Raw genomic sequence first — 57,671 nt, forward strand, 5'->3', positions numbered from 1 at the left:
TATGACTGGCTGGCCGATGTGCCGGGTAACAACCAGATTACCGACCTTGTAGAGGTGCAGTTCAAGAACACCCGCAAAGGATATTACCACAATGTGAACAACCTCGACCTGAAGAAAGGCGACATCGTGGCCGTGGAGGCCAATCCCGGACACGACATCGGAGTAGTAACACTCACGGGGCAACTGGTCAAACTGCAGCTGAAAAAGGCGAATCTGAAGTCGCCCGACGAGATCAAACGCATCTACCGCATCGCCAAGCCGGTAGACATGACCAAATACGAGGAGGCCAAAAGCCGTGAGCATGCCACCATGATCCAGAGCCGGCAGATAGCCAAAGACCTCGGCCTGCAGATGAAAATCGGCGATGTGGAGTATCAGGGTGACGGTAACAAGGCCATCTTCTACTATATCGCCGATGAGCGCGTGGATTTCCGCCAGCTGATCAAAGTGTTGGCCGACACCTTCCATGTGCGCATCGAGATGAAGCAGATCGGCGCCCGGCAGGAAGCGGGACGCATCGGAGGGACGGGGCCCTGCGGCCGCGAACTCTGCTGTGCCACCTGGATGAAGAACTTCTCGAGCGTGTCAACCAATGCCGCCCGCATTCAGGACATCTCTCCCAATCCGCAGAAACTGGCAGGCATGTGCGCCAAGCTGAAGTGCTGCCTGAACTACGAAATCGACAATTACATGGAGGCCAGCAAGAAGTTGCCGCCCAAGGATGCCGTTCTCCAGACCAAGGACAACGACTACTATCTCTTCAAGTCGGACATTCTCGCAGGACTCATCACCTACTCCACCGACAAGAATCTTGCCGCAAACACGGAGACTATCACCGTGGAGCGCGCACGGGAAATCATCGACATGAACCGCAAGGGCGAGAAACCGATGTCGCTTGAGCACAACGGCAAGATGAAGGAGGCCGAGAAACCGGTAGATTTGCTTGCTGGGGCCGACCTCAGCAGGTTTGACAAAACCAAGAACAAGAGGAGAGGCAACAACAGGAATCGCAATAATCGGAACTCGAACCCGAACCAGCAAGGCAGCCAGAACCAGAGAAGGAACGGCAACAACCGCAAACCCAGAAACGAGTCGAAGGAATAAATGCGAAAGGCAGCCTATACCTTATTAATATATATCCTCGTCCTATCGGCCTGCGGGAACAGAGCTTACGACCGATACGAGCACACCCCCATAGGCGGCTGGGAGAAGAACGACACCCTCACTTTCCATGTCCCCAAGATGGCCAAGACGGGCGTCTACAAGGAGGATTTGGGCTTGCGAATAGACAATTCATTTCCATTCATGCGCCTCACATTGATTGTGGAGACCACTATTATCCCCTACTTCCATGTGCTGAGAGACACCGTTACACCGGAACTCGTGAATGCCCACGGCCGCTATACGGGCAATGGCATCAGTCATTTCCAGTACACCGTCCCTGTCAGGGAATTTCATCTGAAAGAAGGAGACAGCCTCCGTATCAGCATAAGGCATGACATGAAACGCGAAATCATGCCTGGTATCAGCGATGTGGGCATCATTCTTTCCAGAAGATGAGAGCCTCCGGCCCGTCAGGTCCTTACCAGGTTTCTGGCCGCGTCTATCCTCAAGAAGATAAACAACAGGAAGGTGAAGCCCCACAGGGAGCTTCCTCCATAGCTGAAGAACGGCAGCGGAATGCCGATGACGGGGGTAAGACCGAGCACCATGCCCACATTGATGAAGACATGGAACAGGAAAATGCTCAACACGCAGTAGCCGTATATCCGCCCGAACTTGAAAGGCTGCCGCTCGGCCAAGTGTATCAGCCTTAATATCAAAGCAAGAAAAAGCAGCAGCACACCCGCTGATCCGAGGAATCCCTCTTCCTCCCCGACCGTGCAGAAGATGAAGTCGGTGTCCTGTTCGGGCACGAACTTCAGCTTCGTCTGCGTCCCGTTCAGGAATCCCTTGCCCTTCAAGCCTCCGGAGCCGATGGCTATCTCGCTCTGATGCACATTATATCCGGCTCCCGCAAGGTCTTCGTCCAGCCCCAGAAGTACATTGATTCTCACCCGCTGATGGGGCTTCATCACATTGTTAAGCACATAGTCGGCCGAATAGAAGAATACGATGGAGCCCAATGCGAACAACGCAATGTAGAGGAAATTGCGGATTCTCGAAGACAGGGACTGATACACGAGATAGCCTATCATTAATATCGTCAGCCCAATCTGCACCCATGTAATATCGAAGGGAATGACATACTCGGAGAAAAGCAGGAAGATCAAGGTGATTCCCAGACTACCGCCAAGGAGTATTCGCCCCCTCTTCTTGTCCCTACAATACAGATAGACGAGGACGGAAGAGAAGACCTGTATCAGGAGAAGCACCACGAACTTACCCACCGAGGTCGGCGTATCCCAGAGCAAAAGCTCCTCAAACTTCACCCCGACAACAAAATATACAATCATCGCAACCGCCGCGAAAAGGATACTCCCGGTCATCCCCTCCCTATAGAACATGAGGAAGAAAGAGAAATACACCAGTGCCGAGCCCGTCTCGTTCTGCCCGATGATACAAGCCATGGGCAGCAGCACGATGCCTACGGCTATCGCAAAGTCTCTCCAACGATGTATGTTAAAGTCGTAGGCACTCATGAACTTCGCCACCGCAAGCGCCGTGGTGAACTTCGCAAACTCGGCTGGCTGTAGGCGTAAAGGCCCCATCACGAGCCACGACCGCGACCCCTTGATCGTATGAGGATTGAATATCGTCAGGAAAACAAGCACCACCAGCAGAAAATAGAATACATACGAATAGGTCTCATAGAAGCGGTCGTCAATCATCAGCAGCACGAATCCCAACGCAATGGATGTGCCAATCCACACAATCTGCATACCCGAACGGGAGCTGAAGCTAAAGATGTCGGTGTCTCCATAGGTGTAGCTGGCACCACAGACGCTCATCCAGCCCAGAGCCAGAAGTGCCAGATAGATGCCCACCGTCCACCAGTCGATGGAACGGATGATGCCACTCGACTTATCGATTTGCCTTGCCATATCCTATTCTCCTTTTCTGAAGGGCAGCCGCCTCTTTCTCCGCGGAGGGTGAGAGCTTGCCCGAAAGATACCGTTCAAACAACACTCCGGCAATGGGAACGGCGAAGTCGGCTCCGAAGCCGCCGTTCTCCACATATACCGCAATGGCAATCTTGGGATTATCCATAGGCGCAAAGCCCATGAAGACAGAGTGGTCCTGTCCCCTGTTCTGGGCCGTACCGGTCTTTCCGCAGATGTCATAGGGAAGATGGCCGAGCCATTTGCAGGTTCCGCCAAGTACCGACGAACGCATTCCCTGCACCACATAATTATACGAACGCTTGCTGGCCTTGGTGTATTGCCTGCTCGTGAAGGCCGTGTCCAGAGGCTCTCCCTGCACTTTCCGCACCACATGAGGACGATAATAGTAGCCGCGGTTCGCGATGGTAGCCCCCAGATTGGCAATCTGCAGCGGCGTGAGGTTCACCTCGCCTTGGCCGATAGAGATGGAAATCACCGTCAGCCCGTTCCACGAACCCTTGTAGGCTTTATCGTAGAAAGTGGCATTGGGAATCAGCCCCCGCTTCTCTCCAGGAAGGTCGATGCCAAGTTTATAGCCGAAGCCCATGCTCACCATGTAGTCGCGCCATGTGTTCATGGCCTCCTGGACATTACCGTACTTGCGACGGTTGCTCATCATATAGTAGAGTCCCCAGCAGAAATAGCCGTTACAGGAAGTGCTGATGGCATTTACCAAGTTGAGTGGCGACGCATGCCCGTGGCATCCCACATGCAGTCCGCGGTAGTAAAAACCATGGTGGCACGGGAACATCGTGCCAGGCGAGATGATGCCTTCGGTCATGTAGGTAAGGGCCTGCGAGGTCTTGAATGTCGACCCCGGGGGATACTGTCCCATGATGGCACGGTTGAGAAGGGGCTTCCAGACATTGCGTGAAAGCACGGCATGGGCTTTGCTCCGCTGCCTGCCCGTCATGGAACGGGGGTCGTACGAGGGCGACGAGACCATTGCCAAGACCTCCCCGGTGGAAGGCTCGATGGCCACGATGGCACCTATTTTCCCTTCGAGCATTCGCTCGCCGAGAGCCTGGAGTTCGAGGTCGATACCCAAAGTGATGTCCTTCCCTGCGACAGGGCGCGTGTCGAGCTTCCCGTCCTGGTAGTTCCCCTGGATTCTGCCATGGGCATCACGGAGCATAATCTGTACCCCCTTGACGCCACGGAGCTGCTTCTCATAAGAGCGTTCCACGCCCAGCTTCCCGATATAGTCGCCCGCCTGATAGTAGTCATCTTCCTCTATATCGCCAGGAGAGACCTCTCCCACATCGCCCAACACATGGGCCGCATAGGGATACTGATACTGGCGGATGCTCCGTTTCTGCACATAAAAACCTGGAAAACGGAACATTTTCTCGCGGAACATACTAAATTCCTCGTCCGAAAGCTGGCTCATGAAAAGTTGTTGGGTAAACCTCGAGTAGCCCGGATTCTTGTTCCGGTCCTTGATTTCAGCCATTCGCTGGATGAAGAAATCCTTCGTGATACCCAATGCCTCACAGAATTCGAGCGTATCGAGACGGTCTTTCTCCTCGTTCATTACGACCATTATATCGTAGGCCGGCTGATTATAGACCATCAACTTGCCGCTACGATCCCTGATAAGTCCCCGTGAGGGATACTCTATTTTCTTGAGGAAGGCATTGGAGTCGGCGTTCTTTTTGTAGTCATCACTCAACAGCTGCAGGGTGAACAGGCGGACGATATAGATGACCACGACTGCCACGGCCACCCCTCCTATTACCAAACGGCGGTTTGAGAGATTGAAGTCTTTCATCTTTTTCGCAAATTCTCAATGGCAAGAATCAGAAGAACCGTCAGCGCCGCACTGCCTCCTATGCACTCCAGCCACAGCAACCAATTGAAGAAACTGAAAGTCTCGACAGTAAAGAAAACGAGGCAATATACCATCACGAGGATAGCTGCGTAATAGAGAAACTTGGCAAAACCGAGGCTCTTCATCGACGGCTGCAGATCCTCGGCACTATCACGATTGAGGAACATCGTAAGTACATAGGGCTGGAGAAACCCCAAGAAGGTCATCGAAGCGGCCGCTACACCGGGAGTGTTAGAGAACATGTCGACCAGAAGTCCCATCAGGAAACTTATCAGCAGGATACCCCAGCGGGGAAAACCCCTGGGAAAAAGCAGGACCGTATACACATAAAGCAAGGGTGTGGCACAGCCGAAGAGGTGGATATGATTCAACACCAGAACCTGCGCCAGCAAGAGAATCACAAAAAGCAGAATACCTTTCAGAAAATTCAGATTCATCCTTTACGCTTGTTATTCCGTCTATTACGCCTACTTATTATCCTTAGTCCCGATAGAGTCCCGGGCGGCCTGAAGCACTCGCTGCCGCTCCAGCAAGGGGGCATTGTCGATGATCACGACATCCCGGAGGTTCCCGAAGTCGGTGGCGAGCTGCACCTTCAGACGATAGGAAAGTCCGTCAGGGGAGTTGAAGACATACTTGATCTGCCCGACCCTTATCCCGGAGGGGAACACGGAGGAGTATCCGCTCGTTACGACATAGTCGCCCTTCCTGAACTTTGCATGCCGTGGCACATCGTCTACATAGGCCAGATGGCGATAGCCTCCGTTCCAATGCAGATAGCCGAAGTATCCCCTGTCCTGTATCATGCAGCTGATGCTCGAATGGGAGTTCAATACCGGGATGACGACGGCGTAGTGCGGAGACACCTGATAGACGATTCCTACGACGCCATTGCCGCTCACCACACCCATGTCGACCTTTACTCCGTCGGCAGAGCCCTTGTTGACGGTGATGAGATTATCCACCTTGTCGAGAGAGTTGCTCACCACCTTTGCCTGGATGAGCCGATAACTGGAAAGTTGCTGATCCAGAGGTGCATGCAGGACATTGGTGTCGCCGGTGGCAACCGCCAACTTTGCCCGCATGCCCTTCAGCTGCTGCTCAAGCGCAATGTTGCGCAGGGTCAACTCCTCGTTGGCTTCCGTCAGCGAGAAGAACGATTCCACCTGCGACTCCCACTCGTAGACCTGCCCTACCACAGTATTGGCAGAGGAGAACCACACACTCCCCTGATAACTGTTATACTGGAATACAAGCACGAAGCTGAGTACCTCGAGCAGCACGAAAAGGAACCAGTGGCTGTGTCTGGACAGAAACTCCAGTAAGTTCCGCATGCCTTACCGCATCAAGAAAGAGAACTTGTCTACATTCTTCAGGGCAATGCCGGCACCCTTGGCAACGCTGTGCAACGGGTCTTCGGCGATATGGAACGGAATGTTTATCTTGTCCTGCAGACGCTTGTCGAGGCCTCTCAGCAAGGCACCGCCACCGCTCAGGTAGATTCCATTCTTCACAATGTCTGCATAAAGCTCGGGAGGAGTGTTCTCCAGGGCAGAGAGCACGGCATTCTCTATCTTCGCCACGGTCTTGTCAAGGCAGTGGGCGATTTCCTGATAACATACGGGCACCTCCATCGGGAGAGCCGTGATGCGGTTAGGCCCGTGGACGACATAGTCCTCGGGAGCCTCCTCGCCCAGGTCTGTAAGCGCCGACCCCACATGGATCTTGATGCGCTCTGCCATGCGCTCCGACACCTTCACATTGTGCTGGCGGCTCATGTATTCCTGAATGTCGGCCGTGAGGTCGTCGCCGGCAATGCGAATAGAGTTGTTGCTCACGATGCCGCCGAGCGAGATAACGGCAATCTCGGTAGATCCGCCACCTATGTCGACGATCATGTTACCTTCGGGCGCCTCGACATCGATACCTATGCCTATGGCGGCTGCCATCGGCTCGAAAATCAGGTAGACATCGCGGCCGTCGGCATGCTCGGCACTGTCGCGGACGGCACGAAGCTCCACCTCGGTACTGCCCGAAGGTACTCCGATTACCATGCGGAGCGACGGCGAGAAGATGCGAGACCCCGAATGAACCATCTTGATGAGGCCGCGCATCATCTGCTCGCAGGCAGTAAAGTCGGCAATCACGCCGTCGCGGAGAGGGCGGATGGTGCGAATGTTGTCGTGCGTCTTCTCATACATCATCTTGGCCTGTCCACCCACGGCGATCATCTTGTCTGTGCGACGATCGAGGGCCACCACCGAAGGTTCGTCAACCACAATCTTGTCATCGCTGATAATGATGGTGTTGGCGGTTCCCAGGTCCATCGCGATTTCTTGAACGAATGAAAAAAATCCCATATTTTGATTTGTTGTTATTAGAAAGCGAGAAGTGCCTTACGGTGAGAACGGTCTGCTCCCGAGCGGCCTGCGCTCCGTTTCCGCCTTCCCGGCCTTTCTGTTTTGTTGATACTTTTTTATGTCCCGGCCTTTTCCCCTGCCCTTTTCAGCATACAAAGGGTTGAAGTATGTGTCCACAGATGCCTATTTCCGAAACCACTCGTGGATGGCCGCATCATAATGGCTGCTGACCCCGAAGGCACGGGCTGCCAGCATCCTGCGGTCCTCAAGGTCGGTCTTTGCACCTTTCGCATTCAGGATATCGAGGAGCAAGCCATACTCTGCCTTACTCGGAACGATAACCACATCCTTGAAATTCTTGGCCCCCGCCCGAATCAGGGAGATGCCGCCGATGTCAATTTTCTCGATGATGTCGGCCTCGCCGGCTCCGCTCGCCACGGTCTGCTCAAACGGGTAGAGGTCTACGATGACGAGATCGATGGCGGGAATCTCATATTGCTGCATCTGCTCGCGGTCGCCCTCGTTGTCGCGACGGGCAAGGATTCCTCCGAACACCTTCGGGTGCAGGGTCTTTACACGCCCCCCGAGAATCGAGGGATAAGTGGTTACATCCTCCACCTTTCGGCACTCGTAGCCCAACGACTCGATGAACTTCTGGGTGCCTCCGGTGGATAGGAACTTGACGCCCTCGTCGCTCAACTTTTTGAGCAGACTCTCCAGTCCGTCCTTGTGAAACACGGAGATAAGGGCAGTCTTGATTTCTTTTACTTCAGCCATTATAATTGATAATCTTTGGATAACTAGGTTGCAAATTTACGAAATATTCCCGACTATTCCATCATTTTAGGCTTAAAAAAGATTGATTTTTCACATTATTATGCGTTAAATCCACTTTTGGGGCAGAAAAACAAATATCTGTAAAATCAGCCCCTGTCCCCTATCTCCCTACAAAGAAGAATTGGCAAAAAGAGCATAAACAACATGAAAATATTTTATCAACAGGCAAAAATACAGCTCCGTTTTGCGAACAGACACCACCTTCGGCTCAAAAACCGCGCGGATTTTCAGCATAACGGAAAAGTGCTTTCAGGCCCTGTTTGTCCTTTTGGAAGCCCCCGCAAAAGCAAAAGGCGGCCTTTTACAGGGTCGGAAGCCGTTAAAAGGAAGGTCGGAAGCCGCCTTTTACTCGGCTTTTTGCCACCTTTCATCACCTAACTTCGCCTCTTTAGCACCCTGTTTTGGCCTTTTTAGGGGCAAAAACAGACCAAATCACACCCTTCAGAGCTACCTCCTGCCTCCCAGATTTGTGCGAAAAGCACTCATTCCAATACTCCTTCACGGTTTCGCAAATAAGCAAATTCTTGAAAAAAGACCAACAATTCCAAGTGCTTATCTTATTGTCAGAAAGACAAGGACTGCCACACAACGATCTGCCGGGCAGCTACCCGGCAGGAATCGTGCAACAAAGGCAGCCGCATTTCTACGGCTGCGAGCCATCACCTGACATGCGTCTTCAGGAAGTTCTCTATCTTGTCGAACGGGATAAAATGGTGTTCACCCCCGTCATAGAGGTCGGTGTGGGTGGCACCAGGCACAATCAGAAGTTCCTTGTTACTCCCCGTCAGTTTCCTGAAAGTGTCCTCACCCATGTAGCGACTATGCGCTTTCTCGCCATGAACGATAAGCACCGCACCATGGATGTCTTCCGGATGAGCGAGAATTGCATTGTCGGTCCATCCCAGTTGGGCCTGGGTCATCCAGCCTGCATTTGAATTTACGGAATTCTTATGGTACCCACGCTTGGTCTTGTAGTAGGCGCTATACTGCTGAACGAAGTCTGGCATGTTCTGCGCCTTTGCCACTTCCGGCTCCAGGCAGCCGCCTGCGGTAGCCACAGGTCCCGTCTTATACTCCTGCGTGCGCAACGCGGTAATCTGCTGTTTGGTCTTATAGCGGTCGGCAGCCGTCCCTTGATCGAAATATCCATTTGCCCCCACGCGCGGCATATCATACATGGTTACGGCGACGGTGGCCTTTATCCTCGGGTCGGCCGCCGCCGCATTCAGGCTGATGCCGCCCCATCCACAGATGCCGATGATGCCGATGCGTTCCGGATCTGCAATCCCCAGGTTTGACAGATAGTCGACCGCCGCCATGAAATCCTCGGTATTGATGTCCAGAGAGAACATGTCGCGGGGCCGGCCGCCGCTCTCTCCCGTGAAAGAGGGATCGAACGCAATGGTAAGGAAGCCTCGCTCCGCCATCGTCTGGGCATACAAACCAGAAGACTGCTCCTTCACCGCACCAAACGGACCGGCTACTGCCAGAGCAGCCATCCGGCCCACTACACCCCGTGGGATGTACATGTCGGCAGCCAGCGTGATGCCGAAACGATTGTGAAAGGTAACCTTCCGATGATCCACCTTGTCGCTCTTCGGGAACACCTTGTCCCACTCCTGCGTCAAAGTCAGCTGCTCTTCCACAGCTTTCCGTGCTACATTATTCATAATTATACTGCTTTGTGCGCCGGCATCAGCTGCCCCCAGGGCAAGCATCGTCAGCACGATTAAACATGTTCTCATATCCCGATATTTACGGTTTCTGTTGCAAAGATAATGAAAAAAAGGCTTCCTGCGCTAAACCGATTACGGAAGAAAGTAACGATTTTACATTTTCACCCGAACACAGGCATCGGCGCAAAGTCTGGCAGAAGCATCAACAGCTGGCATGATTTTTGCTGGTTGTTTGATTAGAATCATTCACCGATAAAACTAACAGACATGACAAAATTCGAAAAGGGCAAAGCCCTGAATCCCAATGAGGTAGTAGGTTACCAAGACGGTGGCATCGTCAGTATGGAACTTCTCCACAACAAGCAGGGAAGCATCACGCTGTTTGCCTTCAGCAAAGGGCAGCAGCTCAGTCCGCACTCCGCCCCGCTGGATGCCTTCATACAGGTAACTGACGGCGAGATGGTAATAACCCTCGACGACGAGGAGCACCATGTAAGGAGCGGCGAAGTGTTCATGATTCCCGCCACACATGTACACGCCGTGCGGGCGGAGCAGGACTTCAAGATGATTCTCACGATGGTGAAATCCTGATTCCGGATAAAATAATCCGGGAAAAACCGACTGTAATGTAAAACATTACAAGGAGTGTTTGCGTATTACAATTAATTTTAGTATCTTTGCAACAGTTTTTAATTTAACATCAAGAGAAATGAAAATCGAAAAAATTCATGCAAGAGAAATCCTCGACTCAAGAGGTAATCCTACCGTAGAGGTTGAAGTAACATTGGAAAATGGCGTAATGGGTCGTGCCAGCGTTCCTTCCGGCGCATCTACCGGTGAGAACGAGGCTCTCGAACTGCGCGATGGCGACAAGGCTCGCTTCGGCGGCAAGGGCGTCCTGAAGGCCGTAGAGAATGTGAACAAGGTTATCGCTCCTGCTTTGAAAGGCGACTGCGTGCTCAACCAGCGTGCCATTGACTATAAGATGCTCGCACTCGACGGCACTCCCACGAAGAGCAAGCTCGGTGCCAACGCCATCCTCGGCGTATCCCTCGCTGTTGCCCAGACGGCTGCTAAGGCACTCGGTCTGCCTCTCTATCGCTACATCGGCGGTGCCAACACCTATACCCTCCCTGTTCCGATGATGAACATTATCAACGGCGGTGCTCACTCTTCAGCTCCCATCGCATTCCAGGAATTCATGATTCGCCCCGTTGGCGCACCCTGCGAGAAGGAAGCCATCCGCATGGGAGCAGAGGTGTTCCACGCACTCGCCAAGCTCCTGAAGAAGCGCGGCCTCTCTACGGCAGTAGGCGACGAGGGCGGCTATGCTCCTGAACTGAACGGCATCGACGACGCCCTCGACAGTATTGTCCAGGCTATCAAGGACGCAGGATACGAGCCCGGCAAGGATGTGAAGATTGCCATGGACTGCGCGGCTTCCGAGTTCGCTACCGTTGAGAACGGCCAGTACTACTACAACTATAAGGAACTGAAGAACGGCATGCCTAAGGATCCTAACGGGAAGAAGCTCTCCGCCGACGAGCAGATTGCCTATCTCGAGGAACTCATCAACAAGTATCCTATCGACTCCATTGAGGACGGTCTCGACGAGAACGACTGGGAGAACTGGGTAAAGCTCACCAAGAAGATTGGCGATCGCTGCCAGCTTGTGGGCGACGATCTCTTCGTTACCAACACCAAGTTCCTGCAGAAGGGCATTCAGATGGGTGCTGCCAACTCTATCCTGATCAAGGTAAACCAAATCGGCTCACTGACAGAGACCCTCGAGGCTATCGAGATGGCTCACCGTCATGGCTATACGACCGTAACTTCTCACCGCTCAGGCGAGACCGAGGACACCACCATTTCTGACATCGCAGTCGCTACGAACTCAGGCCAGATCAAGACGGGCTCCATGTCTCGTACGGATCGCATGGCTAAATACAACCAGCTCATCCGCATCGAGGAAGAGCTCGGCGAGGTTGCCAAGTATGGCTTCAGCAAGCTGAAGTAATCCAGAATCGTTTTTATTCAACGATAAGTAATCAGGGATGCCCGTCTGGGCATCCCTAATTTTTCATTGATCCCAAAGCCTTGTCTATCTCCCGAACAGCCTTCTTGAAGGGGGAAATCCCGCCATGACCATGAAATAATATGGTTTTCTTAATCCTAACGGCATATAATTCAAATATTCTTTGTAAGTTTGCAGCTAATTAATCAACAACCCATAAATAGCAAATTATGAAAACCATTCACACCGACAAGGCACCTGCTGCCATTGGCCCATACAGTCAGGCCATCGAAGCTAACGGTTTTGTGTTCGCCTCCGGACAGCTCCCCATCGACCCTTCAACCGGTCTGTTTCCGAAGGGAGGCGTGGCCGAACAGACCCGCCAGTCAATCCTCAATGCAGAAAACATTCTACAGGCGGCGGGCACCGACCTCAAACATGTAGTAAAAACCACCGTCTATCTCGCGAACATGGCAGATTTCGGAGCCATGAACGAGGTCTACTCCCAATTCTTCAGTGAGCCATACCCCGCCCGCTCTGCCGTTGCCGTCAGGGAATTACCTAAAGGCGCACTTGTAGAAATAGAGGTGCTTGCTGCCAAATAAGAATCATGCAGCCGTATTGGCTCCTATTAATTTAGGAGCCTTTCGCTCTATCTATAGGCATAGAGAGTTCACGACTTGCGCAATTTTTGCACAAAATTACATGCTTAAAAGGTAAGAAATATGATTAAAACCCTTGACAAAGTGAAATCTATCACCTATCTTTGCACCAGATATAGATAAATACCATGAAACGAAGAATATAATTTAAGTTAAGTATCAATTTATGACCCTATTGCGAAATCCGGTCCGATTGTTTTGTACAAATATAAGTTAGTAAGGCAGATTAGCATCGTGAGATGTGTTGTATCGTTTAGTTGAATTACTATCCCGGAGGCATTTTCTTTATTGCCACCGGGATATGTAGTTTCTGAGACAGGTATTCCCCCATTCTGTTTTCCACTCAATGACGAAGAATGAGCCAATGTCATATCCAGCATCTCTACCCGAGAATCAAACCCGGGGGACTTTCTCTGGAGAGTATAGGCTTTGTTTGCAGAAGCCTGCGGTAGGTTCTCAATTCGTTGTGATGACCCGCAGACTGTCGGCTTTTGTGCGGGCTTTCAACCATTTTTGAATCCGGGCACGGTCTTCATGGGGCAATTGTCTGCTGCAACCCAATACAGCTACGACATAATGTTTCGTCGCTGTGGTGTCGGCTTGTGCTTCCACTATGTTAGAGAGGGATATTCTGTTCACCAGAGGGCAGATGGCCTTCACCTCGCGCACGACCTCCCGGCTAAGCCTTTCGTAAGCTGTGTATTGTTGCAGCCGATTCTCCAGCTCGTAGATTTGACTCGACTGCTCCAAGAGCTTTTTATTGGTGGCTCCAGAAGCCTAGACCGTAGTGGCAAGTTCCTTGTTCTGCATCAACAGGCTGTCTGACTGATAGCCCTGAATGACATTCAGGCGATAGCCTTCAAGGTGGTATCGAGAAAGTTGAGCCGCAACCTTGATAATCGTTGCCCTGTCAATGGGCCTGCCTACGGCTACGACATCCAGTGTCTTCTTCTCGTTATCATGGCTTTGAGAAATAATCTGTGTCCCTTTGAAGCTTATTTCGTTTTTCACGAACTTATTCACATTGTTGCTAAGTACGCTCCTGCGGATAATCTGCACCGTCATATAGGTAGCAGGAATCATAGTAAGAATCACAATGGCGACAATATACCGGCGGACGGCAAGAAGTCGCCGGGCATCAATAAATTCCTTGTGCTTGAAGCGAAGCATCCTCACCCCTACGAAGGTGGACAGAGCGATGAACACCGTATTGATGAAGAACAAATAGAAAGCCCCAAAGAAAAACGACATCTTGCCTACGGCTAATCCGTAGCCCGCTGTACACAAAGGCGGCATCAGGGCAGTAGCAATGGCTACGCCCGGAATCACATTGCCCTTCCCTTTCGTACAAAGAGCCAGTATACCGGCCGCGCCACCAAAGAGGGCTATCAGTACATCATAGAGTGACGGAGAAGTGCGAGCCAACAATTCCGACTGTGCCTCATTGAGAGGTGTTATGGTAAAATAGATGGCAGCCGTAAGCACACTGATGACCGTAGCCACAAGATAATTCTTGATAGAACGCTTAAGCAGTTCGAAGTCATTGATGCCAATGGCCAACCCCATACCGATAATCGGTCCCATGAGCGGCGAAATGAGCATGGCACCGATAATAACTGCCGTGGAATTGATGTTCAGTCCCAACGATGCGATAAAGATGGCAAAGACAAGTACCCAAAGGTTGGCTCCATGGAATGTGATGCCCGCGCTAATCTGCCGGACCGTCTCGGCTTCATCCTCCTTGTCGGGCAGGGCATTGAAATAGCCCTTCACTATTTGCCATAACGATTTTTCCTGTTGTCCCATATTCTCTTTCATTTTGCCACAAAAATACGAAGAAATAATGGAAAAGCCAATCAAAGCGTCTGAAATATATGGTCTTTATCATCTTCCATTTGGATATTTAAATAATTTTTTGTAACTTTGCCTTCGTGTTATTTGGCACAAGACCCCTCCAAATAGAGGTTGTACACTCCTCTGTATTATATATTTTCCATTATATACTCTCACAGATGAAACAACATTATCAAAAAGAATTTGAAAACAGAGTCATCATTCCTGCCATTCAATTCATGCAACGCGAGCGGTCAAGCGGCATAGTCCTCGGGCTTTCGGTAATCGTAGCGTTGATACTGGCCAACTCTCCTCTTCGCGAACAATACTTCTCTTGCCTCGACTCACACTTTGGATTTGTCTTCAATGGCAAACCTTATCTCAATTTCACCCTGGAGCACTGGATAAACGACGGTTTGATGTCGATGTTTTTCTTCGTTGTAGGCTTAGAACTGAAGCATGAGTTCATCGGTGGAGAGCTGAAGGATATCCGTAATGTTACCCTTCCTATCATGGCCGCCATCTTCGGAATGCTCGTCCCTGCAGTGTTTTATTCCGCCTTCAACTGGGGTACCAGCGTATCCGCGGGCTGGGGAATTCCCATGGCCACCGACATAGCCTTCGCACTTGCAGTACTATATCTCCTCGGCGACCGCGTACCCGGGTCTATCAAGGTGTTTCTTACCACCCTGGCCATCGTCGACGACTTAGGCTCTGTCTTGGTTATTGCCTTGTTCTATACATCACACATATCGTTGGCAAGCCTCTTCGTGGGATTCGGCTTTTTGCTCATCATGCTAATCGGCAATAAGTTGGGAGTGAAGAATGTGTGGTTCTATGGGCTGCTGGGCATTGGCGGCGTCTGGGTGGCCTTCCTCATGTCAGGCATCCATGCCACCATAGCAGCCGTGCTGTCGGCACTCGTCATTCCTGCCGACTCCCATATTCCTGAGGTAGCCTTTATAGCCCGTGCCAAGAAACTCGTGAAACAGTTTGAGCAAGCAGAGGGCAATACCGTGCAGACACTGGAGCCAGAGCAGATGGAAATTCTATCGAAAGTTCGGGCTGACTCACGCGGAGCCATGCCTCCGTTGCAGCGTCTTGAACATGGGATGCAACCCATCGTGGCATATATCATCATGCCCATCTTCGCTCTGGGCAATGCCGGCATATCCTTTACCGATATGGACTTGACCCTGCTCACCCAGAATAATGTCGCACTGGGCGTGTTCGTCGGTCTCTTACTGGGCAAGCCGCTGGGCATCCTAATGGCCGTATGGATTACCGAGAAGGTGAAACTGGGCAAGCGATCACGCCATATGACCTGGCGGAGGCTCACCGGACTGGGCTTCTTAGCCTCCATCGGATTCACCATGTCAATGTTTGTTACCATGCTGGCTTTTGGCAATGCCGACTACCAGACACAAGCTAAGGTGGCCATCCTTGCCGCATCGCTCTTGGGCGGTCTGATCGGCTATCAAATTCTCAAGAGACAATAACCATCTTCAATTATGACTCAAATATTTAAAGGAAAATCAACATTTACACGAACCGTGGCTTATCCCGGACTACTCTCCTATTCATATTATCTCTGCTCTGCGCCATATATCCGTCATGGACGAGTCGCACCCTACTTAACATCCAGTCTGCCATCTACCGAAATTTCAGCTGGGTATACATCCTACTGGTATCCCTCTTCATCATATTCTTGATGGTACTCGCCTTTAGTAAAACAGGCAATATCCGCTTGGGAGCTGACAATTCCACGCCACAATACAGTTTTTTCTCCTGGATATCAATGCTTTTTGCCGCAGGGATGGGCATTGGGCTGATGTATTTTGGCGTTGCAGAACCCATGTCTCACTATGTCCATCCCGCCTTGCCGACAACAGTTAACCCTGCTAAAGATGCACAGTTAGCCACCTTTTTCCACTGGGGCATCCATGCCTAGGGCATTTTCGCCATCATGGGACTCATACTTGCCTATTTCTCCTTCCGCTATCATCTCCCTTTATCCATTCGTAGTGGCCTTTATCCTATCTTAGGCGAACGAATAAAAGGCTCCATTGGAAACATTGTCGACACTTTTGCCTTTGTTAGTACTTTCTTCGGAATTACCACCTCCTTAGGGTTCGGTGTTATTCAGCTCAATGCAGGGCTTGTCCATCTGGGAGTTTTCCATGAATCCAGCTTTACCTTCCAAAGTCTCATCATCATTATTGTGAGTGCAATAGCCATAACCTCAGCTGTAACAGGAGTCAATAAAGGCGTGAAAAGATTGAGTGAGCTCAACCTTGGACTAGCAATCCTGCTCATGTCATTCATACTTGTTCTAGGTCCCACAACCTTCCTGCTGAGTGCTTTTAGTGAGGGTGTAGGATATTATATCCAACGATTTGCCGACCTCACTTTTAATACTTTCGCTTTTGAGTCAGACGGCCGAGGATGGTTCACCAGTTGGACTGTGATGTTCTGGGCATGGTGGATTAGCTGGGCTCCGTTCGTCGGACTTTTTATAGCCCGCATTTCCAAAGGGCGCACTATCCGCGAATACATTATCGCGGTTCTTCTGGTTCCTTCGCTTTTCATTTTCCTATGGATGACCGTCTTTGGCAATGGAGCCATCTATATAGACAAGTATATCGCCCACGGCACACTATCTGCATTGGTAGAACAACCAGACATCTTGCTATTCAGTTTCTTCGAACAGTTTCCACTGGCAACCCCTCTGTGTGTGCTGGCCGTCTTGATGATTACCATCTTCTTCGTTACTTCTGCCGATTCGGGCATACTCGTTATGAACAGCATCACCTCGGGTAACAATCCTAATTCCCCGAAATGGCAAAATGCCTTCTGGGGCATGCTGTTGGCACTCATCTCCATTGCTATGCTCTATGCTGGCGGGCTCCAGGCGCTGCAAACCATGACGCTGATATCGGCCTTGCCTTTTGGCATCATCATGCTCGTGCTTTGCTTCTGTATGATGAGGGCCTTGCATACAGACCTGCTTTACCATAATTCACGCCTGCCTTACGGGAGCCGCAACTGGAACGGGAGCCATTGGCGGGAGCGCCTCTCTCAGATTCTCACTTTCTCCCAGAAAACCGATGTCCAGAGGTTTCTCGACCAAAAAGTGCGTCCCGCCTTCGAAGAACTCTCCACGGAGCTTGCAAAAAAAGGCATTGACGCCGAAATCATTAAAGGGAAACAAGGATATCTGTCTATGGAAATCGTCATTCGGTATGACAAAATCCGAAACTTCAGATATGGCGTTATGGCAGAGCGGCGCAACATATCAGACTATCTTATCGACGAAGACAACACCCCCGATATCAGCAGCAACCAGCAATACATCCCCGTTACCTATTACAGCGACGGGCGCACAGGCAACGATATTCAATATCTGAATCAAGAGGAAATCATTGCCGATGTACTACGCGAATACGAGCGTTACATCAGGGTGATTGCGGACGAGCAGAAAGCCATGATGTTCATAGACAAAGAAAAATACAAGTCTTGAGGCATCAGTCTTTCAGTCCGTGGGCTTTGACGAAGTCTCTGAGTGCCGAGCCGTCGTCAAGCGAAGGAGAATAGGCCGTGAGTACATGCAGCATTTCCGAGCCGTACTCTGCCAGAAGATCCTTCAAAGTATCGAGGACGCAGACATTCCCTGCCAGTCCGCACACATCAATCTGCCCGATGGCATGCTCGCTGATAAGACGGCGAAGCTCCACGGAGGAATGCCTGTTCTGCAAGATGGAATACTCGTCGCGCGAAGCCTCATCGCCCTTGTAGAGCAAAGTGAACCCGCCCTCCGTCTCGTCAAGGGCTTCCAGGAGTCGCTGCCAGACGGCAGCACCCGCAGAATACTGCAGGCAATGCACCGGCCAAGGCCCGCCCTCACGGTCGAAAGAGCAATGGTGATAAGGATGCCAGTCGGATGTGGCCACACGCAACGCATACTCATTGCCATGATTTTCTACATATTCTGCCAGAGCGTCCATAGCCTCGGCAGCACCCGCAACAGGCAGTGAGCCGTTGATAAAATCCATCTGCGGGTCGATGATCAGCAATAGTTTGTTCATCGTTCTATCTTATTTTTAGTTCAATACTCATCCGGGAAAGGGGTCTCAAGAAGGCAGGAATAGGTGTTGCCTGCCCTTTAGTACCACTCCTTGATTTCCATATAGTGCCGTGCGAAGGTAAGAGCCTGCTCCCGATCGGACTTCTTCACCAGACGGGCGGGCACTCCTGCCCATATCTCATAAGAATCTATCCTCGTCCCCGCAAGCACCACGGCACCTGCGGCAACAATAGCCCCCTCGCCCACTTCCACGCCGTCGAGCACCGTGGCGTTCATGCCGACCAAGGCTCCCTTGCGCAAGCAACAGGCATGCACAACCGCCCCGTGCCCTATCGAGACATCGTCCTCGATGACAACGGGGCGTCCCTGGGTCTGGTGGATGCAGGCACAGTCCTGCACATTCACACGGCAGCCCATGCGAATGGCATCCACATCCGCCCTCAGCACGGCTCCAAACCACACCGAACAGTCGTCGCCCATGGTGATGTCGCCTATAAGCGCCGCATTTTCCGCAAAATAGCAATTGCGTCCCCACTTGGGAGTTTTCCCGTTGACTTCCTTTACCAGTGCCATCATTTCCGATCATTTTCCAAGTACAAAGATACAATTATTTGGTTAAAATCTTGCAACATGTTTGTTTTTTCGAAATTTACGATTATATTTGTAGCATCAGATACAATACAGGAATATTATGGATAGAGGTAATCAAAACTTAAACAGACGCCAGTTTCTGAAGCGCTTAGGCATGACGACGGCTTCTGCCGCAGCCCTGACAAGCATAGGCCCCATCTCGGCTTTTGCCGATTCTCTCACCAACAAAAACGGCAACTCCGCTCCCGTGGAGGGAAATCCCGAGGGCATGACACTGCGTGTGAACCGCCATAACGGCGAAAAGGTATCACTCCTCGGATACGGTATGATGCGCCTTCCGCAGAAGGACGGCAAGATCGATCAGGACATGGTGAACAAGGAGGTGGACTATGCCCTGGCACATGGAGTGAACTATTTCGACACCGCTCCCGTCTATCACGGGGGGCAGTCGGAAATAGCCACGGGCATAGCACTGCACCGCCATCCCCGCAAGAGCTACTTTATTGCCACCAAGATGTCGGACCGGGGAAATCACACGCTTGAAGCCGGCAAGAAGATGTTCCATGATTCACTGGCCAAACTGCAGGTAGACTATATAGACTATTACCTTCTCCACTCCGTCGGAGGAGGCGGCCTTGACAAGCTCAACGACCGATTCATCAACAACGGACTGCTCGACTGGCTTTGCGAACAGCGCGACAAGGGTGTCATCCGCAACCTCGGATTCAGCTATCATGGCGATGTGCGCGTCTTCGACTGGCTCCTCGACCATAACGATAAGTATGGTTTCACCTTCGTGCAGATAGAAATGAACTATATCGACTGGCGCCATGCATCGCTCAACAAAGGCGGCTGGAAGCAGGATGCCGACGCAGAATACCTCTATGCCAAGAGCGAGAAGGCCGGCGTGCAGAATGTGGTCATGGAGCCACTCCTTGGCGGCAGGCTTGCCAAGATTCCCGAGGAGTATGTCAACAGGCTCAAGGCCGTCCGCCCCGAGGCAACACCTGCCTCCTGGGCTTTCCGCTGGGTGGGCTCTCATCCCAACATCCTCACCACATTGAGCGGCATGACCACCATGGAAGTGCTTGAAGAAAATGTGCGCACCTTCTCACCTCTCGACCCCTGCACTACGAGTGAAAACGAGCTGCTTGCCAAGATTGCCGACGACATGTCGGGGCTGCCGGTCATCCCGTGTACGGCTTGCCGTTATTGCATGCCCTGCCCTTACGGCGTCGATATACCGGGAAACTTTGCCTACTACAACAAGGCCATCAACGAGGGGAAGTTCCCCGACAAGAAGTCGCTTGACTATAAAGTGCGGCTTACTGACTTCGTGAACGGCTACAAGAAGACCTTCAAGGAGAGCGAATGGGCATCCCAGTGCATGGACTGCGAAGCCTGCCTGCCCAAGTGCCCGCAGCAGATACGCATTCCCAACCAGATGTCCAGAATAGTGGAGCTGGTCGGTGGTGCCGGAGAATAACGGTTTTTAGAAATGAAAGCCCGGGACTTTCCTCGTCCCGGGCTTTATTTTTCAACTGAAAAGACATGAATATAGAACAAGTAAGAGCCTACGCCCTGTCTCTGCCGGAAGCCACCGAGGACATGCCTTACGGACCCGACTGGCTCATATTCCGCATCGGCGGGAAGATTTTCCTCCACATCTGGCTGGAATCGCCGGAGCCTACCTGCGCCGTGAAGCTCGCTCCCGACCGCGGGGCGGAACTCCGCGAACACTACGACGGCATCCGTCCGGCCTACCATCTCAACAAGACCCATTGGAGCGACCTCTATCTCGAGACCCTCGACGACAAACTGACGGAGCAACTCATCAGGAGCTCTTATCTGGCCGTTGCCGGCAGACTGCCTAAGCGACTGAGGCCCCTACTGCCGGAGGAATAGGCCGAAAGGCAGACCGGGCACCCTCGGGAGCCGATGCCACAGTCCACTTTAGTCTTCGTCGTTGTCGTGCTCATGGCAGTAGCTGCTGCCGTCAAAGCAGTGCGTGCACACCTTGCATTTCGGCATTCCGATGCTCTCAAGCAGCGTGTCCAGCTTCATGAACTTCACCGTAGTGAGCCCCAGGCGACGGGCTATCTCGTCTACCATACGCCTATATTCTGGCGTATCGTCAGACGCATACTTCTCCAAGTTCTTCGAGGCATCGCCCTCAAAGTCGCCGATGACACGGCGCGTAATCAATTCCATATCACTCTTGGAATTGGTAAAACCGATGAAAGGACAGCCATAGACCAGCGGCGGGCACGAAATCCGCCCGTGCACTTCCTTTGCCCCGTACTCGAAGAAGGACTTCACATTGTCGCGCAGCTGGGTTCCCCGCACAATGGAGTCGTCGCAGAACACCACGCGCTGCCCTTCGAGAACAGCCCGGTTAGGGATGAGCTTCATCTTGGCCACGAGGCTCCGGCGCTCCTGATTGCTCGGGGTGAAGCTCCTCGGCCATGTGGGCGTATACTTCAAGACGGCACGCTTATAGGGGATTCCACGCCCCTCGGCATACCCCAACGCCATTCCCACGCCCGAATCCGGGATGCCGCAGACGAGGTCGGCCTCGGTATCGTCCTCCTGGCCCATCCGTTTCCCGTTCCGCTCGCGCACCTCTTCGACATTGATGCCTTCATAGGAGCTGGACGGAAAGCCATAGTAGACCCACAGGAAGGAGCATATCTGCTCGTGCCGCATAGGGCCTTGCAGCACCTCCATCCCGTCAGCCCGGAGGCGCACGATCTCTCCCGGACCGACATCGCGCACCGGCTGAAACTCCAGATTGGGGAAGCTCGAGCTCTCACTCGACACGGCATAAGCCCCCTCCTTGCGGCCGATAACCAACGGGGTGCGGCCAAGGAAGTCGCGGGCGGCGATGATGCCGTCCTCCGTGAGCACCAGCATCGAGCACGAGCCTTCTATCTTCCGATACACATTGTTGATGCCCTCGACGAAGGTATTGCCCATGTTAATCAGCAAGGCCACCATCTCGGTCTGGTTGATGTTGTTGGCCGACATCTCGCTCAGGTGCATGCGCTGCTTCAGCAACTCGTCTGCAATCTCGTTGAGATTGTTGATACGCGCCACCGTTACGACGGCATATCGCCCCAGATGCGAATTGACTATGATGGGCTGAGGGTCGGTATCGCTGATTACGCCAAGTCCCTTGTTTCCGGAAAAGCTATCCAGTTCGTCCTCGAATTTCGTACGGAAATAATCCTTCTCAAGGCTGTGGATTGAGCGACAGAATCCCTTCTCTTCATCGAAAGTAACAAGGCCTGCACGCTTCGTGCCCAAGTGAGAATTGTAATCGGTACCATAGAAGAGGTCGTTCACACAACTCTTCACGGCTATGGTTCCAAAGATACCACCCATAATGTAATTTGTTTTCTAAGAGATACTAACTTTATATAGCGCAAAGTTACAAAAAATCAGCCACAACCAAAAAGTTGAAGGATGTTTTTTCGGCGGAGTCCGAGATTTTCTTTGCGCAAATCAAGTCATGCCTCCGCTCCTTCTCCCTCCAGTATCCAGCACCGCCACGACGGCACATCCCGCATGGAAACGCCCCTTACAAGTCCCGCTACCCACCCTCGCCTCTCAGTCATAGTCAGCCAATGGTAATGCCACATGATAAATGCGCCTTGAGCCGTGCCGATGTGCTGGGGCCTGCTACATGCAAAAAGCCAGCTCCCCCGGCCTGGCACATGATTCCAAACAGAATCTTCGGCTCGCACCTACAACCTTGAGGTTACTCTCATTCTGTGATGAATCCGACGGCCAAAGGCCGCAGCCTCCGCCGCGGAAAACTACTCTTCAAGTTCCGTCGCGAAGTTCAGCGCCTGAATCCGGATGTCGAGTTCCCGGAGCTGCTTCGACAAACGGTCTATCTGTTTGCCCAGCGGCTTGATGTCGATGGTGGTCAGCATCTTGATTTCGGAGCGGCTATAGCGGTCCTGCGACTCCGATGCCTTGGCAAAGATGTCGCGAAGTGCCGTTATCCGCATGGCCAGCACCTCTTTCTCAGCCATCATTTCGGTGAGCGTCTGGCCGTCTACCACGGTGTGCATATTGGTCTGGTTGATTTGGAAAATGAGCTTCTGCAGCTCTCCCAGACCGGCCTCCATCTCCTTCATCAGTTCCCCGGGATTCTCGGAGGGCTCGTCGCCCTCCTGCACCCTCACATTATTCAGAATGCGGCTTTTCAGCTGCTCGATTCTCTTCTGCGTATCCTTGCGGATAGCCAGTGCCTCTGCCAACTTCATTGTGTCTATGTTTTTAGTTTATGATGCAAAGATAACGATAATTCACGAAATACCCTCCAGAGATGCCGTCTTTTTCTGAACCTCACTAAACAGGTAAGGCCTTATAGCAGACGGCCTTACCTGAGTCTTCGGTTACAGGCGGGAGATTTTCATCTGCCACCCGGCTTCCAGAAATCCGAATACAAATCTTTTAAACCTTATCAGCCATACCGAAGTTTCGTAAATCAAATTCCGTTCATCCCATTTTCGAAGCTCCACCGCTCCGGAATCCATGAAGAATACTCACGGGACAGGGCTTTCCCTCCGTCAGGAAATGCGCCCCCGCCCTGCCAACCGTGCCCCGCACGACAGGCAGTCTTGAGCTCGGACAGCGGGTACTGTCGTTTAAAACAGAGCGCCTTGCCGCAACAAACTTCTTATGATGGGTTAAAAGGCCGTCTATCATACTATTAGAATTTTTGAGATTTTCTTCTTCTGACAAATATAGTCATTTTTCCAATAAGTTGTTCACGAAACCCCCAAAAAAATTTTCCAGCCCTATCACCCGGTCTGGCTACATCCTCCTGCAGAAGAACTGACAGCCCTTGCCGGCGGCATCGGCAGCTTCATAAGATGATAAACAGGAAAGGAAACTTCTCCTGTGGCGACACCTCCTTGACACGGCAGACGGACAAAAAGCGGTGAAAGGTAAGAGCCTTTCGCCCCCAAGGCTACTCCGGGGAAAGACGAGGGCGGCAAAGAGGATGACAAAATCGGCGAGATTGAACGACAAAATCGCCGAAATCACGGGGCAAAATCGGCGATTTTGTCAGCCTCCTGGCGGCTAAAAGAAAAACAAAAGACACTGAGGCGACGGACCGGGAGCGGTAAGCGCCACCTGTGGCCGCCTATCCGAGGACCACATCGAGCAGCATCATGAGCACGAAGCCGATGGCAAAACCTATCGTGGAGAGGTTGGAATGCTCGCCCCCAGACGCCTCGGGAATGAGCTCCTCGATAACCACATAGAGCATGGCACCGGCCGCAAAGGCCAGCAGATAAGGCAGCGCGGGCTGCATGAGCGATGCGAGCAAGATAACAAGAACAGCCCCCAACGGCTCCACGGCCCCTGAAAGCGTGCCCATGAGGAATGACCTCATCCGGCTGCCGCCCGCCGCCTTCATCGGCATGGAGATGATGGCTCCCTCCGGAATGTTCTGGATGGCAATGCCGACCGACATCGCCATCGCTCCCGCGGCCGATATCCACTCTCCGCCCTGCAAGGCTCCGGCCACGACCACGCCTACTGCCATCCCTTCGGGAAAATTGTGAATGGTAACGGCAAGGGTGAGCATGGCCGTCTTGGAAATGTGAGCCTTCAAGCCCTCCGGATGCGAGTCGCCCATGTGGAGGTGAGGCGTGAGGCTATCTACAAGGAGCAGGAAGCCCATTCCCAGCAGGATTCCGACGGCAGCAGGGACGACCCGCAGCCGGCCCATGTCGGCCGACATGTCCATGGCTGGGATGATGAGCGACCACACGGAGGCAGCCACCATCACGCCGGAAGCAAAACCCAGGAGAGACTTCTGCAAGCGCGGAGACATCTCGTCCTTCATGAAAAACACGAACGCGGCACCGAGCGTCGTGCCGAGGAAGGGTATCAAAAGAGTAAGAAAAACTCCAGACATGCGGCAAAGGTAGGCAAAAATTCAGAAAGGAAAAAGAAATCCGGGGAAAAAATAAGGTGAAGAACCAAAAAAGCAAGCCGTCCGAAGAGCCATTCGGACTTTTTTGCGTCTTCGCCCGCCATATCCTTGCGTATTCCAGACAGTTTTCGTACCTTTGCAGCAAAACCGATAATATATCATGAAAAAGAACCTAATCTTGTATATTGCAATCACCTTTGCAATTACCCTTGCCGGCACCCAGGCGAAGGCTGGGAAGCCTCTCGGCGAGAAAGCCATGTATGCCCAGTTCCAGAATCCCGACAGCCGATACAAGCCTTTCGTAAGATGGTGGTGGAACGGAGACGCCGTCGAGGCCAAGGAACTTGTCAGGGAGCTCCGCCTCTTGAAGGATGCAGGAATCGGGGGAGTGGAAATCAACCCCATCTCAATGCCCTACGGGGCCGACCGCCAAGGGCACAAGACGCTGAAATGGCTCAGCAATGAGTGGATCGACATGCTGAAAGTGGTGTTCGACGAGGCCGATCGCCTCGGCATGACTTGCGACCTCATCGTAGGCTCCGGATGGCCTTTCGGAGCGGAGAACCTGCCCCGTGAGGAGAGAGCCTCGGTGCTCCTGACGGCCGCCATACCCGTAAACGGCGGAGAAACGGCGGAATTTTCCGAATATGAGATATTCAAGCAGGTAGACCCGGGAGTAACCGTGGTGAATCCGCGGCGTGCTCCCCGCCTCCTGTCAGCCTATATCGTACCCGACTCCATCAACCGTCTGGACGACGCCGTAGAAGTAACCGACAAGGTGAAAGACGGCGTATTGACCGTGGATGTGCCCAAGGGCAAGCACCTGCTCTATGCCGTCGTGCAGTATGAATCGTTCGCCTCGGTCATCAACGGGGCACCGGGAGCGGCCGGCTCCATCCTCAACCACATGGACGCAAAGGCCGTGAGGAAATATCTCGACCACATGTCAGCCACCATCGAGAGCCGCATCGGCCCGCTCTCCAAGCACCTGAGAGCCTTCTTCGTAGACAGCATGGAGCTGGAGGGCTGCAACTGGACGCAGAACTTCCGCGAGGAGTTTATCAGGCGCAGGGGCTACGACATCATGCCGTGGCTGCCGTTCCTGATGTTCAAGGTGGGCAGGCTGGGCGAAGTAACCGACTACAACTTCGGAGCCAAGAAAGGGCAGAAGTTCCGGGAACTGACCAACCGGGCGCGCTTCGACTTCGAACTGACCAAGGCCGAACTGATGCGCGAGAACTATTCGAAGACCTTTGCACAGTGGTGCCGCGACCACGGCGTGAAGTCGCGCGAGCAAGCCTACGGCCGGGGCATGTTCATTGAAGAGAGCTCCTTGGAGGTGGACATTCCCGAGGGAGAGTCGTGGACCACCAACTACCTGAGGCACCGCATCGGTGAAGAAATGTCCGACTCCGACTACCGGCGGGGGCGTGCCTACACGATGATAAACAAGTATGTCTCATCGGCAGCCCACCTACAGGGCAAGCGACTCATCAGTGCAGAGGAGATGACGAATACCTATAAGGCCTTCGAAACTTCCCTGGAACTGCTCAAGGTGGGGTCTGACATGAACGCCATGTCGGGCATCACGCACTCCGTATGGCACGGCTTCAACTATTCCCCGCTGGATGTCAAGTTCCCCGGATGGGTGCAATACGGCAGTTACTATAATGAACATAACACATGGTTTCCCTACTGGAAGAACCTGAACCTATACAGGGCACGCACTTCGAGCCTGCTGCAGAACGCCGATATGCAGACCGACATCGCCATACTGCCCGCCAACGGCGACCTCTGGAGCGAGCTGGGCGTGCAGACAGAGCCCTTCCCGGGCAAGCTGAATGTAGAATACACCTCCCTGATATGGGAGGCAATACACAAGACAGGGGGCGGTGCCGACTATCTTTCGGAGCTCATTCTGAAAGACTGCACCGTCAAGAGCGGACAGCTCTGCTATGGCAACAAAGCGTATAAAGTGCTCATCCTGCCCGAAGTGAAGGGCACCACGCAAGAGGCCTTGGATAAAATCATGGAGTTCGTGAAAGGCGGCGGGAGAGTGTTCTGCATCGGATGCTATCCTGACCGGTCGCTGGGACTGCACGATTACGAGGCCCGCGACCAGAAAATCCGCGCTACCGTGGAGGAACTCAAGCAATATGCCGACCGCTTCATCCTGCTCGACAAGCCGAAAGACGGCCGCTATCTGGAGTGGTATGAGCAGGTGATGGCGCAATACGACCTGCCCCATGCCATCACCATCAAGAGCCCGGACCGGTTCCTTCTGCAAAACCACTATAAGGCCGACGACGGTTCCGACATCTTCTTTCTCATGAATGCCAATATGGGCGAGCAACGCACGACTGACATCGTGTTTCCCTCCAGTCTTATCAACGGCAGAAACCTGTGGCGATACGACGCCACGGATGGCAAGCGCTACCGCGTAAACCTCAAGGACAACAGCCTCAACCTGCTGCTGCGCCCGTCGGAAAGCATGCTGCTGGTATTCAACCATGCAAAGGGTGGCAGCGAGCAGAAGCCCCTCCCCTTGGAAGGCACCGACACACAGGAGATTATGGGATGGCACCTCGTGCTGCACCATGCCCTCACAGACTCCATCGCCGAGATGGACATGAGGCAGCCTCAGGACCTGCTCGAGACAAACCACAAGTCATTCATGGGCGACATCACCTATACGGCGAAGTTCATTGCCGACGGCACGCAGATGCCGCGCTTCCTGAATCTGGGAAAGGTCTGCGAGACGGCCGAAGTATATATAAATGGGAAATATGCGGGACTGCGCTGGTATGGCGACAAGGTCTTCGACATCTCGAGACTCGTGCGCAAGGGCGAGAACACCATCCGGGTGAAAGTAACCACGCTGATGGACAACTACATGCAGACGCTGAAGGACAACAAGGTTGCCCAGCGCTTCGTCATCAAGCGAAACCACAAGCCCAAGCCTATGGGCATCATCGGGGGAGTGAAGCTATACAGATGAGAAAGGCTTCACCCTCCGGGAAGGATGCGAAAGGGCTGCACGCGTGTAATAATAAAGATTAAATCTTATTGTTTTATTTTGCCGTCTCTCCATTTTATAGTACCTTTGCGGGCAAATTCGGATTTTAAGACATTATTATGGCACAAGAAGATGTATTCAAGAAGATAGTAAGCCACTGCAAGGAATATGGCTTCGTCTTCCCCAGCTCAGACATTTACGACGGCCTGGGCGCCGTATACGACTATGGTCAGAACGGCGTCGAGCTGAAAAACAATATCAAACAATATTGGTGGCAGAGCATGGTGCTCCTCCACAGCAACATCGTCGGCATCGACGCAGCCATCTTCATGCACCCCACGACATGGAAGGCCAGCGGGCATGTAGACGCCTTCAACGACCCCCTCATCGACAACCGCGACTCCAAGAAGCGCTATCGTGCCGATGTGCTGATTGAAGACCAGATTGCCAAATACGACGAGAAGATAGACAAGGAGGTGCAGAAAGCCGCCAAGCGCTTCGGAGAAGCCTTCGACGAGGCTAAGTTCCGCGAGACCAATCCCCGTGTTTTGGAGCATCAGCAGAGGCGCGATGCTCTGCACGAGCGCTATGCCAGCGCCATGCAGGGACCCAATCTTGAGGAACTGAAACAGATTATCCTCGATGAGGAAATCGTGGATCCCATCAGCGGCACCAAGAACTGGACCGATGTGCGGCAGTTCAACCTGATGTTCTCCACGGAGATGGGGTCTACTGCCGACGGTGCCATGAAGATTTATCTGCGCCCCGAGACGGCGCAGGGCATCTTCGTCAACTATCTGAATGTACAGAAAACCGGGCGCATGAAACTGCCTTTCGGCATCGCGCAGATAGGCAAAGCCTTCCGTAATGAGATTGTTGCGCGCCAGTTCGTGTTCCGTATGCGCGAGTTCGAACAGATGGAAATGCAGTTCTTCTGTAAGCCCGGCACGGAGATGGAGTGGTTCAACTACTGGAAGGAGCATCGTCTGGCATGGCATCAGGCACTCGGCATGGGCAACGAGAACTATCGCTTCCACGACCACGAGAAGCTGGCTCACTATGCCAATGCAGCTACCGACATAGAATTCAAGATGCCGTTCGGCTTCAAGGAGGTAGAGGGCATCCACTCCCGCACCGACTTCGACCTCTCGCAACACGAGAAATACAGCGGCAAGCAAATCAAGTATTTCGACCCGGAGAGCAACGAAAGCTACACCCCGTATGATGTCGAGACTTCCATCGGAGTAGACCGCATGTTCCTCTCCGTAATGTGTCATGCCTACACGGAGGAGCAGCTCGAGAACGGAAGCACGCGCATCGTGCTGAAACTGCCCGAGTCTCTGGCACCCGTGAAGTGTGCCGTGCTACCCCTGGTAAACAAGGACGGGCTGCCGGAAAAGGCACAGGAAATCGTGGATCAGCTTAAGTTCCATTTCAATACGCACATCGAGGCGAAGGACTCCATAGGCAAGCGTTATCGCCGGCAGGACGCCATCGGCACTCCTTTCTGCGTAACCGTTGACGGCGACACGCTGAACGACAACGCCGTAACGCTACGCCACCGCGACTCCATGAAGCAGGAGCGTGTGCCCATCGACCAGCTCCGCACCATCATCGAAGACCGCGTAAGCATCACAAGCCTTTTAAAGAAACTACAATAAATGAAACATCTATTTCATCCATTGTTCATGCTCGCAGGCCTATTAAGCCTCGCGGCATGCTCGGAAACCGATACAAGTCAGGAAGAGTTTGCCGACTGGCAGCAGAAGAATGAGACCTATTTCAACAATCTCTATCAGGCGGCACAGGGCAACACGGCCAAATATAAGATCCTCAAGAACTGGTCGTTCACGGCCGACAAGGCTACCAAACCCGAAGACCATATCATCGTGGAGGTACTGAAAAACGGTACGGGGTCAGGCTCCCCGCTCTATACCGACTCGGTGGCCGTGCACTACGAAGGCCGGCTTATTCCTTCTGTGACCTATGCAGGAGGATATGCCTTCGACAAGACATGGGCAGGAGACTATAATCTCCAGACGATGAAGCCCGCCGTACTGTCGCCATCCAAGCTGGTAGACGGCTTCACCACGGCAGTAATGGACATGCACATCGGCGACCGCTGGAAGGTTTACATTCCCTATCAGCTGGGCTATGGCACCTCAACATCGTCCAATTCCGCCATTCCAGCCTATTCAACGCTCATCTTCGACATCACGCTCGTTGCCTACGGACGCGCCGGAACCCCGATTCCTACAGCCCAGGCAAAGTCCTCTTTTGAATGGATTGGCGAATAGGCAGCCAACTCACTTTGACATAAATCAAAAAAGCACCCTCTTTCGCAAAGAATCCGGGTGCTTTTCTTGCTTGTGTCCGCAGCCAGCACTATCTTTGCATTGCATTCAATGAGGGAACAAGGCTTCTTTAGGATAAAAGATTAAAGGATACGAAAGAAAAGTTTTTTCTGTTTGAGAATATTAGGTTAGTTAGTTATTAGGCTTAGGTATTAGAAGGTAAGAGATTGTACAGGACGGATAACGACAGGATTTGAAAGGAAGAAGAATTTGAGAGAAAGCATGGAAATTCAAGAATTTCGAGCGATTCCACAACAAGGAATCGCTTTTTTCATAATTATTTTCGTAACTTTGCATCACATTTAGGTATATGGCCAAGACAAGCGACGCACTGCTGGAGAAAATCCGTATGGGTCAGGAAATGACGAGGATGGAGAAGCTCAATCTGATCTTCGGATTGAGCATTCCCTCTATGCTTGCCCAGATAACGACGGTGATGATGTTCTTCATCGATGCCTCCATGGTGGGACATCTGGGAGCTGCGGCATCAGCAAGCATCGGCCTGATAGAGAGCACCACCTGGCTCATGGGCTCGGTGATGAGTGCCATGTCGATGGGATTCAGCGTCCAAGTGGCTCATTTCATCGGTGCCAACGACTTCCCGCAGGCACGCCAAGTATTCCAGCACGCCCTCATCTGCGGCGGCATCTTCAGTCTGTTCATGTGTCTGGTGGGTGTAGGCATCCATCGTCCCCTGCCCTTATGGCTGGGTGGCGGTGCCGACATTGCCGGCGACGCCTCACTCTATTTCCTCGTCTATGCCCTCACCCTGCCGCTGGTATTCCTCTTTCATCTCTCCAGCTCCATGCTCAAGAGCTCGGGCGACATGCACACGCCGAGCGGGCTGAGCATCCTCCTCTGCATTCTGGATGTGGGATTCAACTATCTCTTTATATATATCGCCCGGCTGGGAGTGCTCGGAGCGGCACTCGGCACAGCCTCGGCCTACCTCGTAACCTCTGTCCCGATGCTGTGGATGGCCGTCTTCAAGAACAAAATCCTTGCCCTGCAGCCCGCCAAGGAGCCGTTCACATGGCTATGGGACTATGTTGCCAAGGCCTTGAAAATCAGCCTGCCGATGGCCGTGCAGTCAGTGCTCATGAGCGGAGCACAGGTAGTGAGCACGCTCATCGTGGCTCCTTTAGGGAACATCGCCATTGCCGCCAACTCGTTCGCCATCACTGCCGAGAGCCTCTGCTACATGCCCGGATACGGCATCGGCGATGCCGCGACGACCCTCGTAGGCCAGACCCACGGAGCCGGAAGGCTCGATCTGTGCAAGAACTTTGCCTATATGACGGTGGGACTGGGCATGGCCATCATGGCCTTCATGGGCCTCATCATGTATATCTTCGCGCCTGAGATGATCGGGGTTCTCTCTCCGGTAGAGGAAATCCGCACCCTCGGCAGCCAGGTGCTCCGCATCGAGGCTTTCGCCGAGCCGTTCTTCGCCGCGTCCATCGTTACCTACAGCGTCTGCGTGGGTGCCGGCGACACCTTGAAGCCCGCCATTATGAACCTCGTGTCGATGTGGTGTGTGCGCCTGACGATGGCAGCCATGCTCGCTCCCCGCTACGGGCTGAAGGGCGTGTGGATAGCCATGGCGGTGGAACTGACCTTCCGCGGTTTGATGTTTCTCACCAGGCTCTTCCGCGGGAAATGGCTGCTGGCAATGAAATAAACAGAGACAATTGTCGTTATATAAGTACCAAAACCGTATAAATATGAAAAAACTATTTGCTATCCTAATTCTTACGAGCGCATTCGCCACGGGTGCAAACGCTCAACTGCTTTACAGAATATCGGGCAACGGACTCGAGAAAGACTCTTATATCGTGGGCATCCACAAACTCATCAACCCCCAAGGTGTGGTGCAACAGATAGCCGGCATCAAGGAGGCCATGATTGCCACCGACCAGATGTATTTCGAGTCGACACCCGACTCGGCGTCGTATCTGAAGGAGGCGCGCGTCCTCGACGGCAGCAAGACCCTCAAGGAGGTGCTCACCCCTGGGCAATACGCCAAGCTGAACGCCTTCCTGAAAAAACACGAGGGCGTGGGACTGGAGAGCCCGCATGTGCAGAAACGCTATGGAAACCTGACTCCCCTCGCCCTGAAAGACGAACTGGAGAAGTTGCTCTTTGTGGCCAACCACATGAGTGAATACGACCCCACGCACACCTTCAACGAGTATTTCGAGGCACAGGCCAAGGTGAACAAGGAGCCCAGATATGGACTGAACGGCATCGACGAGCAGGTGGCATGCCTGAAGGAACTGCCCCTGCAGCGCCAGGCTGAAATCCTGATGGACTTCATTGAGCACGAGGATGCCCAGCTCGGCATCATGGACAAGGTGGCGGCAGCCTTCGAGCGGCAGGACCCGGACGCCATAGCCAGGGTGAGCCCGATGACTCCCGAGACCACCCAGGCCATCGCCCAGTGGTGTGCCCGGATGCCTGAAATCATGAAGACGCCCACTCTCTTCATCGTAGATGCCGGCAAGCTCGGCGGCGAGGAAGGTCTCCTCAACCTGCTGAAGAAAGGCGGATATACTATAGAAGGCGTAAAATAACCCGTAACAAAAATAAAGATGAAAAGACTGTTCACCTTCGCGCTCCTGACGGCCACATGCGTCCTCGGAGCCAACGCACAACTGCTGTACAAGATTTCAGGCAAAGGCCTAAGCAAGCCCTCCTACATCATCGGCACCTATCACTTCTGTCCCGACACCTTCGTGGACTCCATTCCCGGACTGCGAGAGGCCATGCGCACCACCGAGGCCGTGTATGGAGAGGTCGTAAACGACTCGATGATGCAGCCGGAAGGCCTCCAGGAGGTGCAGAAAGCACTCATGATGCCGGAGGGAAAGACTTTCACAAGCCTCTATACCAGCGAGGAGATGACACGCATCAACGCGTTCCTCACCAAGCACATGGGAGCCGACTTTACCAACCCCATGGTCGCCCAGCAACTGGACAAGCTCTCTCCCACAGCCCTCGCCACCACCATGACGGCCATCCTCTGCACCAAGAAACAAGGCAGCCAGCTGGATGCCGCGCACACCATCGACATCTTCTTCCAGAACTGGGGTAAGGAGCAGGGCAAGAAGATAGGCGGACTGGAGACTCTGGCGTTCCAGATCAAAATGCTCTTCACAAGGCCTCTTGACCGACAGGCACAGGTGTTCCTCTGCATGGCAGACAACGAGGACTTCAACAACAAGGTGCTCGACCTCATGCTCGAAGGCTATTTCAAGCAGGACATCAAGATGATTGAAGAGTCAATCAACCTCAAGCTCAACAACTCCTGCGATGATACGCCGGAAGAAAGGGCCGAACTCATAGACAACCGCAATGCCGACTGGCTCACCAAGATGCCGGCCATCATGAAAGCGCAGCCCACCCTCTTTGCCGTCGGAGCAGGCCATCTGGTGGGTGAGAAGGGGGTGCTCGCCCTGCTCCGGAAGGCCGGCTACACCGTGGAAGGCGTAAGATAACAATGTCAACTGCCACCGGGAACGAAACGAAACAGGCTGTTCCACTTATTAAATAACGGCTTTCTACTTGATAAAATCGGCGATTTCATCTGACAAAATCGCCGATTTTGTCGTTCAATCTCGCCGATTTTGTCAGACTAAGAACGGCCGAAAGCAAAAAAGGAAGCCATCCCCCTCGTTAAGGGAGATGGCTTCCTTTCATATGGACCACAAACCCCGGTCCTACTTCGAATAGTAGTGGGCATAATTATAGAACGGCTCCGTAACCACATTGGCCGTCGTCTCACGGTAGGTGTTGCCGTATCCGTCCACAGCCTCGACGGTGATCTCCGCATTGGGATCCGTCGGAACATAGTAATAAAGATGGTTCATGATCAGATAGGCGTTCTTCTTACTGAAGAAGCTATAAGCGTTTGACTTGGCATACTTGTGGTGATAGCCCACGGCAAAGGCATCCTGCCCCTGACTGTTGCAGCGCGTCATCTCGGTCTTCCTGCCGTTCTCCACGGCATAGACCTTCCATTTAGAGTCGGCATTGAACACATTTGCCACGACGGCTCCTTTCCCGCTGGCGATGCTCCAGTCGGCAGCATAGGTTTCGGCATTGAAGTCCGTGTCGGCTCTGAATAGTGTCATCTGCCGGGAGGATTCCCAGAAAGTACCCTTGTAGTAGCAGTCCTGCGTGTTGGTTCCGTCGAATGTGTAGATATAATATCCGTTCGGAGTGCCGCAGATGTTGATGTTCGACTGCCAGATATCCCCGCACGCCGCCGCATGACAGTGCTCCAAGATGTGCTGCCCGCCGAAGTCAATCTCGTGATTGATGGCAAAATGGGTGTGTCCGCAGAAGAGTTCGTAGCCCCCGCTGAACTGGCCGAGCAGACTCATAAACTTCGCCAGCCGCGAAGAAGAATAATGGGCACTCTCCGTCGGGAGGTTCAGCGATGCCGCGCCCGCTTTCGGCCGCGTCCCGAAAGTCAGCGGAATATGATAGCTGAGCACCACTTTCTTCGACTTGTCCACGAAGCTAAGGTCCTGTTCCAGCCATGCCATCTGCTCATCGGTCAGCTCACCGGGCTGGTAATAGGCTGCCCCGCTATAGAACCAGCAGTTGTTGAAACAGACATAGTGGACATCGCCCCGGTCGAAGGAATAGTCCGTCGGCCCGAAATTCTCCTCCCACTTGCTCTTGTAGATGGCGTTGCCATCCTGATCATGGTTGCCTATCACGGAGAACAGAATCATCGAAGAAGAGCCCAACGCCGCACGAATCTGGCTCTCGAGGGTGGCATTGTATCCGCCATAATACTGCACATCATCGCCCATGGAGAGACCATAGACCGGAGTCCCGGCGGGCAAAGACGCTATCGTCTTCTTGATATCGGCCATGGTCTCATGGGTGAAACGATAGACATCGCTCACATCGATCTGGTTGTCATCAGCACTGGTAAAATACGGATTGTAGGCATTCGTTACCTGCGGGTCGCCAATCACGATCATCTTATAGCTGCTCTCCTTGCCGCCGGCAAGCTTCTTCAGCTTGAAGTCATATCGCGACACGCCCTCCTCGAGGGGCAGGTAGACATAGGCGGTATTGTCGGTTGCCGAGTGGGTGGGAATCGCACAGTCGGCCGGAACGGTGTAATAGACAAACTTGGCAGCGGCATTGCGGTTAAACTCATAATGCCCCCGGGCATCGGTCTGGACGCAGGTATAGCTGTCGCTGACGACGACGCCCGGCATCGGATTTCCCTCGGTATCGGTTACGGTGCCCTCCACATCATAGGCGTTTTTCACGAATTGATCCGCCGGTACTTCTATGGTCTTGAATTCGCCGGCACCTACCGTGATATTTCCGGCCGCCACGCTATACTTCGCCCCTCCTATCGTGATGGGTATGCTGACGGAAGCAAGCTCGCCCGGATAGACTGCCACATAGAACGAAGCCGCTCCATCCGCCACCTCTACGCCGGGAGCGTCTATGCTGATACTCCCTTGAATGCCTTCCCGAAGGGCCGCGTCCTGAATGTTCAGCGACACCTTATTATATAGGTTGGCGCCGACAACCTTGCAAGCCGTTACGGCGGCATGGCCAATATCAGAAGGCAACGCAAGCACAAACTTGAGAATCGCCATCCTGCGGCTGAAGGTCATTTTGACAGACTGCGTGGAATTAGGGTCATAAGCCGCGGTGGCATACAGCACATCGTGCGTGGTCGCACTGCCGTCGCCCGTCAACTTGCCGGTTTGGAAGTGAAGGTCGTTCGTAATTCCCCCACTCGTGTTGTAGACATTGGGATATTGTGCATAGGCATAGATCTGGGTGGTGCTTGAGACATCCTTATCCAAACGGCCCGTAAAGTTTGCCATTGTCTTATCGCCGGCATCGGGGAAATTGACGAACTTCAGGGTTCCCCGGTTCACCGTTGCCCCCTCCAAGGTGAAAAGCGAGATAGCGTCGGTCTCCTCCCAGGCAGCAGCAACATCAGCTCCCACCTCGGAATATCCTACGCGCGTAGAGGCAATCTTGCAGGCCGTGATGTCTACCGGCTGCGAGCCCTCCGTACTTCTTAACTTGTCTTCTGCATTTGAACAACTGGCCATCAATACCATTGCCATTACCGAATATAATATTTTTTTCATTTGCGTCATTATTAAAGCCTTGATAGGGTTAGTTATCGCCACCAATCGTAATTTCCCTGTAGCCGTCGGCCGTGCGCTTCATTACGATGTCGCCTTGGTAAGTGATGGCATAGGCGCCCCAGTTAGGCTTCGGTGCTCCAAGACTCTCCGGCTCGCGGATGATATAACTCGCACTTGGAACCGGCCCTGTATATCGCATTACCTGTAGCCCCACGACTCGCAGCTTTGCACTGAGATTCTGGTAACCATTGGTGCCATTGGCATACCAGGAGACCTTCGTGGTATGCCCTGCGACAGTTACATCGCCACGATACCACCAATATCCCGTTCCTCCAGTCCACGCATATTGGAAATCCCAATGCGTTGAAGTACTCGTATTATAGAACTCCGGCATCAAATTGGCATACTGCCCCGCATAGGTTCCCGTATAGAGACGCTGGTTCTTGCTATTACTCTGATTCGTATCTATAAAGAAATAGACATTGGCAGACATCTTGGAATAGTCAACCTCCGCGCTGCCTTTGGTCCTCAAGTTCTCGTAAAGGCCCCGCATGGAAAGGTTCTGCCTATGGGTACCGGCCTGATAGATACCGGCAATGCTGCTGCCGCCAGACTGATAGTCAATCTCCATTTCCTGCTTATTCCCGTAGTCAACACCCTCCTTCACGATGTCGTTTGTGGCGCCATCGCCGGGCGTCGTACCGATGGCAGACCATGTATTGTCGTGAATATTGGTGCCCACTCCCGTAATTGTAGCATCTCCCGTCGTATAGAAAACCTTGAACGCCGTCATATCCCATGTGCCGGCGAAGTCCTTGTCCTCAATCTGGGTGATGTCCACCGTCGTGGTGCTGCTTCCATTGGTAAAGCTCAAGGTTGCCTGACGGGGAGCTCCCGTGGTGTTTGCGTCAGCGGAGAGGGTTACATGGGTTCCATCGGAGGATACATTCAACCAGTCGGAACCTTCCTCGGGCTCCCTTGCGACGGATGCTATCTTATAGTTCTTGCAGTCAATGACCTTACTCCAGGCTGCATCGGGTATCCACAGCTTGATGTCTTCAATAGACGAGGCATTGCGGGAGACGGTGTAGAGCTTGCCCGCCTCAAGCGTTGCACTATGCGTAACCAGCAGATTACCGTAAGTCGTGCCGTCAACGGTAACATCGGCGCAGAGCTCTTTTACTGTGCCGGGATAGAGTGCGGCATAGACGGTAACCTCAGTCCCATTGACCGGAGCGGCGGTAAGCGTGATATTGCCCGTCTTCAAATCAGAGAAAGTATTTGTGTTTCCATTCCATACAACGGAAGTCGGAAGCCCTGTCCCCTTCAATGTAACGGTAGCTGTATTGCCGGTTGCTGCCACAGGCAAGATAACCGTTGCCTTGAGGAAGCTCATCTGATGGTCGAAGTGCATATGGATGGGAGATGTCCCGGAAGGCTCATAGTTGCCGTTACCCGTAAGAATGTCATACTTCCCGAGGTCTGCGGCCACACCTGTCTGGGTAGACCATTCGAAAGTTGCACCGGTTCCGGAAACCGTCGAACTGGCCGTTTTTACGCAGGCACTCACCTCTGAACTTTGCGTCAGCGGCGTGTCGAAAGTACCCGTGAAGTTAGCTTTATGGACATCACTCTGTATTTGGGAGACTGTAAAGTTACCTGTATTCGTCGAACTGGAAACTACCGCAAAGAGGGCATCGCTCGATTCCCATGCAACCTTTAATCTCTCCGCTCCTTCCGTATAAGGTGTAAACGATACACGCGTCCCCTCATCCATACCTGCCGAAATCGTAACGCCTGGGGTCTTCGAGCCTCCCGTTGTATTGGCAAGCTCATCGGAGGAGCACCCTCCCAAGAGGATTAGAGAAGCCGCAGCGAGAAAGATTTTCCTTAATACCATACTCCGCCCTCCTCTTGCTCTCCTTCCTTGGCAAACGGACTGGCATCCATTTCCTTGGAATTGTAGTTATCACCATCGATATCGCCTCCATTGCCGACATCGTCAATAGATCCATAGCACAGTTCCTCATCTTCCAAGATGTTGAGAATCTTACATCTGGGGCAAGTGTATTCCCTGTGTCCATGCTGTCCATGCTGTTGTGTTATCATGATTTCTCTCATCATAATAGTATATTACGCCTAAATTACCTGTCCACTACAGGACGGGCCGTCATCGGCATCACTTCTATATTCTTCATCTCAGACGACGGCATCCGATAAGCCTTCGCACCTGCGGCATTCGCATAAGAAGAAATCCGGCTGTCGGCATTATAGAAGACATCCTTATCGAAGGCCAGCCCGCATGCCTTGTAGACACGCTCCATGATGAGATAGCGGGACCACGCATTGAAATAGGGACGGTTATCTGCCATGCAGCTCAACGACTCCGGGCGCCATACTCCTTTCTCATAGCCATACGCTCCCTCGTAAAGTCCTTCACCGGAATATCCCTTGTCTTTCATCCAGTCCCAGCCATAATTATCCTCGCTGGAGGTAACATTGAGGGAGAAAGGCACGCTGTACAAATGCTCCCTGCCCAAGGAAAGTTTATCCCATATACCTATGCTCGTGCCCAGGGTGTAATATTCATCGCCCAGACGGCCGATGCCATGCCCGCCAAACTCGTGGACAACGATGCTCGTCCAGGTTCCCGTATTCTTCGGGGCACCCACATTGTTGCTCCAGGCACGCGTTCTGGGGAAGGTGGGCACCATGGCATAGCTCTGTCCGTTAGACTTGCTGTGGCACATGCCCGCATAGCGCGTGTCATTAATCAGCATCAGGATGGCCGTATTCGTGATGCTTCCCGTAAACGAACCCTTACCGTTCAGGTCTGGACAATACTGCTTCACGAAGTTATAGACCTTGTTTTCATCCTTCACGCCCATATAGGAATAGCTGTTATCGCCCGGCCCCCAGCCTGCGCCGAAGTAGGTATCACGCTCGGTTGCCACCTTCTTGCTGCTGGTGTCATCGGTATAGATATCCGCTCCGGCATCTTTTGAGGCAGCCGCAATGAAGTAGACATTAAAGTCGTCTTTCATGCGGTTATACGGTTCGACGGTGAAGAGCTTGTCCATCGCGGCCTTGGCATCGGCATAGAACTGGCCGCCCGACCTCTTCATGCCAGCCAGCTGATAGCCCTCTGGAATCACGACCAAGGTAAAAGCCTTGGCGCCCGTTGCCGTATGATAGGTAATCACTTCGCCGTCGGCATAGAATTCCGACGCGTCCTTTACCCAGTCGTCGGGCGCCTCTTCCGGTCCTTGTATGACTTTCATCTCCCCGGCGGCCAATGGCGGAAGCGCAGATTTCAGGGTATATCTGTAGCCATCCTTATACCTCATTGCTATCTTTCCGTCGTCTGGAAGGGCTCCGTAGCAATAAGTCGCCTTGCCGGCAGCATCATAAATATAAGACGGCGTGGTGTCCGTCTCATCCCAGGCGAGGTCTTTAAGTGAGGTCAGCTTGGTAAAGCTGGCCTTCATATTCTCCACATAGGCCTCGCTGCTGCAGCCTGTAATCTTGACCAGCGAGGTCTTACGCTGGTCGAGGCGCATGGTAATCGTGATGGTCTGGCCGGACTTCGTGTAGCTCCCCGACGGGGTATAGACCACATCGCCCTTCGTGGTACCCTGCAGCTTGCCGCCGGCAAGAGACAGGGAGCCAGCCGACGCATAGAGGCCCGTTACCGTTCCGTTTGCCGCAAAGCCGGCAGAACTCTGTCCTACGGGCTCAATGGAAAACTGTTTACCAGACGCGGAATAGGTGAGCTGGTAGGCATTCGACTCCTCGCCGTCGAGGATGATATAGATTTTGTCGCCGTTTTCCCAGGCTCCAGTCTCGGGCAACATACGGGAAGCCGCGCCAACCGTTGCATTCACGACCAGCTTGTAGCCAGTCAAATCGCTCGTGCGCTCCACCGGAGTCTCGCTGATAGTTTCCTCGCTTTCAGAGCATGCAGCGAGAAGAAGCAGGCAAAGCAATACTGCCGCGCCGCGGAATATTAGTTTTCTCATATGTTCAGTCATTGTTGTTTTTTAATAGATTCTGAAATATTGGATAGCGTAATTATTGCAAAGGTAGTCTTTTTTCATCCAACTTCAAAGACAATGCCATCTTTTTTCTTCAAAAGAACGAAGGTTGCGCAACGATATTGCGCAAACGGCATTACAGCAGAAAGGGGAGAAAGCCTGCGCCTTCTCCCCTTTGGTTGGAAATTGTTTATCATTACTTTACCGTATAACCCGTGGCCGTGATGCCGCTGGCATCCGTCTTTGCACCGGCTGGAGCATTGGCCGTCTTCGTAAATGTCAGGTTAGAGTTACACTGATATACCTCCACATAACCCGCTCTCACATTGGCTTGATTGATATCCCCCGTAGAGCAGATTACATTGATACCGATAATCTTGTTCATCGTCGGGCTTCCGTACTGGGTCAGTTCCTGGTTGGTATTATTGTAATAGGTAAAAGTCTTCAGGTCAGAAGAGCCCTGGAACCATATCCAGGTATAGTCGGGAGTACCCAAATCCGACTCATTGAACTTCCAAGGTTTTCCCCAACTGCTACCTATAGCCGTAGCCAGTTCCGGCGTAATGGCTATGTTCGGGAAGTTGGTAATGGTACTTACCGGCTGCCCCTTGTCGTCCCGGCCGTCCAGGAAGACTCCGAGTTTCACCGTCTGGTTCTCATAGTCTATCACGATGGTTGCATCGGCAATGGCCTTCGGATAGAATCCTGTAATGCCAATCTGATTGGTATATTCCGTATCATCAGCATCCTTCAAGGTTTCTCCATGCAATGGATCCCCAAACTTAAAGCCGCTTATAGCCATTTTATTGCTGTCCTTATAGGGGCCTCCATCGCCTTGGAAAGTCTTGGAGGTGAATGTATAGGTGCCCTTAAAGTCATTGGGCGCAAGCTGAGTAATTACATACTTCAACATTTTTCCATCTGCCTTCAGGTCTATTTCACCCGTACGGGGCGCCCCCGTCGCATTGGGCTCAATGGCAATGTGCCCGCCGCCAAATGTCAGCCAATTGACATTAGAGGTCTCAAGTGTGGCTCCAGCAACCTCTATAGTGCTCTCGGCGTCGTTCACCCAGCGGGTTATCGTCTGGCTCGGTGCCAGCGTAATGGGCAGGGTATAAAGCTTGGCACCTTTCAAGGTGGTAGCGTCTCCGGCTTCTCCCATCGTTACATGCTCCACAGTATATTCACCCGTATAGTCGATATCGCCGACCTTGGACTTTACCTCCAGCAATCCCAAAGGATTCTTCGTGGTAGGCCAGAAGCAGACATAGGCAACGGCCGTCTTCGTCCCGTCCGCATTATCCTGCAGCTCGGCCACCTTCGCCTTTGTAAAGGGCACGGTCCCGTTTGTAATGGTAGGACTGTTCGCATTGCCCCAGCCACATGTATATTTACTATACGCATTCTCTCCATAGAGGTCTATCGGCGTCTCACCCTTTACCACTTCGGCATCGGCCGGGAATACGGCCTTCACCTTGATGATGGAGGTGCACAGCTCCGGATTGGAGTTGAAGTCCACATTCTTCAGCGTCAGCAGGGCGTTTGCCTCGTCCCACTCATAGTTCTCGGCCACGGTCATGTCGTGGTTGGTAACCCGCTGCATGTGGGCCGTGGCATCTTCCAGCGTGCCATCCTGAGTGCTCAGGTCGTTAACAAACACATCGTAGAAGTCAGGCTTGTTCTTCGTGCTTGCCAGAATCATATGCAGGTCGGCGAGCTCTCCCCCAGCCATGATTCCCTTCAGCTTGTCCGCCGTGAGCTCGCTCGGGTCGGAAGTGAATGTGCCGCCCGCAGAGGAAACGCTCGTGCAGGTAAGCTTGCACTCCTGCATGGATTGAGTTTTGGCATTACGGAAGAACACCGTGATATAGTCCACATCCTTCTCGAAGGCAGCCTTCAGGTTGGTGCCGTCGTCGGTATAGACGGCGCGCGAGTCCGGCTTCAGGGCCACATTGATGGATATTCCCTTGCCGGCTGCTGCCTGATTTCCAGCAACACCCTCAATCTCGTCAGAGGAACAGGATGCCAGCGACAGAACCGACGCCAGCGTGGCAACAAACATAAACAACTTATTCTTCATGGCTTAATCCTCCCATACATTATAGTCGTGATACCCATAGCCTCCTTCATTTTCCTTAGAGAGGTTGCCGTCGCCCGGGATTTCCGGGTTGGGAATGACCGTGCTTACATCACAGAGAGCCTCCACGGCATCGAGGCTCATCGCCTTGATCCGCGGCTGCTGATAGTTCTTCCTCGTATCCCGCAGAGTTTCCGTGCAGGAATTTGATACAAGATTTTTCATTGGCGTTTAATTTGTTGTTTTATATATTTTAAGCTTTGGTTGTCAGGATATGATAGGAAAGGGCACACTTCTCCCCTTCTATACTTTGCAAATATAGCCCTTAAAAATCACTTCTCAAACAAAACTTCGGTGATTTCAAATATTTTTTTACACATTTTTGCGCTAATTTGCGCAAAAAAAGGACGGGAATCCAACAGCCACAGACTGCTACCCGGAATGCAGCCAAGAGTTTCCCGGGGTCTTACAAGCGGCGTGTAATCATGTTACAAGCGGCGTGTAATCATGTTACACACGGCTTGTAACACTTTCACCGGGTACGAATCTTGCAACCCCAAAAGGCATACAGCATCACCGCAAGGAAGCACGGCAGGCAGATCCAATAGGCATTCTGGTTACCCCAGGCATCCTTCATGAATCCGAAAAGCGTGGGAATCACCGCACCGCCAACGATGCCGGACACAAGGACAGACGACCCTGTCTTCGTAAAGCGACCCAAATCTACAATGGCCAGCGGCCAGATAGACGGATACATAAGCGAACATCCGAGGGAGATAAACATGACGCAATAGATGGACAGACGGGCAGGCGCAAAGATGACAAGCAGCGAGCCCAGGATGGCCACGAACGAACAAATGCGCAGGGCCTTGTTCTGCGACAGCCGTCTGGGTATCAACAAGATGCCGCAAACATACCCCGTTACCATCCCGATGCTGGGAAGCACGGCGTAGCGGTCGGGATTAGGCAGACCCAGGCTGGCCGCATAGTCCACCGTGGTAGCATCGGCAACAGTCTCTACACCTACATAAAGGAACAGCGTCAGACCTCCCAGAATCAAGTGCGGAAATTGCCAGATGGATGTCTTGCCGGCTGCATAGGGACAATCGGCCACGCTTTCCTCGTCCTCGCCCACCGCCTTTATCTCCTCCAAAGGCGCCTTGAGCATGACCAATGACAAAACCACGGAGACGGCAGCTATCATCAAGAAAGGCTTGGATATGTCTGTCAAGGCCACCTGACCGAGCGGCTTACCGATAACCCACGCCAGCACGATGGGGGCTGTCGGCCAGGCAAACGCGTTACAGATGCCCATGATGCTCATACGCCTGGCGGCACTGTCGATAGGGCCCAGTATCGTTACATACGGATTGATGGCTGACTGAAGGGTGGCATTCGCCGTTCCACAGACAAACGACGCTGCCAGGAACAACGGCAATGAGCGCAATGAGGCCGACGGGACAAAGAGCACAAAGCCTATAGCATAGCAGAGGAAGGCCAGGGACATGGTGCGTTTATAGCCTATCTTGCGGATAAGGAGCGAGGTGGGATAGGCAAACAACAGGAAGGCGGCAAAGTTGGCGGCCAGCACCAGATACGACTGCCCCGCCGAAACATGGAGCGCCGACTGCAGCAAAGGCACCAGATAGCTGTTGACACCAAGCGTGAAGCCTACGGTGAAATACATCACCCCGATATATATCAGTGGCATCAAATACTTATTCCTTCTCATTTTCCGCTCAATAAATGCCTGTGGTGGTACTCTATAAGGCCGTCGATAGGATATCTTATCAGTTTTCCCAACTTCATTCCATAGGAAGTCGAGACCTCTTCCAGAATATCTCTGAAGCAATAGGCAATGGAGCCCACGCTGTTCAGTTCGTATTCCTTATAGTCCGGATAGTGTGTAATAATCTTGTCAAACAAATCCTGAAAGGACCGCCGCACCAGATTCGGAAAGTACTCGTCGTCGTTCAGGTGCTCCTCGATAAATTTGCTGAACTGGGCACACCAGCGATTGGGGAAGGGCTTGGTGTAAATCTGATCGATGATTTCATCACCTGTCATCTTAACCCTTTCCTGAATCAACTCATAAGGCAGGCCTGTTACATTGCGACGGATATAGTCTATCATCAGGCATTTACCCAGATATCCGCCACTACCCTCGTCCCCTAAGATAAATCCAAGGGAGTCGATATTGAGCGTTACTTGGTGCCCGTCATAAAGACAGCTGTTGGTTCCCGTCCCTAAAATGGCTGCAAAGCCGGGACTATCGCCCAGCAAGGCACGGGCACTTGCCAGCAAATCCATCTCTACGAAGACATCCGATGCCTGTGGGAAAGCACTCCTCAAGGCCTTTCTGACAAACGGAAACTGCAGCTCCGTAACCCCAGCCCCGTAGAAATAAATGGCCTTTATCTCAGACGGATTCATGCTCTTGGGAAACGATTGGAGGATATCCCGAACCATATATTCATGGGTGATATAGTTGGGGTTGTATCCTGCACTCGTAAACCGAAAGCAACTGCCGTCATCTCCCAGGCATCCCCAATCGGTCTTGGTGGAACCACTATCAGCTATCAGCCTCATCAGAGTTCTCCTTTCTCCTTTAGATATTCCTCTGTCTTCTTGACATTACCGCACTTTTCTATCATCTTCTTTACATATTCATAATCTGTTATCTGCGGATTCCGATCCATGAACATGCGGACGGAGCGGTCCACCACCTTGTCATTGATCAACCGCACATTTACCATTCTGTTGCCTTCCACACGCCCCAGCCGGATGAGAACTGTCGTGGAAATCATATCACAAATGAGTTTTTGGGAGGTACCGGCTTTCATGCGGGTACTGCCGGTTACAAACTCCGGTCCCGTAATCACTTCCACCGGATAGTCGCTATACTGCGAAATGGGGGAGCCGGCATTATTGACAAAAGAGCCCGTGGGGATGCCATGCTCCTGACATTTCCTCAAAGTCGTGAGCACATAGGGAGTCGTGCCGCTGGCCGAGATGCCCACCACGATATCCTTGGACGACACATGACGCTCCTGAAGTGTGCGCCAGCCTTCTTCCGTGTCGTCTTCTTTCTCCTCCAAGGCAAGGACAAGATTCTCAACGCCACCTGCCAATACGCACTGAATCATCTCGGGATTGATGCCGTATGTATTCGGCAACTCTATGGCATCGAGCACCGACAGACGCCCCCCCGTTCCACAGCCGCAATAGAACATGCGTCCTCCGGCACGCAACTGCGTCTCTATAGCAGAGATGAGTCTGCTCAGATCCGGCAATACCTTTTCTATAGCCTTGGGCACCGTCTGGTCCTCTTGATTAATCAAGGTTATAAGTTCGTCTACTGATTTCTTTTCCAAGTTGTCATACTTGGATGGTTGTTCTGTTAATCTTAAAGCCATAATTATATATGTTTATACCATGAATATGAAATGTTCCTAAAATCCTTTTTGCATAGTCCGCCCCAAGGGTTTTCCCTGCCGGAAGGCCCTTGCCTTTACCACCTGAGACTGATTGATGGTAAACGGCATGGAATAGGCTTCCGACCGTGTCGTCGGTTCCGTTCCGTCTAAGGTATAGCGAATCTCTGCATCTGGCGCATCTACAGCCAGAACGACAACACGATTCCACGGGCCGTCTTTATGGGCTTCTATCTGTACATTATAGAATGCCTGACAATAGTTGATATTTTTCTGTCTCAACCGGAGAAAATGATGCTCCAGCCGGCGGGTAAAGCTCACCCAATCTTTATTGGCTGCACTACTCCATCCGGATTCGCAAATTGCGCAGGCGCGAGGGAATGCCATATATTCAACACGCTGCATATCTTTCATATACTCTGTCCACACGCAGCCCTGCACGCCCAGAATATATTTCCGCTCGTCGGCGGTCAAAGAATCCGGGACAGGGTTATAATCGTACATGGTCTTTAAGGTTGTCTGAGCATCCATGCAGATCTGTTCCGTGGCAGGGTCGGCCTGATAATAATCAAGATAATACTTCTGATAAGGTGTCATTACCACATAATGGTGCTGCCGAGCCGCCTTGACGCCCCCAGCCTCACCCAGCCACGACATCACCATGGCATTAGGAGCCAGCCCCCCTTGCAAGATTTCATCCCAGCCGACAATCTGCCGGCCATGCGCATTGGCAAACTTCTCTATGCGCTGGACAAAATAACTCTGCAATTCAAACTCATCCTTTAAACCGAGTTTTTTTATCAAAGCCTGACAATGCGGACACTTTTTCCAACTTGTCTTAGGGCATTCATCGCCACCGATATGGACAATCTTAGAAGGGAAAAGGGTGAAGACCTCCGAAAGAGCATTTTCCAGAAACTCAAAGGTTTCTTCCTTGGGGCAATAGACCTGCCGGTAGATGCCCCAGCGAGTGCCTACCTCATACTTGTCTTCCAGCTGACAGGACAATTCGGGATAGCAGGAAATCGCCGCCAAGGCGTGTCCCGGCATCTCTATTTCCGGAATGATTGTGATAAATCGGTCCGCTGCATATTTCACGATATCACGAATCTCATCCTGCGTATAATATCCTCCATACGGAGTCCCGTCATAGAACTTTGACTTATAAGTGCCAATCACCGTCTCCTTACGCACAGAGCCTTTCTCCGTCAGCAATGGATATTTCTTAATCTGAATGCGCCAGCCCTGGTCTTCCGTCAAGTGCCAATGGAAGACATTCCCCTTATGCATGGCAATCAAGTCAATATACCGCTTGACATCCAGAGGACCGAAGAAGTGGCTGCAAACATCCAAATGCAAGCCCCGCCACACAAAGCGCGGCTTATCGGCTATCTTGCAACAAGGAGCAGAAAAAGCAATGCCGGCCTTTTTCTCACCGAACACCTCTGGAGGTAATAGTTGATAAAGGGACTGCAGCCCATAAAAAGCGCCGTTGGCCTGACTACTCTCGATGATGACGGCATCGGTGGAAACCGTCAGACGGTAGCCTTCCTTATCCAAGTCTTTTACCCGGCGAAACTCCACATAGTTTTTCCCTGGGGCCTTAACACTTGTATTTAAAGTCAGGCCGGCCGTCGTGCCGAGAGCCTTACTGAGATAACCCGCCACACGCTGATAATCCTTATCCTTCGGCACCACGATTTTAGTTAAGCTGTTAAAGGTAAACACGCCATTCTGCTCCACCACTTCAAGGGGCTGGGGAATAATACTCACACGCCCTCCCTGCAGGGGAATAGACAGCAAGAACAGCATGACAAAAGAAATGATTTGACGCATCATTCAATTATTTTATTAAAAGACTTTATCGACCTCTACGCCAACAGCCTCACCACTATGCCTGAATCCACGGGCGCGAATATGCACACCTTTACTTACCTGAAGTGCAGCCTGATAGAGAGGAGAGTGTATCGTCGGATGAGATCCATCGGTCGTATAATGGATTTCCGTGTCTGGGTAGTCAAGGGTAAGTTCTAATTTCTTAGGATAGACTTCCTGTTTATGATCATAATTAAAAATTACATTAAAATAAGCTTTACTATAAGCGACTTCTTTCATATCCAACCGATGGAATTCTTTTAACATCCTGCGGCTGAAGCTATCCCAATCCTTATCTCCCTTATCGCACCATCCCACCTCTGATAATGCGACAGCACGAGGATATCCCATGTATTCTACACGGGTAGGGTTCTGGATAAACTCCGTCCAAATGCATCCTTGGACGCCCAGAATATACTTATAACGACTTTGAGAAAGCGTATCTCCAATCGGGAAGTAGTTGTAGACCTTACGAAGAGGAAGAAACAATCCCTGCGCCTTCGGCTCCTTGTCCGTATCTTCCTGATAGTAATCCAGATAGCACCAGCGGTTTGGACACATTACCGCATTCATGTTCTGCCAGACGGCCTTGCCTGCCGGAGCATGTCCCCGATAAGAAAGGACGATCGTAGAGGGTACGGCTCCATTATCCAAAATCTCATCCCAGCCGATGACACGCTTTCCGCCTTTCTCGCGGAGGAACTTATCCATATGCTGTACAAACAGCGTTTGCAGGTCGCCGGCATCCTCCGTGCCCAGGATTTTCATCAAATCCTGACAATGAGGGCTTTCCCTCCATTGGTCGCGGGGACATTCATCTCCTCCTATACTATAATAGGGTGAAGGAAAAAGCGGGAACAACTCTGAAAAGACATCCTCCAGAAACTGGAAAGTCTTGACCGTCGGCGACATTATATCCTTCTTCACGCCCCAGCCTGTTGCTACCTCGTAATGCCTGTCCGGAAAGACAGCCAATTCCGGATAAGCAGCAAGAGCCGCAGTAGCATGTCCCGGGAGCTCTATTTCGGGCACAATGGTAACGAAATGATGACGCGCATACTCCACGATTTCCCTGATGTCCTGCTGTGTGTAGAAACCTCCATGCGGAGTATGGTCTCCTCTATCCGTATCATAACCTGTTGTCTCCGGCCGCCACGAGCCTACCTTCGTCAACTTCGGATATTTCTTAATCTCGATACGCCAGCCCTGATCATCGGTCAGATGCCAATGAAAAACATTTTGTTTGTGCATCGACAGCAGATCGATGAATTTCTTTACGAATTCTTTGGGCATGAAATAGCGTGCGCAATCAAGCATCATACCACGATACTCAAACCGGGGTTCATCCTGAATCTCGCAACAGGGAATTTGCCATTTTACCTTTTTGGCAACCCTTTTGTCATAAATTTCCGCCGGTAACAATTGACATATAGTCTGCACTCCATAGTAAGCTCCATGGGCCGTAGAGGAAGTAATCACTATCTTCCGCTTGCTTATTGAAAGGCTATAAGCCTCCTCGCCCATGCCATCCACCTTGTCAAACTCTATTTGAGAGGATGAAGATACCTCCTTGCCATTGTTGACAGCAATCGTATATCCGGTAGCCGTTTTCAGGTGTCTGGCAAAATCGCGGGCAACCTCGATAAAGGCAGAATCGCCCGTTGAGACATTCAATAATGTGGACCTCACTAACTGAAAATCGCCTTCTCGCTCTATAAGCTTCTTCGGCTTAGGAATAATGTCATATCTTTGGGCACCCATGCTGATGGAAATCATCAACATCGACACTATAGCCACAAGTCTTACACATTGGTTTCTCATATCCAACTATTTTTTGTCTAAGGCTTTTGCCAGAATATCATATAAAGCCTTAGAATAGACTGCCGGGAAATCAGCAGATAAAGGGAAGGGCGATTTTACATATACAAACATCTGATTCTTCTCATATTCATAATAAGGTGTCTGATAAGCGTGGGCACTGGGCAAATAAGAATTCTGCCCATTGGTATAGGCTATGAACAGCATCGGGCATCCAACTTCTTTCCGCAACTGCACATCATATTCATTAAACGGCTCACCCTGCGTAAACAAGATGGGGAATCCACCGATATTCACTCCGGCAATCTGAACCTGCAAATAATCTTTTATTTTACCTTCATGATAGCGCCTTACCATCTGACGACACCAACTGGCAACATCTTCCCTCCATGTAGAAGAAACTTCGACCGGATTGTCAAGTATAGACTGGGCAAAATTCGTAATTGTGTCCGCAGTGATGTGCCCGACCCGGAAAGGAAGGCGCGCCTCGCCATAACAGATGCGGAATTCATTCTTCAGTCTAATCTTCCGAAACTTCATCTTCTGCAGAATGGAGTCGGCCATCTGTCTACCTTTATTGTAAGAGTTCAAGCTGTCCCGTTGAGGGCCTCCTATTGGATCCACATTCCCAGAAGCCGAAGTAAAGTGAAACACCTCCCCTCCCCATTCCTCTTTAAGAAACTTCGTTTCGAAGCCCGGGAAATCCGCAGAAACGACATGGCTTCCCGGACCAAGGGTTACGGGATGACAACAGTAATTGACCAATGAGACAATCGGAGCATGGTCTTTGCCTATGAGTCTGAGGACATAAACATGATGGGTGCATGGACCGTTTTTCTCTCCCCTGTTCATATTAATAGAACAAGTTGTCTGACCAAACTCCATCGAGAATGGCTTGAAGCCTTTCTCATCCATTACCGTTTTTATTGCATTATCTATGATAACCTTCCCATAGGTCATGGAATAATTATAATTGCTACCGCCTGGTACGGCACTTGTCCCTCCCGTTCGTGGCGCAGAGTGCGTATGGATATTATGCATAAAGATGTGATCCAGAGGAAGCCCCGTCCTCATCGAAATCGAATCGCGCATTGCCGTGGTTTCAGCGATGTCAAGTTCCATCATATCATTAGTAATCATACATATTTTTTCTCCCTGAGGACTCCTTATTACCAGACAATGAGTCCTCAAGGGAGTTTGTATAGTTGTAGACAACCCTTTCCGGGCAGCGAACCCTGCCAACACCACATGGCCTTTGGGCGTGATGTCTGCAATTCCGATATTACAGGTAAATGCCGGTTCAGCCAAAGTCATGGTTGTTGGCAGGAAAAATGCTAAGAAAACAAAAAATAATATGTGGAAACTTTTATTCATAATTACATCCTTCACTTATCATTATGAGAGCTGTGCCGCATTACACAGCTCTCTGGAGATGGTATATGTTTAGTAATCCGGATTCTGCACCAGGGAACCTCCGCTTTTATCAACTTCGATTTGTGGAATCGGACAGAGATACATTTTATTAGAGAAAGCCTTCTGCGTTCCTTGCATGCTCTGACAATAGCCATAATCAATATCGTAGCTCTTGCCTCGATAGGAGTAAGTATAAATCCATTTGCTGGAATAGACCCAGTTTGAACCTACATTTTCCTTCGGATTAGTACCCTTAACAACAGCGGTACGATATTGCTTGGAACCATCGGGGAACTCTATCACGGCACAGCCCATAATCGGTATGGACTCATAAAAATCGGCTATCTTCCACCGACGAAGGTCGAAATAACGGAAAGGCTCAAACGCCAATTCCACACGACGCTCATTCACCAAGCGGTCGAACAAGGAAGACCCCGTATCCGTTACAGGTGGCATCTGGACATCGGCCCGTGAACGCACCTTGTTGATATACTCCCGACAGGTGGCCTCATCGCCTAACATATAGGCACACTCTGCATAATTTAAATACATTTCCGCCAATCGAAGCCACGGGAACATAATCGTACCGTTTTCTGTCTCGCTAATAGGATTGGCATCAACATGCCACTTTCGCAAACCATAACCAGTATCCTGTGTCTGGTTCCAATTCATGATACCTTTCTTCAGATATTTTCCTTTAGTCCCCGGCTGATCATAATAGAGATGGTTATTAAAGACCGAGTCGCGGAACACGCAAGAGGAGTCTCCGTAAAGTATTGTCTTGTAAAAGCGTGGATCACGGCCCTGCCAAGGATGATTGGGATCCCAGCCAGATCCATCTTCAAAAGGCTTCAACCCCGTATTTTTCATTTCATAATCCAACATTAAGGCCTCAGACGGCTCACAAGCAGTCCAGCCATTAAAGAATGTCGGTGAATAAAGCAGTTGGGCTTTATCCCCTGCTGTCGTAGAGAAGTATTTGGCCCAAATTACCTCAGGACTGTTTCTATCTGTCCAATAGCCATCATAGGTGTCATCCAGAGAATAAGCTCCGCCTATATCCGCACGGTCGACAATCGCCTTGGCAGCATTGAGTGCGCGCGTCCATTTATCTTTGCTGTACTGCCCCTTAAAAACAGAGCCTTCCGGATCATCAGAATCATTAAACAGCTTACTGGCAGCTATCAATGTTATACGGGACTCAAACGCAAGACACACATCTTTACCCACGCGTCCCTGTTCAGAAGGCTTATCAGGAAGCAAAGCCTCTGCCTGATGCAAATCGTTCAGGACGAAATCCACGCAGTCATCAAAGGTATTTCTCTTGACTCCCATACTGTCCTGGAGTTGATATACTTTTGTTATCAAAGGGACGCCACCGAAACGCTCTATCAGATTTCCATAAGCCCAGGCGCGGAAGAAATAGGTTTCCCCTTTCAACTGATTGCGCTTCTCCTCTGTAATGTTCGTTACCTCGTCAATACGGGAGAGCACTTCGTTCATACTTCGTATGAGGGTATAAGCCCTATTCCAAATGTTAAGGAATGTCGTACGAATATTGTGAGCAGACCCACCTTCGTATCCATACATAAAGCGGCTCGGATCTATTTGACCTCGCTCAATATAGTTGGTTGAATTACCTCCATATCGGAAATAACTCTCGTCCGTGATGCTGGCTATATTTCCTTCTGTCAAAGGATCGGGAACCACTGTATAAAAGCTGTTCACATAAGACTCCAACAAAGAAGCATTGGAAAACACATCTTCTTCTGAAAAGGTGGTCAACGGTTTCTTGCTCAAGAAATCATCCGAACAGGAACATAACAGCAAAACCGCTGATGCCACGATTAATCCTATCTGTTTCATAAAACTATTTCCATTAAAATGTTACTTTGATACCTGCATTATAAATACGCGTCTGAGGATAAGTCTGAATGTTGACATCACTATTCTCCGGATCCACATATTTCAGCTTGTCAAATGTCAAGAGATTATATCCACCGATATATATACGCACATTCGTAATACCTACCGAGGCCAGCCAGGGTTTGGGGAAAGTATAACCTATCTCAAGATTCTTCAGGCGAAGAAAAGAAGCATCCTTGTGCCAAAAGTCGGTAGCCCCATAGCGTATTCCTATGCGTGGCCATTCGGCGTCGGTGCGGTCAAGCGTCCAGGCTTTTAGTGCTGCATCCCTGTCGATGTTGCTGAAGTTATAGTCTATGAGCGGTTCATAGTAGAACTTGGCACGGGCCTGACCTTGCAATAGCATCATGAAATCGAAATTCTTCCATTGCGCATTAAAGGTTACACCAAAGACAACCTGCGGGATAGTTGTCAAGTCGCTCCGCTGCCGGTCATAGGTAGTAATCTTGTCGTCCCCATCAATATCCTCATAAATCAACTGTCCCAAAGTGGCACCGCTGTAAGAGGGATAATTCTTCAAATCCTCTTCCGTACGATAGATACCAATAGCATGATAGTAAAGACTCGAACCCATAGGATGGCCTGTCTGTTGCAAATACTCATGGCCTTCGCCCCACGGAGTCTCATCCATAAACTTTATCTTGTTTTTTGCATACAGGAAGTTGGCCGCTATGCTATACATAAAGTCTCTATTAACATGCTTCTGATGTGAAAGCTGCAACTCAAAACCGCCGTTGGTAACGATACCAATATTCTCGTCCGGCAAAGAGGTCAGACCCGTATAAGCCGGTACCGACGCATTACGCTGAACAAGAATGTTTGAGCGACGGGTATGGAAGAACTCCAACTCCCAGGAGAAAAGTCCATTCTTGATATTTCCGTCGAGACCTATATTCCAAGTTTTCGCAACCTCCCATGTAACATTAGGGTTACCGACTATGCCAGGAATAATAATATTCGCATCTGCTCCGCCAAATTGAGTGATATAATTATACAAGTAATTGGTAGAAGTCGTGTAGCTATAAGTCGTCAGATACTGGAAGGCAGAGATGTTGTCATTTCCCTGTTCTCCGTAAGAAGCTCGAAGTTTCAAGTTGGTGAGCCAACTACCCCATGCCTTTTTAACAAAAGGTTCTTCCGAAATGCGCCATCCTGCGGAAATGCCAGGGAAGAATCCCCAACGATTACCCTTGGCAAAGTTTTCCGATCCGTCCCAACGGAAAATAAACGACAGCATATACTTGCTCATATAGTCGTAGTTTATACGGCCGAAAAAGCTCCGGCGTGCAGTCTCCGCTGCATTGCCCGTATTGCTCCAATAGTTATGGTCGGCTGTCCCAGCAAAAAGCTGATCCAATGCGTCCGATCCGAAGCTTGAGCGACCGGCACTAAAACGATCTATACGATACTGGTTTTGCTCACCGCCAAACATGAAGCTTACATGATGGTCCTTTGCAAAAATCCGGTCATAGTTAATCTGACCGTTCAGCGTCAGACTATGCCAGCCACGATAATACTCATCAAGAGACGGCGATGGCCAATAGGTAGAAGTCCTCTCCGTATACTCCCCGGACACTTCATCGTAAGACCAATAGTTCCAAGGAGTCTTCCAGTTCTTTTCGTAGCTGTTTGTCTTATCATAAGCGAGATGTCCTTCAAGCGATAGACCCTTGATCCATTTATCCAGATTGATTCTTGCAGTTAGAGTCGTATTTAAAGTATGAATTTTCGTACGGTCATAGCCTGTCAGATTCTGAACCATGACGGCCGGATTCAAGCCCCCACGCAATCTGCCATCCGGGAAATAAGCAGCACTTGTGGGCTTTGCCCTATAAGTAACCCAGAAGATACCTGACTGATCACTTGGAAATGCCGAATAATGCTTATTCTGTTCCCGTGCAGACATATCAAACCCAATGGAAAGCCAGTCGGTTACATTAAAGTCAAGGTTTGTGCGCATGTTATACTGTGTATAATTTGTAGCACTCTTGCGATAGATACCATCCTGATACTGACCATTCAAAGAGGCGAAATAGGTAAACATTTCAGTTCCACCCTGTGCCGTAACCCCATATTTGTGCTGCAAAGAAAGGGGCTTGATAACTTCATCATACCAGTCGGTATTCGGATACATGACAGGATCGGAGCCGTCTGCATACTTCTGTATCATCTCGTCCGTATAAGATTGCGGGTCGCCCTCTATAGCCTGGTCAGCATTCACAGCTTTCGTAAACTCCACGGCGTTCGCCATCTTGGGCAGACGAGTCGGCTGCTGCATACCGAGATCATAAGAGAATATAATCGTAGGCTTCGCGCTTTTTTGCCCACGCTTTGTCGTAACGAGAATGACACCATTGGCGGAACGAGAACCGTAGATAGCAGCACTGGCATCCTTCAAAACTGTTACACTCTCGATCTCATCACCAGACAGGCGGCCGAATTCATCACCTCGTCCCGCCACACCATCGATGACTATCAAGGGCTTATTATCTCCTAAAGTACTGCGACCACGAATATACATGATAGCATCATCATTGCCAGGTTCTCCAGAGCGATTATTGACAATGACACCAGGAAGCCGGCCTGCCAGTCCTTGCGACAGGTTTACCGATGAGTTAGACTCTAATATCTTACCAGATGTAGTTGCGGTGGAGCCCGTCAAGGTAACCTTTTTCTGGGTGCCATAGCCGATGGCCACGACTTCATCCAGTTGGTTCACATTCTCTTTCAGAACAACCTTAAAATTTTCCCGATCCTTAACGGAAATGGTTTGTGTAAGATACCCTAAATAAGAAATCTCGAGCTCACTACCTGAACTTGCCAAAAGGCTGAAATTACCGTCAATGTCCGTTACCGCATTTGCATCTTCGCCTTTTAACTTGATAACAGCCCCTACGAGCGGGTCTCCCTTTTCATCGACTACTCGTCCTGTTATTCTTTTCTGTGTACCGACAGGCCTCTGTTGGGTCTGCCGAGGAGAGTGAGCTCTCTTTATCGCAATCATGCGATTCTTGATGTCAAAAGTAAGATCCTTGTCCAAAACTCTTTCAAGGACTCTTCGTAAAGGTGTTGCCTCAAATTCGTCGGTAATCCGCTTGTTCACATTCACCTCTTCTGCTTCATAGGCTATCGAATACTTCGTTTGCCTCTCAATCTCTTCCAGAACAGACTTCAAGGTCGCATCCTTAAACGATTTGGTGATTGTCTGGGCACCGGCAGCGAGTGAACACAGGCATAGAATGGCAAGTGCCATAAGACGCCATTTCCTCGTTTGGGTTCGATTCATAATAAGATTCATAATTAGGTTTGTTTTAATTATTAAGTTTAGTTCAGGTTTATATGATGTTTATTACGGTTTCTGCATTGACTTGATATAGATGTCCTTGCCCTTTCTTTCTACTTTGAAAAGCGCAATTGACTGCAAGGTGGAAATAACATCGTTGATGGTCTCCTTGTTCCGTAGGGAGATTGTGAATTTTTTCCTATATAGTTCGGGAGAGAGGACATGAATCCTCACGGCATAGGTACGGGAGAGGATTCTTGCTAAATTGCCCATCGAGATTGCATTGTAATTAAGTCGGTTGCTGATCCATGCATTCGGCTCATTGCCCATTCTGGACTTGGACAGAATGCCAGATGCCGCATCAAGGGTCGCGACCTCACCGGGCTGGAGAACAAGCCGTTCTCCAGCCCGGTCGATTTCAACCTCGCCTGACAACAAAGAGGTAGAAATGAAAGGATCGTCTTTATAGGCTTGTATATTGAAATGTGTGCCCCTGACGGTAACTTCATAGCCGCTTGTATGGACCACAAATTTCTTGCCCTCGTGTCTGGTAACCTCGAAATACCCCTCGCCTTCCAATGACACACGGCGGTTTTTCTTGTTGAAGTTGCTGGCATAGGTAAGTCTGCTCCCCGCATTCAACCAAACCACGGAACTGTCGGGCAGCATGAGCTTCATCTTGCTCCCATAGGGGACGCTCGCCACATAGTAGTCAGGATTTCTGTTCTCCAGGAGAAGCCATGTGACGAAAGAGGACATCGCTATGAAAGCGACCATGGCAGCAGCCTGCAACAAGCGCATGCGGATTACACGGCTACGATGACGCTTCGCCTTCTGTAACCGGGCTGCATCTTCAAGAGCCTCGTCCATGAGTTCCCATTCTTCCTTTGTATTGCCAGAGACCTCATAAGCATGCTCCCACTCCTTTTCCCACTGGCGGAAAAGAGCACGGTTGGACTTGTCTGCCCTGACGAAATCTGCCAGCTGACCATCCTCGTCTTCCGAAGTCTTGCCCTCGAAATAGCGTTTCATCAGAGTATATATGTCCTGTAGGTTGTGGATATCTGTCATGAAATAATAGATTGGTTTCATAATGATGATGCCTGAAGAAACAAAAACCCTACGCAGACCTAAGAAAAAGTTTCTTTTTTTCTATTTATTCGCCATAAATTTATAAATTTGCATTAGATATCATATATTACCATGTCAAAATATGAGGATGCCGAGATACTGATGCGCGAAATCCGAATGGGGAAATCGAGTGCCTTTGAATATCTTTTCAAAGTGTATTATCCTCGCATGCACAATTTTGCCATCCGCTATCTCAAGCAGGAAGACACGGTGAGAGAT

General features: G+C 51.3%; 43 protein-coding genes and 2 pseudogenes (2 of these 45 cut by a window edge). 16 read left to right on the forward strand and 29 right to left on the reverse strand.

Annotation, left to right across the window (positions count from 1 at the left end):
- Positions 1–1,104 carry the 3' portion of a PSP1 domain-containing protein gene (locus BM114_RS07840; protein ID WP_092112166.1) on the forward strand. The gene continues 96 nt to the left of window position 1, outside the view, so only the last 1,104 of its 1,200 coding nucleotides appear in the window; its start codon lies beyond the left edge, outside the window; its stop codon occupies positions 1,102–1,104.
- Positions 1,105–1,560 (forward strand): gliding motility lipoprotein GldH, encoded by a 456-nt coding sequence (locus tag BM114_RS07845; RefSeq protein ID WP_092112168.1) that lies wholly within the window; start codon positions 1,105–1,107, stop codon positions 1,558–1,560. It abuts the gene before it with no gap.
- Between the two features lie 14 nt (positions 1,561–1,574).
- Here the strand turns inward: BM114_RS07845 and rodA are convergent, their stop codons facing one another.
- From rodA to BM114_RS07885, 7 genes are all read right to left on the reverse strand, one after another.
- Positions 1,575–3,044 (reverse strand): rod shape-determining protein RodA, encoded by a 1,470-nt coding sequence (gene rodA, locus BM114_RS07850; RefSeq protein WP_092112170.1) that lies wholly within the window; start codon positions 3,042–3,044, stop codon positions 1,575–1,577.
- Positions 3,025–4,875, reverse strand: a complete 1,851-nt coding sequence (mrdA, locus tag BM114_RS07855; RefSeq protein WP_092112172.1) for a penicillin-binding protein 2 — start codon at positions 4,873–4,875, stop codon at positions 3,025–3,027. Before mrdA ends, rodA begins: the two co-directional genes overlap by 20 nt.
- Positions 4,872–5,372, reverse strand: coding sequence for a rod shape-determining protein MreD (gene mreD / locus BM114_RS07860; RefSeq protein ID WP_092112175.1), 501 nt, complete (start codon positions 5,370–5,372; stop codon positions 4,872–4,874). Before mreD ends, mrdA begins: the two co-directional genes overlap by 4 nt.
- Before the next feature lie 30 nt (positions 5,373–5,402).
- Entirely contained in the window at positions 5,403–6,269 is an 867-nt protein-coding gene (gene mreC, locus BM114_RS07865) for a rod shape-determining protein MreC (RefSeq protein ID WP_092112177.1), read from the reverse strand.
- Positions 6,270–6,272: 3 nt separating this feature from the next.
- Complete coding sequence (locus BM114_RS07870; protein WP_092112179.1) at positions 6,273–7,295, reverse strand: rod shape-determining protein; 1,023 nt, start codon at positions 7,293–7,295, stop codon at positions 6,273–6,275.
- Between the two features lie 183 nt (positions 7,296–7,478).
- Positions 7,479–8,072, reverse strand: a complete 594-nt coding sequence (locus tag BM114_RS07875; RefSeq protein ID WP_092112181.1) for an IMP cyclohydrolase — start codon at positions 8,070–8,072, stop codon at positions 7,479–7,481.
- A 719-nt stretch (positions 8,073–8,791) separates the two neighbouring features.
- Complete coding sequence (locus tag BM114_RS07885) at positions 8,792–9,877, reverse strand: alpha/beta hydrolase (RefSeq protein WP_143089290.1); 1,086 nt, start codon at positions 9,875–9,877, stop codon at positions 8,792–8,794.
- A 198-nt stretch (positions 9,878–10,075) separates the two neighbouring features.
- On the opposite strand from BM114_RS07885, the gene BM114_RS07890 reads away from it, so the two are divergent.
- The 3 genes from BM114_RS07890 to BM114_RS07900 all read left to right on the forward strand — a co-directional run bounded on the left by BM114_RS07890 (position 10,076) and on the right by BM114_RS07900 (position 12,427).
- Entirely contained in the window at positions 10,076–10,399 is a 324-nt protein-coding gene (locus BM114_RS07890; RefSeq protein ID WP_092112186.1) for a cupin domain-containing protein, read from the forward strand.
- A gap of 118 nt (positions 10,400–10,517) precedes the next feature.
- On the forward strand, positions 10,518–11,825 hold the full coding sequence (eno, locus tag BM114_RS07895) for a phosphopyruvate hydratase (RefSeq protein ID WP_092112189.1): 1,308 nt from the start codon (positions 10,518–10,520) through the stop codon (positions 11,823–11,825).
- Between the two features lie 227 nt (positions 11,826–12,052).
- Positions 12,053–12,427: a RidA family protein gene (locus tag BM114_RS07900; protein WP_092112191.1), complete on the forward strand. Its 375-nt coding sequence runs from the start codon at positions 12,053–12,055 to the stop codon at positions 12,425–12,427.
- Positions 12,428–12,940: 513 nt separating this feature from the next.
- On the opposite strand, the pseudogene BM114_RS07905 reads toward BM114_RS07900, so the two are convergent.
- Positions 12,941–14,290, reverse strand: a pseudogene (locus tag BM114_RS07905) (TIGR00341 family protein).
- A gap of 206 nt (positions 14,291–14,496) precedes the next feature.
- On the opposite strand from BM114_RS07905, the gene nhaA reads away from it, so the two are divergent.
- Positions 14,497–15,816 carry a Na+/H+ antiporter NhaA gene (nhaA, locus tag BM114_RS07910; RefSeq protein ID WP_092112193.1) on the forward strand — a complete coding sequence of 440 codons (1,320 nt, stop codon included), beginning with the start codon at positions 14,497–14,499 and terminating at the stop codon, positions 15,814–15,816.
- Positions 15,817–15,920: 104 nt separating this feature from the next.
- Positions 15,921–17,837: pseudogene (locus BM114_RS07915) on the forward strand (BCCT family transporter).
- A 4-nt stretch (positions 17,838–17,841) separates the two neighbouring features.
- On the opposite strand, the gene BM114_RS07920 reads toward BM114_RS07915, so the two are convergent.
- Positions 17,842–18,402, reverse strand: coding sequence for an isochorismatase family protein (locus BM114_RS07920; protein WP_092112195.1), 561 nt, complete (start codon positions 18,400–18,402; stop codon positions 17,842–17,844).
- A 77-nt stretch (positions 18,403–18,479) separates the two neighbouring features.
- Complete coding sequence (locus BM114_RS07925; RefSeq protein ID WP_092112261.1) at positions 18,480–18,974, reverse strand: gamma carbonic anhydrase family protein; 495 nt, start codon at positions 18,972–18,974, stop codon at positions 18,480–18,482.
- Between the two features lie 118 nt (positions 18,975–19,092).
- On the opposite strand from BM114_RS07925, the gene BM114_RS07930 reads away from it, so the two are divergent.
- Together BM114_RS07930 and BM114_RS07935 are read left to right on the forward strand one after the other, a co-directional pair.
- Positions 19,093–20,478 (forward strand): aldo/keto reductase, encoded by a 1,386-nt coding sequence (locus tag BM114_RS07930; protein WP_092112197.1) that lies wholly within the window; start codon positions 19,093–19,095, stop codon positions 20,476–20,478.
- A gap of 65 nt (positions 20,479–20,543) precedes the next feature.
- Positions 20,544–20,897 (forward strand): MmcQ/YjbR family DNA-binding protein, encoded by a 354-nt coding sequence (locus BM114_RS07935; protein ID WP_092112198.1) that lies wholly within the window; start codon positions 20,544–20,546, stop codon positions 20,895–20,897.
- A 48-nt stretch (positions 20,898–20,945) separates the two neighbouring features.
- Here the strand turns inward: BM114_RS07935 and BM114_RS07940 are convergent, their stop codons facing one another.
- The 4 genes from BM114_RS07940 to BM114_RS07950 form a co-directional block, all read right to left on the reverse strand.
- Positions 20,946–22,376, reverse strand: coding sequence for an amidophosphoribosyltransferase (locus tag BM114_RS07940; RefSeq protein WP_092112200.1), 1,431 nt, complete (start codon positions 22,374–22,376; stop codon positions 20,946–20,948).
- Between the two features lie 434 nt (positions 22,377–22,810).
- Positions 22,811–23,266 (reverse strand): DIP1984 family protein, encoded by a 456-nt coding sequence (locus tag BM114_RS07945; protein WP_092112202.1) that lies wholly within the window; start codon positions 23,264–23,266, stop codon positions 22,811–22,813.
- 235 nt (positions 23,267–23,501) lie between these two features.
- Positions 23,502–23,711, reverse strand: coding sequence for a hypothetical protein (locus tag BM114_RS14370; RefSeq protein WP_177207078.1), 210 nt, complete (start codon positions 23,709–23,711; stop codon positions 23,502–23,504).
- 442 nt (positions 23,712–24,153) lie between these two features.
- A complete protein-coding gene (locus BM114_RS07950) occupies positions 24,154–24,933 on the reverse strand; it encodes a ZIP family metal transporter (protein ID WP_092112204.1) in 780 nt (259 codons plus the stop codon).
- Positions 24,934–25,111: 178 nt separating this feature from the next.
- On the opposite strand from BM114_RS07950, the gene BM114_RS07955 reads away from it, so the two are divergent.
- From BM114_RS07955 to BM114_RS07980, 6 genes are all read left to right on the forward strand, one after another.
- Entirely contained in the window at positions 25,112–27,949 is a 2,838-nt protein-coding gene (locus BM114_RS07955) for a glycosyl hydrolase (protein ID WP_092112206.1), read from the forward strand.
- A gap of 137 nt (positions 27,950–28,086) precedes the next feature.
- Positions 28,087–29,628, forward strand: coding sequence for a glycine--tRNA ligase (locus tag BM114_RS07960; RefSeq protein WP_092112208.1), 1,542 nt, complete (start codon positions 28,087–28,089; stop codon positions 29,626–29,628).
- A complete protein-coding gene (locus tag BM114_RS07965; RefSeq protein ID WP_092112211.1) occupies positions 29,629–30,264 on the forward strand; it encodes an FKBP-type peptidyl-prolyl cis-trans isomerase in 636 nt (211 codons plus the stop codon).
- A gap of 367 nt (positions 30,265–30,631) precedes the next feature.
- The gene (locus BM114_RS07970; protein ID WP_092112213.1) at positions 30,632–32,002 is read left to right on the forward strand and encodes an MATE family efflux transporter; all 1,371 of its coding nucleotides are present in this window, start codon (positions 30,632–30,634) and stop codon (positions 32,000–32,002) included.
- 43 nt (positions 32,003–32,045) lie between these two features.
- Positions 32,046–32,894 carry a TraB/GumN family protein gene (locus BM114_RS07975; protein ID WP_092112215.1) on the forward strand — a complete coding sequence of 283 codons (849 nt, stop codon included), beginning with the start codon at positions 32,046–32,048 and terminating at the stop codon, positions 32,892–32,894.
- A gap of 18 nt (positions 32,895–32,912) precedes the next feature.
- Positions 32,913–33,818, forward strand: coding sequence for a TraB/GumN family protein (locus BM114_RS07980; RefSeq protein WP_092112217.1), 906 nt, complete (start codon positions 32,913–32,915; stop codon positions 33,816–33,818).
- Between the two features lie 222 nt (positions 33,819–34,040).
- On the opposite strand, the gene BM114_RS07985 is transcribed toward BM114_RS07980, so the two are convergent.
- The 15 genes from BM114_RS07985 to BM114_RS08050 all read right to left on the reverse strand — a co-directional run bounded on the left by BM114_RS07985 (position 34,041) and on the right by BM114_RS08050 (position 57,413).
- On the reverse strand, positions 34,041–36,461 hold the full coding sequence (locus BM114_RS07985) for a calcineurin-like phosphoesterase C-terminal domain-containing protein (RefSeq protein ID WP_255406465.1): 2,421 nt from the start codon (positions 36,459–36,461) through the stop codon (positions 34,041–34,043).
- A gap of 28 nt (positions 36,462–36,489) precedes the next feature.
- The gene (locus tag BM114_RS07990) at positions 36,490–38,361 is read right to left on the reverse strand and encodes a BACON domain-containing protein (RefSeq protein ID WP_092112219.1); all 1,872 of its coding nucleotides are present in this window, start codon (positions 38,359–38,361) and stop codon (positions 36,490–36,492) included.
- On the reverse strand, positions 38,352–38,585 hold the full coding sequence (locus BM114_RS14135; protein ID WP_143089291.1) for a hypothetical protein: 234 nt from the start codon (positions 38,583–38,585) through the stop codon (positions 38,352–38,354). Before BM114_RS14135 ends, BM114_RS07990 begins: the two co-directional genes overlap by 10 nt.
- Before the next feature lie 20 nt (positions 38,586–38,605).
- Complete coding sequence (locus BM114_RS07995) at positions 38,606–40,480, reverse strand: M64 family metallopeptidase (RefSeq protein ID WP_177207079.1); 1,875 nt, start codon at positions 40,478–40,480, stop codon at positions 38,606–38,608.
- A 211-nt stretch (positions 40,481–40,691) separates the two neighbouring features.
- Positions 40,692–42,575, reverse strand: coding sequence for a hypothetical protein (locus tag BM114_RS08000; RefSeq protein WP_092112224.1), 1,884 nt, complete (start codon positions 42,573–42,575; stop codon positions 40,692–40,694).
- A 3-nt stretch (positions 42,576–42,578) separates the two neighbouring features.
- Entirely contained in the window at positions 42,579–42,797 is a 219-nt protein-coding gene (locus BM114_RS08005; protein ID WP_092112226.1) for a hypothetical protein, read from the reverse strand.
- Between the two features lie 307 nt (positions 42,798–43,104).
- Positions 43,105–44,304: a glucose/galactose MFS transporter gene (gluP, locus tag BM114_RS08010; RefSeq protein ID WP_255406466.1), complete on the reverse strand. Its 1,200-nt coding sequence runs from the start codon at positions 44,302–44,304 to the stop codon at positions 43,105–43,107.
- Positions 44,301–45,161 carry a hypothetical protein gene (locus tag BM114_RS08015; protein WP_092112230.1) on the reverse strand — a complete coding sequence of 287 codons (861 nt, stop codon included), beginning with the start codon at positions 45,159–45,161 and terminating at the stop codon, positions 44,301–44,303. The genes gluP and BM114_RS08015 overlap by 4 nt, the downstream gene beginning before the upstream one ends.
- Positions 45,161–45,988 (reverse strand): N-acetylmuramic acid 6-phosphate etherase, encoded by an 828-nt coding sequence (locus tag BM114_RS08020; protein ID WP_092112232.1) that lies wholly within the window; start codon positions 45,986–45,988, stop codon positions 45,161–45,163. Before BM114_RS08020 ends, BM114_RS08015 begins: the two co-directional genes overlap by 1 nt.
- 36 nt (positions 45,989–46,024) lie before the next feature.
- Entirely contained in the window at positions 46,025–47,845 is a 1,821-nt protein-coding gene (locus BM114_RS08025) for a beta-N-acetylhexosaminidase (protein WP_092112234.1), read from the reverse strand.
- Between the two features lie 12 nt (positions 47,846–47,857).
- Positions 47,858–49,702 carry a beta-N-acetylhexosaminidase gene (locus tag BM114_RS08030; RefSeq protein WP_143089292.1) on the reverse strand — a complete coding sequence of 615 codons (1,845 nt, stop codon included), beginning with the start codon at positions 49,700–49,702 and terminating at the stop codon, positions 47,858–47,860.
- A gap of 6 nt (positions 49,703–49,708) precedes the next feature.
- The gene (locus tag BM114_RS08035; RefSeq protein ID WP_143089293.1) at positions 49,709–50,839 is read right to left on the reverse strand and encodes a hypothetical protein; all 1,131 of its coding nucleotides are present in this window, start codon (positions 50,837–50,839) and stop codon (positions 49,709–49,711) included.
- Positions 50,840–51,142: 303 nt separating this feature from the next.
- Positions 51,143–52,978, reverse strand: a complete 1,836-nt coding sequence (locus tag BM114_RS08040; RefSeq protein ID WP_092112240.1) for a RagB/SusD family nutrient uptake outer membrane protein — start codon at positions 52,976–52,978, stop codon at positions 51,143–51,145.
- Positions 52,979–52,991: 13 nt separating this feature from the next.
- The gene (locus BM114_RS08045; protein ID WP_177207080.1) at positions 52,992–56,324 is read right to left on the reverse strand and encodes a SusC/RagA family TonB-linked outer membrane protein; all 3,333 of its coding nucleotides are present in this window, start codon (positions 56,322–56,324) and stop codon (positions 52,992–52,994) included.
- A gap of 63 nt (positions 56,325–56,387) precedes the next feature.
- A complete protein-coding gene (locus BM114_RS08050) occupies positions 56,388–57,413 on the reverse strand; it encodes a FecR family protein (RefSeq protein WP_092112244.1) in 1,026 nt (341 codons plus the stop codon).
- 111 nt (positions 57,414–57,524) lie between these two features.
- On the opposite strand from BM114_RS08050, the gene BM114_RS08055 reads away from it, so the two are divergent.
- Positions 57,525–57,671: the start of an RNA polymerase sigma-70 factor gene (locus tag BM114_RS08055; protein ID WP_092112246.1), read on the forward strand. 462 nt of this gene lie beyond the right edge of the window; only the first 147 of its 609 coding nucleotides appear in the window; it begins with the start codon at positions 57,525–57,527; its stop codon lies beyond the right edge, outside the window.

Origin of the sequence: Prevotella sp. KH2C16, from assembly GCF_900113305.1 — a bacterium.
GTDB lineage: Bacteria > Bacteroidota > Bacteroidia > Bacteroidales > Bacteroidaceae > Prevotella.

Excerpts from the sequence above, each read along its gene's own strand:
- BM114_RS08045 (WP_177207080.1), bottom strand. The coding sequence starts at position 56,324 with ATGAATCGAACCCAAACGAGGAAATGGCGTCTTATGGCACTTGCCATT.
- BM114_RS07960 (WP_092112208.1), top strand. The coding sequence starts at position 28,087 with ATGGCACAAGAAGATGTATTCAAGAAGATAGTAAGCCACTGCAAGGAA.
- BM114_RS08000 (WP_092112224.1), bottom strand. The coding sequence starts at position 42,575 with ATGAAGAATAAGTTGTTTATGTTTGTTGCCACGCTGGCGTCGGTTCTG.
- BM114_RS07875 (WP_092112181.1), bottom strand. The coding sequence starts at position 8,072 with ATGGCTGAAGTAAAAGAAATCAAGACTGCCCTTATCTCCGTGTTTCAC.
- BM114_RS07940 (WP_092112200.1), bottom strand. The coding sequence starts at position 22,376 with ATGGGTGGTATCTTTGGAACCATAGCCGTGAAGAGTTGTGTGAACGAC.
- BM114_RS08050 (WP_092112244.1), bottom strand. The coding sequence starts at position 57,413 with ATGAAACCAATCTATTATTTCATGACAGATATCCACAACCTACAGGAC.
- BM114_RS07870 (WP_092112179.1), bottom strand. The coding sequence starts at position 7,295 with ATGGGATTTTTTTCATTCGTTCAAGAAATCGCGATGGACCTGGGAACC.
- BM114_RS07845 (WP_092112168.1), top strand. The coding sequence starts at position 1,105 with ATGCGAAAGGCAGCCTATACCTTATTAATATATATCCTCGTCCTATCG.
- mrdA (WP_092112172.1), bottom strand. The coding sequence starts at position 4,875 with ATGAAAGACTTCAATCTCTCAAACCGCCGTTTGGTAATAGGAGGGGTG.
- BM114_RS07890 (WP_092112186.1), top strand. The coding sequence starts at position 10,076 with ATGACAAAATTCGAAAAGGGCAAAGCCCTGAATCCCAATGAGGTAGTA.
- BM114_RS08015 (WP_092112230.1), bottom strand. The coding sequence starts at position 45,161 with ATGAGGCTGATAGCTGATAGTGGTTCCACCAAGACCGATTGGGGATGC.
- BM114_RS07885 (WP_143089290.1), bottom strand. The coding sequence starts at position 9,877 with ATGAGAACATGTTTAATCGTGCTGACGATGCTTGCCCTGGGGGCAGCT.
- gluP (WP_255406466.1), bottom strand. The coding sequence starts at position 44,304 with ATGAGAAGGAATAAGTATTTGATGCCACTGATATATATCGGGGTGATG.
- BM114_RS14135 (WP_143089291.1), bottom strand. The coding sequence starts at position 38,585 with ATGATGAGAGAAATCATGATAACACAACAGCATGGACAGCATGGACAC.
- BM114_RS07920 (WP_092112195.1), bottom strand. The coding sequence starts at position 18,402 with ATGAACAAACTATTGCTGATCATCGACCCGCAGATGGATTTTATCAAC.
- BM114_RS14370 (WP_177207078.1), bottom strand. The coding sequence starts at position 23,711 with ATGATAGACGGCCTTTTAACCCATCATAAGAAGTTTGTTGCGGCAAGG.
- BM114_RS07990 (WP_092112219.1), bottom strand. The coding sequence starts at position 38,361 with ATGGTATTAAGGAAAATCTTTCTCGCTGCGGCTTCTCTAATCCTCTTG.
- BM114_RS07950 (WP_092112204.1), bottom strand. The coding sequence starts at position 24,933 with ATGTCTGGAGTTTTTCTTACTCTTTTGATACCCTTCCTCGGCACGACG.
- rodA (WP_092112170.1), bottom strand. The coding sequence starts at position 3,044 with ATGGCAAGGCAAATCGATAAGTCGAGTGGCATCATCCGTTCCATCGAC.
- BM114_RS08005 (WP_092112226.1), bottom strand. The coding sequence starts at position 42,797 with ATGAAAAATCTTGTATCAAATTCCTGCACGGAAACTCTGCGGGATACG.
- BM114_RS08035 (WP_143089293.1), bottom strand. The coding sequence starts at position 50,839 with ATGATTACTAATGATATGATGGAACTTGACATCGCTGAAACCACGGCA.
- mreC (WP_092112177.1), bottom strand. The coding sequence starts at position 6,269 with ATGCGGAACTTACTGGAGTTTCTGTCCAGACACAGCCACTGGTTCCTT.
- BM114_RS07995 (WP_177207079.1), bottom strand. The coding sequence starts at position 40,480 with ATGAGAAAACTAATATTCCGCGGCGCGGCAGTATTGCTTTGCCTGCTT.
- BM114_RS07955 (WP_092112206.1), top strand. The coding sequence starts at position 25,112 with ATGAAAAAGAACCTAATCTTGTATATTGCAATCACCTTTGCAATTACC.
- nhaA (WP_092112193.1), top strand. The coding sequence starts at position 14,497 with ATGAAACAACATTATCAAAAAGAATTTGAAAACAGAGTCATCATTCCT.
- BM114_RS08020 (WP_092112232.1), bottom strand. The coding sequence starts at position 45,988 with ATGGCTTTAAGATTAACAGAACAACCATCCAAGTATGACAACTTGGAA.
- eno (WP_092112189.1), top strand. The coding sequence starts at position 10,518 with ATGAAAATCGAAAAAATTCATGCAAGAGAAATCCTCGACTCAAGAGGT.
- mreD (WP_092112175.1), bottom strand. The coding sequence starts at position 5,372 with ATGAATCTGAATTTTCTGAAAGGTATTCTGCTTTTTGTGATTCTCTTG.
- BM114_RS07945 (WP_092112202.1), bottom strand. The coding sequence starts at position 23,266 with ATGAAGTTGGCAGAGGCACTGGCTATCCGCAAGGATACGCAGAAGAGA.
- BM114_RS07925 (WP_092112261.1), bottom strand. The coding sequence starts at position 18,974 with ATGGCACTGGTAAAGGAAGTCAACGGGAAAACTCCCAAGTGGGGACGC.
- BM114_RS07975 (WP_092112215.1), top strand. The coding sequence starts at position 32,046 with ATGAAAAAACTATTTGCTATCCTAATTCTTACGAGCGCATTCGCCACG.
- BM114_RS07965 (WP_092112211.1), top strand. The coding sequence starts at position 29,629 with ATGAAACATCTATTTCATCCATTGTTCATGCTCGCAGGCCTATTAAGC.
- BM114_RS07985 (WP_255406465.1), bottom strand. The coding sequence starts at position 36,461 with ATGAAAAAAATATTATATTCGGTAATGGCAATGGTATTGATGGCCAGT.
- BM114_RS07980 (WP_092112217.1), top strand. The coding sequence starts at position 32,913 with ATGAAAAGACTGTTCACCTTCGCGCTCCTGACGGCCACATGCGTCCTC.
- BM114_RS08030 (WP_143089292.1), bottom strand. The coding sequence starts at position 49,702 with ATGAGAAACCAATGTGTAAGACTTGTGGCTATAGTGTCGATGTTGATG.
- BM114_RS07930 (WP_092112197.1), top strand. The coding sequence starts at position 19,093 with ATGGATAGAGGTAATCAAAACTTAAACAGACGCCAGTTTCTGAAGCGC.
- BM114_RS08040 (WP_092112240.1), bottom strand. The coding sequence starts at position 52,978 with ATGAAACAGATAGGATTAATCGTGGCATCAGCGGTTTTGCTGTTATGT.
- BM114_RS07935 (WP_092112198.1), top strand. The coding sequence starts at position 20,544 with ATGAATATAGAACAAGTAAGAGCCTACGCCCTGTCTCTGCCGGAAGCC.
- BM114_RS08025 (WP_092112234.1), bottom strand. The coding sequence starts at position 47,845 with ATGATGCGTCAAATCATTTCTTTTGTCATGCTGTTCTTGCTGTCTATT.
- BM114_RS07900 (WP_092112191.1), top strand. The coding sequence starts at position 12,053 with ATGAAAACCATTCACACCGACAAGGCACCTGCTGCCATTGGCCCATAC.
- BM114_RS07970 (WP_092112213.1), top strand. The coding sequence starts at position 30,632 with ATGGCCAAGACAAGCGACGCACTGCTGGAGAAAATCCGTATGGGTCAG.